This window comes from Paraburkholderia sediminicola (assembly GCF_046026675.1).
Taxonomy (GTDB): domain Bacteria; phylum Pseudomonadota; class Gammaproteobacteria; order Burkholderiales; family Burkholderiaceae; genus Paraburkholderia; species Paraburkholderia sediminicola_F.
This window is the reverse complement of the sequence record NZ_JAQQEY010000001.1, coordinates 288,180-343,753: the sequence shown is the minus strand read 5'-3', so window position 1 is coordinate 343,753 and position 55,574 is coordinate 288,180. Positions and strand designations below refer to the sequence as shown.

At 62.6% G+C, this 55,574-nt stretch carries 55 protein-coding genes (2 of these 55 cut by a window edge); 16 read left to right on the top strand and 39 right to left on the bottom strand.

Annotated elements, in window-relative coordinates; genetic code table 11:
* The 7 genes from ptsP to PQQ86_RS01455 form a co-directional block, all read right to left on the bottom strand.
* Window positions 1-742: the beginning of a phosphoenolpyruvate--protein phosphotransferase gene (gene ptsP / locus PQQ86_RS01485; protein ID WP_408264360.1), read on the bottom strand. 1,007 nt of this gene lie to the left of the window's left edge; the window shows 742 of its 1,749 coding nt (coding positions 1-742); the start codon lies at window positions 740-742; the stop codon falls past the left edge of the window.
* Between the two features lie 287 nt (window positions 743-1,029).
* Window positions 1,030-1,299: an HPr family phosphocarrier protein gene (locus tag PQQ86_RS01480; protein WP_054035732.1), complete on the bottom strand. Its 270-nt coding sequence runs from the start codon at window positions 1,297-1,299 to the stop codon at window positions 1,030-1,032.
* A 105-nt stretch (window positions 1,300-1,404) separates the two neighbouring features.
* The gene (locus PQQ86_RS01475; RefSeq protein WP_408264359.1) at window positions 1,405-1,932 is read right to left on the bottom strand and encodes a PTS sugar transporter subunit IIA; all 528 of its coding nucleotides are present in this window, start codon (window positions 1,930-1,932) and stop codon (window positions 1,405-1,407) included.
* Window positions 1,933-2,262: 330 nt separating this feature from the next.
* Complete coding sequence (gshB, locus tag PQQ86_RS01470; protein WP_408264357.1) at window positions 2,263-3,219, bottom strand: glutathione synthase; 957 nt, start codon at window positions 3,217-3,219, stop codon at window positions 2,263-2,265.
* A 102-nt stretch (window positions 3,220-3,321) separates the two neighbouring features.
* Window positions 3,322-4,611, bottom strand: a complete 1,290-nt coding sequence (gene gshA / locus PQQ86_RS01465) for a glutamate--cysteine ligase (protein ID WP_408264355.1) — start codon at window positions 4,609-4,611, stop codon at window positions 3,322-3,324.
* A gap of 229 nt (window positions 4,612-4,840) precedes the next feature.
* Window positions 4,841-6,349: an ammonium transporter gene (locus PQQ86_RS01460; protein WP_408264353.1), complete on the bottom strand. Its 1,509-nt coding sequence runs from the start codon at window positions 6,347-6,349 to the stop codon at window positions 4,841-4,843.
* Between the two features lie 43 nt (window positions 6,350-6,392).
* Window positions 6,393-6,731, bottom strand: coding sequence for a P-II family nitrogen regulator (locus tag PQQ86_RS01455; protein WP_144111091.1), 339 nt, complete (start codon window positions 6,729-6,731; stop codon window positions 6,393-6,395).
* A 399-nt stretch (window positions 6,732-7,130) separates the two neighbouring features.
* On the opposite strand from PQQ86_RS01455, the gene PQQ86_RS01450 reads away from it, so the two are divergent.
* Together PQQ86_RS01450 and PQQ86_RS01445 are read left to right on the top strand one after the other, a co-directional pair.
* A complete protein-coding gene (locus PQQ86_RS01450) occupies window positions 7,131-7,388 on the top strand; it encodes an accessory factor UbiK family protein (RefSeq protein WP_408264352.1) in 258 nt (85 codons plus the stop codon).
* Between the two features lie 121 nt (window positions 7,389-7,509).
* The gene (locus tag PQQ86_RS01445; protein ID WP_408264350.1) at window positions 7,510-9,123 is read left to right on the top strand and encodes a YifB family Mg chelatase-like AAA ATPase; all 1,614 of its coding nucleotides are present in this window, start codon (window positions 7,510-7,512) and stop codon (window positions 9,121-9,123) included.
* A 344-nt stretch (window positions 9,124-9,467) separates the two neighbouring features.
* On the opposite strand, the gene PQQ86_RS01440 is transcribed toward PQQ86_RS01445, so the two are convergent.
* Entirely contained in the window at window positions 9,468-10,142 is a 675-nt protein-coding gene (locus PQQ86_RS01440; protein WP_408264348.1) for a hypothetical protein, read from the bottom strand.
* A gap of 172 nt (window positions 10,143-10,314) precedes the next feature.
* Here PQQ86_RS01440 and PQQ86_RS01435 point away from each other — a divergent pair, with 172 nt between their 5' ends.
* Entirely contained in the window at window positions 10,315-10,845 is a 531-nt protein-coding gene (locus PQQ86_RS01435) for a TlpA disulfide reductase family protein (RefSeq protein ID WP_408264346.1), read from the top strand.
* Window positions 10,846-10,932: 87 nt separating this feature from the next.
* Here PQQ86_RS01435 and PQQ86_RS01430 read toward each other — a convergent pair whose 3' ends face one another.
* From PQQ86_RS01430 to ugpQ, 8 genes are all read right to left on the bottom strand, one after another.
* Window positions 10,933-12,285, bottom strand: coding sequence for a sigma-54-dependent transcriptional regulator (locus tag PQQ86_RS01430; protein WP_408264344.1), 1,353 nt, complete (start codon window positions 12,283-12,285; stop codon window positions 10,933-10,935).
* A 16-nt stretch (window positions 12,286-12,301) separates the two neighbouring features.
* A complete protein-coding gene (locus PQQ86_RS01425; protein WP_408264342.1) occupies window positions 12,302-14,302 on the bottom strand; it encodes a sensor histidine kinase in 2,001 nt (666 codons plus the stop codon).
* A gap of 47 nt (window positions 14,303-14,349) precedes the next feature.
* Window positions 14,350-15,630 carry a dicarboxylate/amino acid:cation symporter gene (locus PQQ86_RS01420; RefSeq protein WP_408264340.1) on the bottom strand — a complete coding sequence of 427 codons (1,281 nt, stop codon included), beginning with the start codon at window positions 15,628-15,630 and terminating at the stop codon, window positions 14,350-14,352.
* A 441-nt stretch (window positions 15,631-16,071) separates the two neighbouring features.
* Window positions 16,072-17,142: an ABC transporter ATP-binding protein gene (locus tag PQQ86_RS01415; protein ID WP_408264338.1), complete on the bottom strand. Its 1,071-nt coding sequence runs from the start codon at window positions 17,140-17,142 to the stop codon at window positions 16,072-16,074.
* 45 nt (window positions 17,143-17,187) lie between these two features.
* The gene (locus PQQ86_RS01410) at window positions 17,188-17,979 is read right to left on the bottom strand and encodes an ABC transporter permease (protein ID WP_054035688.1); all 792 of its coding nucleotides are present in this window, start codon (window positions 17,977-17,979) and stop codon (window positions 17,188-17,190) included.
* Window positions 17,976-18,914: an ABC transporter permease gene (locus PQQ86_RS01405; RefSeq protein ID WP_093645614.1), complete on the bottom strand. Its 939-nt coding sequence runs from the start codon at window positions 18,912-18,914 to the stop codon at window positions 17,976-17,978. Before PQQ86_RS01405 ends, PQQ86_RS01410 begins: the two co-directional genes overlap by 4 nt.
* Window positions 18,915-19,071: 157 nt before the next feature.
* Window positions 19,072-20,184, bottom strand: a complete 1,113-nt coding sequence (locus PQQ86_RS01400) for an ABC transporter substrate-binding protein (protein WP_408264335.1) — start codon at window positions 20,182-20,184, stop codon at window positions 19,072-19,074.
* Window positions 20,185-20,290: 106 nt separating this feature from the next.
* On the bottom strand, window positions 20,291-21,076 hold the full coding sequence (gene ugpQ, locus PQQ86_RS01395; RefSeq protein WP_408264333.1) for a glycerophosphodiester phosphodiesterase: 786 nt from the start codon (window positions 21,074-21,076) through the stop codon (window positions 20,291-20,293).
* Between the two features lie 546 nt (window positions 21,077-21,622).
* On the opposite strand from ugpQ, the gene PQQ86_RS01390 reads away from it, so the two are divergent.
* Window positions 21,623-22,393: a DeoR/GlpR family DNA-binding transcription regulator gene (locus tag PQQ86_RS01390; protein ID WP_408264332.1), complete on the top strand. Its 771-nt coding sequence runs from the start codon at window positions 21,623-21,625 to the stop codon at window positions 22,391-22,393.
* 69 nt (window positions 22,394-22,462) lie between these two features.
* Here PQQ86_RS01390 and PQQ86_RS01385 read toward each other — a convergent pair whose 3' ends face one another.
* Window positions 22,463-24,130, bottom strand: a complete 1,668-nt coding sequence (locus PQQ86_RS01385) for a Na/Pi cotransporter family protein (RefSeq protein WP_408264330.1) — start codon at window positions 24,128-24,130, stop codon at window positions 22,463-22,465.
* A gap of 225 nt (window positions 24,131-24,355) precedes the next feature.
* Between PQQ86_RS01385 and PQQ86_RS01380 the strand changes: the two genes are divergently transcribed.
* Window positions 24,356-25,039, top strand: coding sequence for a histidinol-phosphatase (locus tag PQQ86_RS01380; RefSeq protein WP_408264328.1), 684 nt, complete (start codon window positions 24,356-24,358; stop codon window positions 25,037-25,039).
* A 27-nt stretch (window positions 25,040-25,066) separates the two neighbouring features.
* On the opposite strand, the gene PQQ86_RS01375 is transcribed toward PQQ86_RS01380, so the two are convergent.
* Genes PQQ86_RS01375 through tauA form a run of 3 tightly spaced genes read right to left on the bottom strand, consistent with a single transcriptional unit; the run spans window position 25,067 to window position 27,810 of the window.
* The gene (locus PQQ86_RS01375; RefSeq protein ID WP_408264326.1) at window positions 25,067-25,936 is read right to left on the bottom strand and encodes an ABC transporter permease subunit; all 870 of its coding nucleotides are present in this window, start codon (window positions 25,934-25,936) and stop codon (window positions 25,067-25,069) included.
* A complete protein-coding gene (locus PQQ86_RS01370) occupies window positions 25,933-26,745 on the bottom strand; it encodes a taurine ABC transporter ATP-binding protein (protein WP_408264324.1) in 813 nt (270 codons plus the stop codon). The genes PQQ86_RS01375 and PQQ86_RS01370 overlap by 4 nt, the downstream gene beginning before the upstream one ends.
* 42 nt (window positions 26,746-26,787) lie before the next feature.
* Window positions 26,788-27,810 carry a taurine ABC transporter substrate-binding protein gene (gene tauA / locus PQQ86_RS01365; RefSeq protein WP_408264322.1) on the bottom strand — a complete coding sequence of 341 codons (1,023 nt, stop codon included), beginning with the start codon at window positions 27,808-27,810 and terminating at the stop codon, window positions 26,788-26,790.
* A 779-nt stretch (window positions 27,811-28,589) separates the two neighbouring features.
* On the opposite strand from tauA, the gene PQQ86_RS01360 reads away from it, so the two are divergent.
* Window positions 28,590-28,724, top strand: coding sequence for a hypothetical protein (locus PQQ86_RS01360; RefSeq protein WP_266238591.1), 135 nt, complete (start codon window positions 28,590-28,592; stop codon window positions 28,722-28,724).
* A gap of 118 nt (window positions 28,725-28,842) precedes the next feature.
* Here the strand turns inward: PQQ86_RS01360 and lipA are convergent, their stop codons facing one another.
* From lipA to PQQ86_RS01345, 3 genes are all read right to left on the bottom strand, one after another.
* Window positions 28,843-29,850 carry a lipoyl synthase gene (gene lipA, locus PQQ86_RS01355; protein WP_408264320.1) on the bottom strand — a complete coding sequence of 336 codons (1,008 nt, stop codon included), beginning with the start codon at window positions 29,848-29,850 and terminating at the stop codon, window positions 28,843-28,845.
* A 13-nt stretch (window positions 29,851-29,863) separates the two neighbouring features.
* Entirely contained in the window at window positions 29,864-30,589 is a 726-nt protein-coding gene (gene lipB / locus PQQ86_RS01350; protein ID WP_408264318.1) for a lipoyl(octanoyl) transferase LipB, read from the bottom strand.
* 136 nt (window positions 30,590-30,725) lie between these two features.
* Window positions 30,726-31,052 carry a DUF2917 domain-containing protein gene (locus tag PQQ86_RS01345; protein ID WP_408264316.1) on the bottom strand — a complete coding sequence of 109 codons (327 nt, stop codon included), beginning with the start codon at window positions 31,050-31,052 and terminating at the stop codon, window positions 30,726-30,728.
* A gap of 98 nt (window positions 31,053-31,150) precedes the next feature.
* Here PQQ86_RS01345 and PQQ86_RS01340 point away from each other — a divergent pair, with 98 nt between their 5' ends.
* Entirely contained in the window at window positions 31,151-32,119 is a 969-nt protein-coding gene (locus tag PQQ86_RS01340) for a transcriptional regulator GcvA (protein WP_408264314.1), read from the top strand.
* A 32-nt stretch (window positions 32,120-32,151) separates the two neighbouring features.
* Here the strand turns inward: PQQ86_RS01340 and PQQ86_RS01335 are convergent, their stop codons facing one another.
* From PQQ86_RS01335 to PQQ86_RS01290, 10 genes are all read right to left on the bottom strand, one after another.
* Entirely contained in the window at window positions 32,152-32,421 is a 270-nt protein-coding gene (locus PQQ86_RS01335) for a DUF493 family protein (RefSeq protein ID WP_054035680.1), read from the bottom strand.
* On the bottom strand, window positions 32,393-33,349 hold the full coding sequence (locus PQQ86_RS01330; protein ID WP_408264313.1) for a D-amino acid aminotransferase: 957 nt from the start codon (window positions 33,347-33,349) through the stop codon (window positions 32,393-32,395). Before PQQ86_RS01330 ends, PQQ86_RS01335 begins: the two co-directional genes overlap by 29 nt.
* 13 nt (window positions 33,350-33,362) lie before the next feature.
* Window positions 33,363-34,592, bottom strand: coding sequence for a D-alanyl-D-alanine carboxypeptidase family protein (locus tag PQQ86_RS01325; protein ID WP_408264312.1), 1,230 nt, complete (start codon window positions 34,590-34,592; stop codon window positions 33,363-33,365).
* 332 nt (window positions 34,593-34,924) lie between these two features.
* Window positions 34,925-35,569, bottom strand: a complete 645-nt coding sequence (locus PQQ86_RS01320) for an alpha/beta hydrolase (protein WP_408264311.1) — start codon at window positions 35,567-35,569, stop codon at window positions 34,925-34,927.
* An 8-nt stretch (window positions 35,570-35,577) separates the two neighbouring features.
* A complete protein-coding gene (locus PQQ86_RS01315; protein WP_054035677.1) occupies window positions 35,578-35,901 on the bottom strand; it encodes a (2Fe-2S) ferredoxin domain-containing protein in 324 nt (107 codons plus the stop codon).
* 142 nt (window positions 35,902-36,043) lie between these two features.
* The gene (locus PQQ86_RS01310) at window positions 36,044-37,201 is read right to left on the bottom strand and encodes a VanZ family protein (RefSeq protein ID WP_408264309.1); all 1,158 of its coding nucleotides are present in this window, start codon (window positions 37,199-37,201) and stop codon (window positions 36,044-36,046) included.
* Window positions 37,202-37,232: 31 nt separating this feature from the next.
* Window positions 37,233-37,859, bottom strand: coding sequence for an ABC-type transport auxiliary lipoprotein family protein (locus tag PQQ86_RS01305; RefSeq protein ID WP_408194422.1), 627 nt, complete (start codon window positions 37,857-37,859; stop codon window positions 37,233-37,235).
* Window positions 37,860-37,893: 34 nt separating this feature from the next.
* On the bottom strand, window positions 37,894-38,868 hold the full coding sequence (locus tag PQQ86_RS01300) for an MlaD family protein (protein WP_408264307.1): 975 nt from the start codon (window positions 38,866-38,868) through the stop codon (window positions 37,894-37,896).
* A gap of 16 nt (window positions 38,869-38,884) precedes the next feature.
* Window positions 38,885-39,763, bottom strand: coding sequence for an ABC transporter ATP-binding protein (locus PQQ86_RS01295; RefSeq protein ID WP_097391066.1), 879 nt, complete (start codon window positions 39,761-39,763; stop codon window positions 38,885-38,887).
* Window positions 39,760-40,893: an MlaE family ABC transporter permease gene (locus PQQ86_RS01290; protein WP_408264305.1), complete on the bottom strand. Its 1,134-nt coding sequence runs from the start codon at window positions 40,891-40,893 to the stop codon at window positions 39,760-39,762. Before PQQ86_RS01290 ends, PQQ86_RS01295 begins: the two co-directional genes overlap by 4 nt.
* A 106-nt stretch (window positions 40,894-40,999) precedes the next feature.
* Here PQQ86_RS01290 and PQQ86_RS01285 point away from each other — a divergent pair, with 106 nt between their 5' ends.
* The 3 genes from PQQ86_RS01285 to PQQ86_RS01275 are packed head-to-tail and all read left to right on the top strand — an operon-like array spanning window position 41,000 to window position 43,010.
* Entirely contained in the window at window positions 41,000-41,905 is a 906-nt protein-coding gene (locus tag PQQ86_RS01285) for a biotin--[acetyl-CoA-carboxylase] ligase (protein ID WP_408264303.1), read from the top strand.
* Complete coding sequence (locus tag PQQ86_RS01280) at window positions 41,902-42,717, top strand: type III pantothenate kinase (protein WP_408264301.1); 816 nt, start codon at window positions 41,902-41,904, stop codon at window positions 42,715-42,717. The genes PQQ86_RS01285 and PQQ86_RS01280 overlap by 4 nt, the downstream gene beginning before the upstream one ends.
* Window positions 42,718-42,770: 53 nt before the next feature.
* On the top strand, window positions 42,771-43,010 hold the full coding sequence (locus tag PQQ86_RS01275) for a hypothetical protein (RefSeq protein WP_408264299.1): 240 nt from the start codon (window positions 42,771-42,773) through the stop codon (window positions 43,008-43,010).
* Window positions 43,011-43,013: 3 nt separating this feature from the next.
* Here the strand turns inward: PQQ86_RS01275 and rfaE2 are convergent, their stop codons facing one another.
* The 6 genes from rfaE2 to PQQ86_RS01245 form a co-directional block, all read right to left on the bottom strand.
* Window positions 43,014-43,496, bottom strand: coding sequence for a D-glycero-beta-D-manno-heptose 1-phosphate adenylyltransferase (gene rfaE2 / locus PQQ86_RS01270; RefSeq protein WP_054035671.1), 483 nt, complete (start codon window positions 43,494-43,496; stop codon window positions 43,014-43,016).
* Between the two features lie 126 nt (window positions 43,497-43,622).
* Complete coding sequence (locus tag PQQ86_RS01265; RefSeq protein ID WP_054035670.1) at window positions 43,623-44,495, bottom strand: ferritin family protein; 873 nt, start codon at window positions 44,493-44,495, stop codon at window positions 43,623-43,625.
* A gap of 586 nt (window positions 44,496-45,081) precedes the next feature.
* The gene (locus tag PQQ86_RS01260) at window positions 45,082-45,870 is read right to left on the bottom strand and encodes a PhaM family polyhydroxyalkanoate granule multifunctional regulatory protein (RefSeq protein WP_408264297.1); all 789 of its coding nucleotides are present in this window, start codon (window positions 45,868-45,870) and stop codon (window positions 45,082-45,084) included.
* Window positions 45,871-46,048: 178 nt separating this feature from the next.
* Complete coding sequence (locus PQQ86_RS01255) at window positions 46,049-46,945, bottom strand: enoyl-CoA hydratase/isomerase family protein (RefSeq protein ID WP_408264296.1); 897 nt, start codon at window positions 46,943-46,945, stop codon at window positions 46,049-46,051.
* 102 nt (window positions 46,946-47,047) lie between these two features.
* A complete protein-coding gene (locus PQQ86_RS01250) occupies window positions 47,048-48,268 on the bottom strand; it encodes an ABC transporter substrate-binding protein (protein ID WP_408264294.1) in 1,221 nt (406 codons plus the stop codon).
* A 259-nt stretch (window positions 48,269-48,527) separates the two neighbouring features.
* Window positions 48,528-49,511 (bottom strand): fumarylacetoacetate hydrolase family protein, encoded by a 984-nt coding sequence (locus PQQ86_RS01245; protein WP_093645679.1) that lies wholly within the window; start codon window positions 49,509-49,511, stop codon window positions 48,528-48,530.
* A 125-nt stretch (window positions 49,512-49,636) separates the two neighbouring features.
* Here PQQ86_RS01245 and PQQ86_RS01240 point away from each other — a divergent pair, with 125 nt between their 5' ends.
* The 6 genes from PQQ86_RS01240 to metH all read left to right on the top strand — a co-directional run.
* Complete coding sequence (locus PQQ86_RS01240; RefSeq protein WP_408264292.1) at window positions 49,637-50,521, top strand: IclR family transcriptional regulator; 885 nt, start codon at window positions 49,637-49,639, stop codon at window positions 50,519-50,521.
* A 10-nt stretch (window positions 50,522-50,531) separates the two neighbouring features.
* On the top strand, window positions 50,532-51,872 hold the full coding sequence (locus PQQ86_RS01235; protein ID WP_408264291.1) for a DUF3108 domain-containing protein: 1,341 nt from the start codon (window positions 50,532-50,534) through the stop codon (window positions 51,870-51,872).
* 158 nt (window positions 51,873-52,030) lie between these two features.
* The gene (locus PQQ86_RS01230) at window positions 52,031-52,819 is read left to right on the top strand and encodes an alpha/beta fold hydrolase (RefSeq protein WP_408264289.1); all 789 of its coding nucleotides are present in this window, start codon (window positions 52,031-52,033) and stop codon (window positions 52,817-52,819) included.
* 117 nt (window positions 52,820-52,936) lie between these two features.
* Window positions 52,937-53,194 carry a BTH_I0359 family protein gene (locus tag PQQ86_RS01225; RefSeq protein ID WP_007179533.1) on the top strand — a complete coding sequence of 86 codons (258 nt, stop codon included), beginning with the start codon at window positions 52,937-52,939 and terminating at the stop codon, window positions 53,192-53,194.
* 293 nt (window positions 53,195-53,487) lie between these two features.
* A complete protein-coding gene (locus PQQ86_RS01220; RefSeq protein WP_408264287.1) occupies window positions 53,488-54,558 on the top strand; it encodes a homocysteine S-methyltransferase family protein in 1,071 nt (356 codons plus the stop codon).
* A 37-nt stretch (window positions 54,559-54,595) separates the two neighbouring features.
* Window positions 54,596-55,574: the 5' portion of a methionine synthase gene (gene metH, locus PQQ86_RS01215; RefSeq protein WP_408270012.1), read on the top strand. The gene runs 1,787 nt beyond the window's last position; the window shows 979 of its 2,766 coding nt (coding positions 1-979); the start codon lies at window positions 54,596-54,598; its stop codon lies off the right edge, out of view.

The following is a 55,574-nucleotide window of genomic DNA, read 5'->3' as shown; positions in this document are numbered from 1 at the left end:
GGTACGAGTATTCTTCCAGCACGATCGGTGCGGGATCGACGATCACGATGCCGTGATCACCGTCGACAATGATCAGGTCGTCCTGCCGGATCAACTGGCTCGCATGCTGCACACCGACCGCAGCCGGAATGCCGAGACTGCGCGCGACGATCGCCGTATGCGAAGTCCGTCCGCCGAGATCGGTGACAAACCCCTGAAACGTTTGCGTTTTGAACTGCATCATGTCAGCCGGCGCGATGTCGTGCGCGACCACGATCATCTCGTCGCAGGTACCGTGAACACTGTCCACCAGCGCCACCGATGCACCGGCAAGCGCCTTCAGCACGCGCTCCACCACCTGTTCGATGTCGGCTTTGCGCTCGCGCAGGTATTCGTCTTCGATATCGTCGAAATGGCGCGATAGGCGCTCGAGCTGTTCGGTCAGCGCCCACTCCACGTTGTAACGGCGCGTACGGATCAGGTCGATGGTTTCCTGCACGAGCATTGCATCGTTCAGGATCATTGAATGAACGTTGATGAACGCGCCCATTTCGCTCGGCGCGTCTGCCGCGAGATCGGCACGCAACGTGTCGAGCTCGTAATGCACATGTTGCTGGGCCGTGCGAAAGCGCTCGATCTCGCCCTCGATCTGGGCGGGTTCGATCAGATAGTGGTCTACGTCAAGTGCAGCCGGGGCGATCAGATAAGCCCGCCCGATGGCGATACCGCGTGACACGGGAATTCCATGCAGCGTGAAGGACACGCGCACCTCCTCTAGTTGTGTGATGCCGCGGCAAACCGCTGCAATGCTCTCAGACACTCTTCGCCATTATAAATTCCGCGCCCGTTGTAGATACGTTAAGGCTGTGTGCAGCGCAGCACGAAATACCGTAACCGACCACAACAATGCGCCTTCGTCGAGCTTGCGCTCCGGCAACGCGAACCCCTGCGCGCCGCGGGCAGCGCCTCTCATGCTGCGATTGTCTCGCGCTAAAAAAAATGCCGCGGACAACCGCGGCATTTTGCGTCAGGTAACGGTAACGCGTGAATTCACTGACCTTCGCCGAATTTATCGGCAATCAGTTTCAACAATGCGTCCATGGCTTCTTTTTCGTCGGTGCCTTCCGTTTCGATCAGCACTGTGCTGCCTATACCCGCGGCCAGCATCATCACACCCATGATGCTCTTGGCATTGATACGGCGGCCATTGCGGCTCATCCAGATTTCCGCCTGGTAGTTGCCCGCGAGTTGCGTCAACTTGGCCGACGCGCGCGCGTGCAGCCCCAGCTTGTTCACAATAGTCGTTTCCTGTTGCAGCATGTGATGGTCCGAAGCGCGGGTAAGTGTTGTAGTGAAAGGTGAAACTGCAAACCAGCTGCGATCGGGCGCGGCCCAATCGCAATCGTTTAAAGCCGTGAGATCCGCTTACAACCCGGTCGAGCCGGCTTTCTGAGTCAGGTCAGCCTCGGCCGGCAACGCGGGCAAACAATCAGCGGCGGCGGCCTCAGGCGGCAAAGCGGGCAAACAGTCTCCGGACTCCGCAGGCGGGGCAACCGGCGCCGGCGTGGCGGGCCCGATTGCGTGCACGCCCTTGGTGGCCCCGGCGAGCGCTTTGTCGACCAGCGTGTCGAGCGGCGTCGCGCGATAACAGACCGCGCGCACCAGCATCGGCAGATTGACACCGCACAGCACACGGACGTTCGGCACCGAGGCGAGCCGGCCGGCGATGTTCGCCGGCGTGGCGCCGAACATATCGGTGAGCACGAGTGCGCCGTTTTCTTCCTTGAGCCGCTCGATTTCCGAATGCGCGAACGCGACCTGCTGTGCGGGATCGCAATCCGGCGATACATCGATCACGCCGATGCGAGCCGGCAAGCCACCGTAGATGTGCGAAATACAATCGCGCAACGCGGTGGCGAACGGAGCGTGCGCAATGATCAGAATGCCTGCCATGTCAGCCTTACTGCAAAAGAACGGCCCCGAACCGTGGACCGGGACGAAGCCCGATTCGTAAGCGCCCTCGACTGGCCGTGGGTCGTGAGGGCCGGAACGCATCACCCGACGAGCGGCCCGCGGTGCCTGAATGGCTACGGCACAGGCGAGAAATAGCTCGTTCACAGTCCGCAATCCATGCCAGTGGCGTCTGACAGACACCTTCCACTCGGCTTGGCGCGGAAGAGCGGGCATTGTATCAGGCTCATTTTCTCGCCAAAGCCGGTGTTTCGCTTGATGCGGATTTACTACACAGTTTGGGGGCCTTGGCGGCCATTCAAGGGTTGCGCCTCAAGCGGCCGCGCGCTCCAATGCGTCGATGAACATCGCGGCGACGTCGAAGCCGGTCTGATCCATGATCTCGCGGAAACACGTCGGGCTCGTCACGTTCACCTCGGTGAGCCAGTCGCCGATCGCATCCAGCCCGACCAGCAACAGACCTCGCGCGGCGAGTACCGGCGCAAGCGTGTCTGCGATCTTGCGGTCATGCTCGGTGAGCGGGCGCGCTACCCCCAGTCCACCCGCTGCGAGGTTGCCGCGCACTTCATTGCCCTGAGGAATCCGCGCGAGCGAAAACGGCACCGCTTCGCCGCCGATCAGGAGAATGCGCTTGTCGCCTTCCTTGATCTCGGGGATGAACTTTTGCGCCATCACCGAACGCGCGCCGTCGTGGCTCAGCATCTCGATGATCGAGCCGAGATTCATGCCGTCGGCCTTCACGCGGAACACGCCCATGCCGCCCATGCCGTCGAGTGGCTTCAGGATCACGTCACCGTGTTCTTCATGGAAGGCGCGCAAACGGGCGGCGTCGCGCGTCACCAAAGTCGGCGCGACGAACTCCGCGAACTCGCCGATGGCCAGCTTTTCCGAATGATCGCGAATCGCCTGCGGTTTGTTGAAAATGCGCGCACCGCCGCGTTCGGCCATTTCCAGCAGCCACGTCGACGTCACGTATTCCATGTCGAACGGCGGGTCTTTGCGCATCACGACCGCGCTGAAACTCTTCAGCGATTTCGGCGTGGCCGCTTCAGCGGCGTACCACGTGTCGCGATGCAGGTCGGTCACGTCGCCGGTAATCGCAAAACGCTGCACGTTCGCCTCGACGTCGCCGCCGGTCCACGCCAGATGCTTCGGCTCGCACGTGTAGAGCGTGTGACCGCGGCGGGCGGCTTCCGCCATCATCGCGTAGGTGGAATCTTTGTAGATCTTGAACTGCGTGAGCGGATCGGCAATGAAAAGAATGTCCATGGGGATTCCGGTACGCCCTTAGGGCTTGGCATTGATCGTCAATATTAGTCGCTGAAAATGACGATGGCGGCACGCATGCCGCCATCGACCACCTCGCGAGGCTTAAACCTGAATCGCTTCCGGATCGGTCTTTTCCAGTTCGACCGATGCGGCCAGCAACCCGAGCCGCGCCACCACGCCGTACATATAGAAGCGGTTCGGCACCGCCGCGCCGGGCTTGGCGTGCGCATCCGGCAGGGCCGTATGCTCGAAGCCGAGCGGCACGAAGTGCATGCCGGGCGCGTTCAGATTCTGATCGCGCTCGCGGCTGCCGTGCACGCGGTAGAAACCGCCCACCACGTAGCGGTCGATCATGTACACGACCGGCTCGGCAACTTCTTCGCCGATCCGCTCGAAGGTGTACACGCCTTCCTGCACGATCACGTCATGCACTTCGAGGCCGTCTTTGGTGGTGGCCATCTTGGCGCGTTCGCGCTTGGTGAGCGCCGCCACTTCCGACGCGTCGTGCACGGTCATCACACCCATGCCATAAGTGCCCGCATCCGACTTGATGACGACATACGGTTTCTCGGAAATACCGTACTCGCGATACTTCCTGGCGATCTTCTTCAGGACGCCGTCAATCGCATCCGCCAGCGCTTCCTCACCGGTGCGCTCCTGGAAATCGACGCCTTCGACATGCGCGAAGTACGGATTGATCATCCACGGATCGATCTCGACCATCTTCGCAAACTTCTTCGCGACGTCGTCATAACAGGAGAAGTGCGTCGATTTGCGGCGAACGGCCCAGCCGGCATGCAGCGGCGGCAGCAGATACTGCTCGTGCAGATTTTCCAGCACGGGCGGAATGCCGCCCGACAGGTCATTGTTCAGCAGAATCGAGCACGGGTCGAAGTTCTTCAGGCCGAGGCGCCGCTGCGAACGCTCGAGCGGTTCGAGCACCAGCTTCTGGCCGTCGGACAGTGCGATCGTGACCGGCCCGACGATGCTTTCGTCGAGCGTGCCGAAACGCACGTTCAAGCCGGCCTGGCGCATGATCGCGGCCAGACGGGCGACATTCTCCAGATAAAACGCGTTGCGCGTATGGCGCTCGGGGATCACCAGCAGATTCTTCGCGTCCGGGCAGATCTTTTCAATCGACGCCATCGCGGCCTGCACGGCGAGCGGCAGCACTTCCTGCGGCAGATTGTTGAATGCGCCGGGAAACAGATTGGTGTCGACCGGCGCGAGCTTGAAGCCCGCGTTACGCAGGTCGACTGAACAGTAGAACGGCGGCGTGTGCTCCTGCCATTCGAGCCGGAACCAGCGTTCGATGGCGGGGGTAGCGTCGAGGATCTTCCGCTCGAGGTCGAGCAGCGGGCCGTTTAACGCCGTAACTAGGTGCGGAACCATTGATCACTCGCAGACTGGAGAAAAAAGATTGTAGAGCAAATGCTTTGTCCATTTGGGGACGCTTTCTCCATTCGCAAGCGGATGCGAATGCATTCTCGCTATCGCCATGATAGGCAGGAAAAACTGCTGTTCACAAGAGACGCAGCAAGAAAAAAGCCCGCCATGAAGGCGGGCCAAAGTCGCTGCGCTTGATTCTGATCCGCAAGCCCTGAAACTTGCGGGGGAATCTTTATTCGACGTGTTCGCCGTGCAGGCTCACGTCCAGACCTTCGCGCTCCTCTTCTTCCGTCACCCGCAGGCCCATCACCATGTCGATCACCTTCAGCAGGATGTAGCTCACCACGCCGCTGTAGACCAGCGTCGTCAGCACGCCCTTGGCTTGCAGGATGACGCTGCCGTCCGCGCCGCCGATGTCCTTGACCGCGAACACACCGGTCAGGATTGCACCCACGATACCGCCGATGCAGTGCACGCCGAACGCGTCGAGCGAGTCGTCGTAACCGAGCTTGTGCTTGAGCCACGTGGCCGACCAGAAGCAGATCACGCCTGCCGCGATACCGATCACCAGCGAACCTGCCATACCGACGAAGCCCGAAGCCGGCGTAATCGCCACCAGACCTGCCACGGCACCCGACACAATACCGAGTACCGACGGCTTACCCTTGGTTGCCCATTCGGCGAACATCCATGCGAGTGCTGCTGCCGCGGTTGCCACTTGCGTTGCGAACATCGCGAAACCGGCACGGCCGTCTGCCGCCACTGCCGAACCCGCGTTGAAGCCGAACCAGCCTACCCACAGCATGGCGCCACCGATCAGCGTGAGCGTCAGGTTGTGCGGCGCCATCGCTTCCTTGCCGTAGCCGACACGCTTGCCGAGCACCAGAGCGCAGACCAGCGCCGCGATACCGGCGTTGATGTGCACCACCGTGCCGCCCGCGAAGTCGAGGATGCCCGCGCTAGCCAGCCAGCCGGTCGGTTCCCAGACCATGTGCGCGATCGGCGAGTAGACGATGATCGACCACAGCGTCATGAACACCAGCATTGCCGAGAACTTCATACGGTCGGCAAACGCGCCCGTGATCAGTGCCGGGGTGATGATCGCGAACGTCATTTGATAGACGACGTAGACCGTTTCCGGGATCGTCGGTGCGAGGTGGCTGACGGTCAGCGTCGTAGCCTTGTCGCCCTTGATGTAGTTCATGCCCGACATGAAGAAGCGCGAGAAGCCGCCGATGAACGAGTTGCCCGGCGTGAAGGCGAGGCTGTAGCCCACCACGACCCAGACGATCGACACAAGGCACGTGATCGCGAAGCTTTGCATCAGGATCGCGAGCACGCTCTTCTTGCGGACCATGCCGCCGTAGAACAGTGCCAGACCCGGGATCGTCATGAACAGCACGAGCGCGGTGGAGGTCAGCATCCAGGCGGTGTCGCCCGAATTGATCTTCGACGAATCGACCGAGAACGGCGCGGTCGGAGCTGCCGGTGCGGCGTCCGATGCTGCCGGCGCGGCTGCGGCGGCGCTGGCAGCCGGTGCGGCGGACGCGTCAGCGGCCGGTGCCGAAGCCGCGGCGGCAGCAGGGGCCGCCGAAGCGTCCGGCGCCGGCGCACTCGCCGTCGTATCGGAAGCCGCTGCCGAGGCGGCTGCGGGGGCGGAAGCGTCGTCCGCGAGGGCGGCGCCGATACCGCCCGCGAGCAGCGAACCGGCCATCAGCAAGGACATCAATAATTTGCGCATCTTCATTTCCTCTTGTCGCTATCTGTGTCGCTATCTTTTGGTATTACAGAGCGTCCGCGCCGGTCTCCCCGGTGCGAATCCGAATCACTTGCTCGATCGCGGTGACAAAAATCTTGCCGTCGCCGATCTTGCCGGTGCGTGCCGCGCGTTCGAGCGCCTCGATCGCCTGGTCGACGATGTCGTCCGAGACAGCCGCCTCGATCTTCACCTTCGGCAGGAAATCGACGACGTATTCAGCGCCCCGATACAGTTCCGTGTGGCCCTTCTGACGACCGAAGCCTTTGACTTCCGTCACCGTGATGCCTGAGACGCCGATGGCCGACAAGGCTTCGCGCGCCTCATCGAGCTTGAACGGCTTGATGATTGCGGTAATGAGTTTCATGAAATCCCTCGCTAAGTTGCGTAACCCGTTGCGTAACCCTGTTTGCGTACCCTGTAACCCGTTCGCGTGGTCTCGTTCCGCTGCCGGTAAAAAGCACCCGGCAGTGCGCGCGGGGCAGTAACAGCAACTCGCATGCCATGTTGTGTCAGACTTCGTCCGGGGCATGCTGCAGAAGGGGTGCAAGCGGCCCTGGCCGGATGGCCAACGTTGGCGGGGACCGGTGGCGCGGCGTATGGATCGTTGCTAGAGTGTTCGAAGGCTTTTAACGTTTGAGCGCGCACCAAACGGGCTCATACGGCAGCGGCAGGCAACAAGCCATGCACCAAGGCGGCCCATTCAACGTGACAAAGCACAGACGCAATGAAACATGCACATTTTTTGTGCATTAAGGGGAACACCATGAAACAACCGAACGATGTCTTTAACGATTTTCAGGCCCGCATGAGCGAGCTGTTCAAGAACTCGCCGGCCAAAGATGTCGAACGCAACGTGAAAGCCATGCTGTCGCAAGGCTTCTCCAAGCTCGATTTGGTCACGCGTGAGGAATTCGATACGCAGACCCAGGTGCTGGTGCGCACCCGCGCGCGCCTCGAGGAGCTGGAGCGCCGCGTCGCCGAACTCGAACAGAAGCTGCCGGTCACAACGCCGACAGCCTGAAGCTTTGCGCGTAGCGCTTTAGCTGCGTAGTGCTGCACATCACTGGCAAGCGAGCCGTGACGTCATCAGCGTTTTAGGGGACTTGCGCGCGCCATCTGCGCGCGGTCCGACGGGAGAAAACATGTCGCTTGCCGTGGTGCGCAGTCGCGCGCCGGCCTCTGGCCGCGCGCCCGAAGTAACCGTCGAGGTTCACCTCGCGAACGGATTACCCTCTTTTTCGATCGTCGGCCTTCCAGATCTGGAAGTGCGCGAAAGCCGCGAGCGCGTGCGCGCGGCGCTGCAAAACTGCAGCTTCGATTTCCCGGTGCGACGCATCACCGTCAATCTCGCGCCTGCCGATTTGCCGAAGGAGTCCGGCCGCTTCGACCTGCCGATCGCTTTAGGCATTCTGGCGGCGAGCGGGCAAATTCCTGCCGAGTCCCTCCTGCATCGCGAATTCGCCGGCGAACTGTCACTGACCGGCGCGCTGCGGCCGATGCGCGGGGCTTTCGCGATGGCCTGCGGAACGGCCCGCGGCGGTGCTTCTCACGGCGGCCTGGCGGGCGTGTCTGCTTCTGCGTCTACTTGTATTACTTCAGCCGACCCGGCGACGCCCGAGACATCCGCTCAATCTACCCCGCAGCTTTATCTGCCCGCGGCAAGCGCGGCCGAGGCAGCGCTCGTGCCGGGCGTCGATGTCTATGGCGCCACCGATCTGCCGTCGCTGTGCGCGCATCTGGCCGGAGCGCCTGACGCCCGGCTTTACCCTGTCTCGGCCCCCGATCTCAGCGAAACCGCGCCCGCCGCCGTTCCTGACATGACCGACGTGATCGGCCAGCGCGGCGCGCGCCGCGCACTCGAAGTCGCCGCGGCCGGCGGACACCACGTCTTGCTGGTCGGGCCGCCTGGCGCGGGCAAATCAATGCTCGCCGCCCGCCTGCCAGGGCTGCTCCCGCCCATGACCGACGACGAAGCGCTGAGTTCGGCGGCGTTGCTGTCCGCCAGTCGGGCCGGCTTTACGCCCTCGCAATGGCGGCAGCGGCCGTTTCGCGCGCCGCATCATTCCTCGAGCGGACCGGCGCTGGTCGGCGGGCGCAATCCGCCGCAACCCGGCGAAATCACCCTGGCGCATCTGGGCGTGCTGTTTTTGGACGAATTGCCGGAGTTCGACCGCCATGTGCTGGAAACCCTGCGCGAGCCCCTCGAGGCCGGCCGCATCACCATCTCGCGCGCCGCCTTGCAAGCCGATTTTCCAGCAGCCTGCCAGTTGATCGCCGCGATGAACCCCTGCCCCTGCGGATGGCGCGGCGACCCCAACGGCCGCTGCCGCTGCACGCCGGAGATCGCGGCGCGCTATCTGCGCAAGCTGTCTGGGCCGCTGCTCGACCGGATCGACATCCAACTCGAGATTCCTGCGCTCACGCCGGCAGAGTTGTCTGCGCGTTCCACCACCACCGGTGAATCCAGTGCAGCGATCGCACTAAGGGTGAATGCCGCGCGTGAGCGGCAACTTGCCCGGCAAGGTAAAACCAACCGTGAACTGGGCGGACGGGAAGTGGACGAGGTCTGCCGCCCCGGCGCAGAAGGTGAAGCTTTGCTGCGCCAGGCCGGCGAGCGCTTCGGCTGGTCGGCGCGTGCTTACTACAGAGTTTTGAAGGTGGCGCGGACCATCGCCGACCTGGCCGGCACCGCCATGCCGAGCGCCGCGCAAATCGGTGAAGCCATCCAATATCGCCGGGCTTTTGGGTCTGTATAAGGCGAAAAATCGGCTGTCAAGACTTGACTTATGCACATGCACGCGTTCCAGATAGATTTTGAAACATCTGAAAGGCTCACGGAAGCATGCCTCCAAAAGGCATTGATTCGATTGGACTTTTTTGAGCGATCGGAGCGGACTCGATCTGACAGAATGCCCACGGGATGGGCATCTACGGCAAAAAACGCGAAGTTCTCAACAGAGTTATCCACAGGACCTGTGAGTAACCGGAAAACTTCAACGTAAACCGGGAATTAGCGCGCGATGCTACGAAGGAACTTTCACTGTCCTCTACAAACTTGTCGCGCGCCGGGGTCGGCCAAAAAACATGCCGCTTTAAACGTTCAATAGAGCTGGAAAGACGAAAAAAACTGGTCGACCTGCTCCTGCTGCACGGGCTTGGAAGCAATGATCGCGGCCTGATACACATGCCGGCCACGCGCGACCAACCGAGCATAGACGGTGCGCGTCTCGTGTTGCGAACCAGCCTCACCACTCAGCTTCATTTCCAGACCCAGCACCTTGCCGCCTGCGGCCAACGGGATTTGCACCGCGTGCGCATCCGGCGCGGCGCCGACGTTACGAGCCAGGCCCGTGCGCAGGAATTCGAGGGCGGCACGCTGCGTCGCTTCGTCATCGCTCGGCAGCATCACGGTGCCGACCGCGAACACGGCGTCGCCGGCTTCCGCTGTCTGCATCGCCATCTGCATCGGCTTGCCATCGATCTGGACCGCACGCTGATCGTTGTCCGGCTTGGCCGGCAAGTCGACCGTGTAGCCGTTGTCGTTATTCATGATGGTGCGCCAGTCGAAGGTTGGCGAGCACGCTGCCAACGCGCCGCCCAACGCCAGCGTGCAGGCCACCGTTCGGAGAACGGCACGCGCTCGCCGCAAGGGGAAGGGGAAAGCGGCGCCGGCCGGGCGGCCGTCTGCCAGAGATAGACGAGGGGAACGGCTAACGGCGCGGCCAAACGGGATGATCGAGACTCGGGCGAGGAAGCGAAAAGCGGTTCGGAGCATGGGGACAGAAGACCGGCTGACAGGAACGTAAAGTCCTATTATCTCCTCCCGGGCCGCCCGCTGCCGCGCAGCCGGAATGGGGCTACAATAGCAACGCCAAGCAATACCGGATTTAACAGTCCAAACCAAAGCACTGTTCCGCGCGTTCTGCGCGACTCTCGAGGTTCCGTTCATGAGCTCCACCCCGCCCACCGCCGCACGGCGCGCGAATCCGCTTCGCATCATCATCATCGCCGTCGTGGCCGTCGCGATTGCGATCGCCGGTTATTTCGCGTTCGCCGGCCAGCAGCGCGTGCCCGATGCGACCTTCACGTTGTTGTCGGGCCAGAAAGTCTCGACTGCCGATCTGAAAGGCAAGGTCTACCTGGTCAACTTCTGGGCGACCAGTTGCGACACCTGTATGAAGGAAATGCCGCAGATGGTCCAGACCTATAACCGCTTCAAGGGCAAAGGGCTGGAATTCGTCGCCGTCGCAATGAACTACGACGCGCCGATGTACGTGGCCAACTACACGCAAACCCGCCAGTTGCCGTTCAAGGTTGCCATGGACGACGGCTCGGCCGCCAAGCAGTTCGGCAACGTTCAGCTCACGCCGACGACCTTCCTGGTCGACAAGGACGGCAAGATTCTGAAGCGCTATGTCGGCGAACCGCAATTCGCGGAACTCGACCAGTTGCTGGAAAAAGCGCTGAACGCGGCCTGATTGCTACGAAAAGCCTGAAGTAAAACACCCAGATTCAAACACGCCGGCGCCGGGGTCATAGCTCCTCGCCGCCGGTGCTTCAAATCCTCACCGCTCCCCTTCCCCTTTGGCCGCGAGGCCATATCGCTTGATCTTCTCGTAGAGCGTCGCCTTTCCAAGCTGCAGCTTGTCCGCAGCGATCGCCACTACACCGCCGGCCTGTTCCAACGCCTCCGCGATCACCGCCCGCTCGAATTGCTCGACACGTTCCTTCAAGGGTTGCGTCGCCACACTGTCGTCGGCGAAAGACATGACAGGATCGTCGGCGACGCCGAGCACGAAACGGTCGGCGGCATTGCGCAGTTCGCGCACATTCCCCGGCCATTCCCGTTGCATCAGGCTGGCACGCTGCCGGTCCGTGAGAATCGGCGCAGGGCGTTGATAACGCACGGCCGCATCCAGCAGGAAGTGTTCGAAGAGCGGCACGATGTCCTCGCGACGTTCACCCAACGGCGGCAGCGCAATCGTCACCACGTTCAACCGGTACAGCAAATCGCGACGGAACGAGCCGTCGGCGACATGCTCTGCCATATCGCCCTTCGCGGCAGCCACCACGCGGCAATTCACGCGAATCGGCTGATTCGAGCCGAGTCGTTCCAGCACCCCGTCCTGCAACACGCGCAGCAGCTTTACCTGCAACGCGAGTGGCATGCTCTCAATTTCGTCGAGAAACAGCGTGCCGCCTGAAGCGTGTTCGAGCTTGCCGATCCGGCGTTTTGCCGCGCCGGTGAATGCACCGGGTTCGTAGCCGAACATTTCCGACTCGAACATCGGCTCCGGCAGTGCACCGCAGTTCACCGCGATAAACGGTTTGTCACGCCGCGGCGACAGTTCATGCAGACTACGCGCGATCAACTCCTTGCCCGCGCCGGTGTCGCCGTTGACCAGCACCGACGCGTCGGTCGGCGCGATATTCGCGATCAGCCGCCGCACCTGCTCGATCGCCGGACTGCGGCCGATGATGCGCGGCGCCACCGTGTTCTGCCCGGCCAGTTCGCGACGCAGCGCAAGGTTCTCCAGCACCAGCTTGCGGCGCTCCAGCGCACGTCGCACGGTTTCGATCAGACGTTCGGATGCGAAGGGCTTTTCGATGAAGTCATACGCGCCGTCACGCATCGCCTGCACGGCCATCGAAATATCGCCATGACCGGTGACCAGAATCACCGGCACGTCAGGCGCGCGCTCATGGCACTGCGCAAGCAGTTCGAGTCCACTTGCGCCAGGCAAGCGAATATCGCTGACGATCACTCCGGAGAAATCCGCACTGATCATCTTCGCTGCAGATTCCGCCGACGCATGGCCGATCACGTCGAAGCCCGCCAGTTGCAGACTCTGCACGCTGGCGCGCCGCACCAGTTCGTCGTCTTCGATATACAGCACCTGCAAGCCGTCGTTCAGCATGTTGTTCTCGTCTGATTCAGGAACCCGTGGTGAGCGGGTCCGATGTGTGGCTCGCCTGCACGCGCGCGCGGCGCAGCGTCAACACAAATAATGCACCAGCGTCCGCCGCGTTGCGCGCTACCAGTGTGCCGCCGCAGTCGCGCGCAATCGACGATGAAATCGCGAGGCCGAGCCCCAGCCCCTGGCCCATTTCCTTCGTAGTGAAGAATGGTTCGAACAGACGCGGCAGCACGTCGTCGGGAATGCCTGGGCCGTTGTCACGCACAGCGAACGACACACTCGACTCAGCGGTTTCGATCTCGATCGAAATGCGCGGCGGCGTCAGCCCCGCCGTTGCGTCGAGCGCGTTGCCGAGCAGATTGATCAACACCTGTTCGAGCCGCAGATCGTCGCAATTGGCAACCAGATCGGCGGGATCGTCGACGAGATTCAGCGGCGTGCGCACGCCGGTCCCGGCATCGAGCAAGGCGAACTCGACTTCGACGCCTTGCAGGCGCTTTTGCAGCAGCGCGATGACGTTGCGCAACGCTCGCATCACCGGCGCACGCGCACTGCGCGGCCGTGCCCGTCCGACAAACAGCTTCAACTGATTGGTGATCTTGCCCATGCGCTCGGTGAGCGCCGCGATTGCTTCGAGATTTTCGAACGCCGACGCCTGGTCGCCGCGTTCGAGCAGCACGCGTGTGTTGTCCGAGAAACCGCGCAGCGCCGCAAGCGGTTGATTCAATTCATGCGTGATGCCCGCCGCCATCTGACCCAGCGCGGCGAGCTTGCTGGCCTGGATCAGTTCATCGTGCGCGGCGCGCAGTTCCTGTTCGGCGCGCGTTCGCTCGGCGACTTCCTTCTGCAACTGCTCGTTTGCCTGCGAGAGATCCGCGGTGCGCTCGGCCACTCGCTGGTTCAATTCAGCGTAGGCCTTTTGCAGCAGCGAACGGCTACGCATCACTTCGCGCACCCGGGCGCGGCGCATTCTCCAGTAGAACGCGAACAGCACCAGCGACACGTAACCGAAGCCGGTCACAATGGTCGCATTGCGCGCGTCGGCGTCGACCGGACCGACGGGCGACATCGTAATCAGATGCCAGTCCGGCTCGCCCATGCCACGCCGCGACGCCAGATAGCGCGGCGCATAGCGGCCACCGCCGATGCGCACGATCTGCGCATTGCCTTCGAGCGTACGCTCGATCGTCACCGGCAGCGGCGCGATCGGTTGCTGCGCATACTGGCGCGCCTGGTAGATCGAATCCGCGACTTGCCCCGACAACGGCCGGATCGTGTGATATTTCCACGCCGGCATCGACGACAGAAAAATCACGCCGTGATCGTCGGTGACGACCAAAGGTTCGGACGCATCCGCGCCCTGAAACCATTCGAGATCGAGTTTGACGACTGCCACGCCGACGATCTTGCCGTCACGCCGCACCGGCTGCGAGATGTAATAACCCGGCGCCTGCGAAATCGTGCCGATGCCGAAGAAACGGCCCACGCCGCCCTTCACCGCATCGAGAAAATATGGCCGGAATTGATAGCCCGCGCCGATGAAGCTGCCCGGCCCGTGCCAGTTGCTCGCGGCGACGCAATAGCCGTCGAGTGGAATGATGTAGGTGACCGTTGCCCGCGCGTGGCGGTTGAGGTCTTCGAGATAGAGATTGGCGCGTTCGACGTTGGCTGGGCTGGGATCGACCAGCACGTCTTGCACGATGGGATGTTCGGCCAACAGATAAGGCAGCGATTCGTAGCGCTCGAGCGTGCTTTTCAGCGCGTTGGTCGTGCGATCCACCCGCACCGCGGCGTTGCGCCGCAAATTATCGATCCCGCTCTGCCACGCGATGGTGTACGTAAGCCCGCACGCCACCACGAGCCCGACGACGAGCGCGAAGAAGATCAGCAGGCGGCGCGTCACGTTGGCAATATCCGATCGGTAAGGATCGGATATTGTGGCATAAGGCGCCGCGTCGTCGGCGTAAGCTTCGTCGGCCGACGGTGCGGGGTCCCGGCTCGCGGTCGCCGCTTTCATAGGTTGGGCGCCCGCAGCCGAAGTCGTGCTCGTAACGGTTACCTGGCTTAAGCCCCGGCCGGCTCTTTGACCGCCACGTCACCCCGCAAAGCGGCGTTCAGCTTGTTGCGGTCCAGTTCCTTTTCCCATGCCGACACCACCACCGTCGCCACACCGTTGCCGACGATGTTCGTCAGCGCGCGGCATTCGCTCATGAAACGGTCGATGCCGAGAATCAGCACCATGCCCGACAGCGGAATGGTCGGCACCACAGCGAGCGTGGCGGCAAGCGTGATGAAGCCTGCGCCCGTCACACCGCTCGCGCCCTTCGACGTCAGCATCGTCACCGCCAGCAGCGTGAGCTGCTGCGTCCACGTGAGGTCGGTGTTGGTGGCCTGAGCGATGAACAGCACGGCCATCGTCATGTAGATGTTGGTGCCGTCGAGGTTGAACGAGTAACCGGTCGGCACCACGAGGCCCACCACCGAGCGCGAGCAGCCGAGCTTTTCGAGCTTCAGCATCAGTTGCGGCAGCGCGGCTTCCGACGAGCTCGTGCCGAGCACGATCAGCATCTCTTCCTTGATGTAGCCGACAAAGCGGAAAATGTTGAAACCCACCGCACGCGCGATGATGCCGAGCACGACCACCACAAACACGATCGAAGTCAGATAGAACGTGCCGATCAGCTTGAGCATCGGCAGCAGCGAGCCGATGCCGTACTTGCCGATGGTGAACGCCATTGCACCGAACGCGCCGATCGGCGCCAGCTTCGTGATGATGCGCACGACGCCGAACAACACATGCGAGAGCCCGTCGATGAAGTTGGTGACGACCTTGCCCTTCTCACCGGCCGTGGCCAGCACTGCACCGAACAACAGCGCGATCAGCAGGATCTGCAGGATTTCGCCCTGTGCGAACGCCGACACGAGCGTGTCCGGGATGATGTGCATCAGGAAGTCGACCGTGGTCTGGCCGTGCGCCTTCGCGGCATACGACGCGACCGCCTTGCCGTCGAGCGTAGCCGGATCGATGTTGAAGCCGACGCCCGGTTTCAGCACGTGCGTCGCGATCAGACCGAGCACCAGCGCGAACGACGAGACGATTTCGAAGTACAGCAGCGCCTTGCCACCGACGCGCCCGACCTTCTTCATGTCTTCCATACCGGCAATACCCGTCACCACCGTACAGAAGATGATCGGCCCGATCACCATCTTGATCAGCTTGATGAAGCCGTCGCCGAGCGGCTTCATGTCGACGGCGAAGTCTGGCGAATAATGGCCGAGCGCGATGCCGATGATGATCGCCACGATCACCTGGACGTACAGCACTTTGTGGATAGGTTTCTTCACGATGTTTCCTGCGATATGGGTGAGCTCAAGGCCTGCCACGCTGCGCATCATGCGAACGAATAGTCGTCACGCCTGTGCACGGCATCAGGCCGCGACAAGACGACGAATTCAGAAATACCGGGAGGGGAAATCAGACATCGTTGTCTCCTTGCTTTAGTTGTCGGACCGTTGCGGCCGCGTGATCTAAATTGCAAGGTCGATGCCAGCTTGACGCAAAGCAAATCACTTTGATTTTTATAGGTTTTTTGGCGTGTTACAGCACGCGCCGTCCGGGATTCCGGAAATACGGACGAGGGGTGTCGGGGAATCCGGAATCCACACAGGCGGCGAATCCGGGAAAACCCGGAGAGCCTTTCGGGCTGTGGCTTTTGCCTGCCTCAGCCGAAACCGCCTGGTCTGTACGCGGGGTTTTCGCCCACGTCAAACACTGCCATTCGGCTTCTATACACCGCCCTCTTCCAGCACCAGCAAGTTCTCGTGCGAGAAACCCAACGATACCGGCTGCCCCCGTTCGGGCAAGCCGCGATTCGGGTCGTTGAACACATCGAGTGAAATCACCGCGTCTTTCACGCGCGTTCTGATGCGCACCACCGCGCCGAGGAAATTCACTTCTTCGACGGTCGCGTTCAGCGTGTTACGGCCCGGCGCGGCCGGCTCCAGCACAATGGCTTCGGGTCGCAGCGCGAGCATGCGTTTCTTGCCCGCGTCGTCGGCCGGCAGTTCCTGCGTGGTGGTCAGTTCCTGACCGTCGACGGCCATCTTGCCGGTCTTCGGGTCGATCACATGGCCCGCCAGAATGTTCAGCGTGCCGACGAACGACGCGACAAAGCGCGTGCGCGGATAGTTGTAGATCTCTGAAGGCGTGCCGACCTGTTCGACGCGTCCCTCGTTCATCACGACGATGCGGTCCGAAATCGACAGCGCCTCTTCCTGATCGTGCGTGACGAAAATCGACGTGATACCCAACTCGCGCTGCAACGCGCGGATGTCTTGCCGCAGCGAAATGCGGATCTTCGCGTCGAGCGCCGACAGCGGTTCGTCGAGCAACAGCACCTGCGGCTTGCCGGCGAGCGCACGCGCCAACGCCACGCGCTGCTGCTGGCCACCCGACAACTGCCACGGATAGCGTTCGCCGAGATGCGGCAGCTTGATCAACTGCAACATCTCCTCGACGCGCTTGCTGATCTCCGCCTGCGGACGGTGCGTGATCTTCAAACCGAAGCCAATGTTATCGGCCACCGTCATGTTCGGAAACAGCGCATACGACTGAAACACCATGCCGACCTTGCGCTGCCGCGTACGCAGGTGCGTCACGTCCTTGTTGTCCAGCCGGATGATGCCGCGCGTCGGCGTTTCGAAGCCGGCGATCATCCGCAGCACCGTGGTCTTGCCACAGCCGGACGGCCCCAGGAACGTGATGAATTCGCCGCGCTCGATCTTCATGTCGAAGTGATGCAGCGCCGTGTTCGCCCCGAAGGACTTATGCAGATTTTCGATCTCAAGGAATGCCATGATTCGCTGCCTTAGTCGGACACATGAGTCCGTCAAATGAGTCCGTCAAACTTTCTGGCCGCTAAGCGCGCGGGCCGAGCCGAATACCTGAATCAAACCCATCGACGCCCACGTAATCACGAACGCGATGATCGCTAGCGCCGACGGTTCATACGCGCGGTTCGCGCCGATCAATTGCAGATACGGGCCAAACGCGGGGCGGTCGAGCAGACTTGCCAACGTGAACTCGCCGATCACCACCGCAAAGGTGAGAAACGCACCGGACAGAATGCCCGAGCGGATATTCGGGAAGATCACCTTGAACAGAATCGTCGGCCAGTTCGCGCCGAGACATTCGGCGGCCTCGGTCAGCGAGCGCACGTCGACGGCGCGCAAACCGGCGTCGACCGCGCGATACATGTACGGTAGCGAGAGCGTGACGTAGCCGAACACCAGCAACAGGTCGGTCGCGCGTTCGTTGGCCGTGAGCGGCAAAATCGAACTGCTGTTATAGATGCGCAGATAACCAAACACGATCACGATCGCCGGGACCACCAGCGGCAACAGCGTGATGAATTCGACGACCGGTCGCAGCTTCGGCAGCCGCAACTGCACGTAGTACGCAGTCGGCACCACCAGCAATACGCCGACAATGATCGTCAGTACCGCCATCAGGATCGAATACCCGAACGAGGCCTGAAAACGCGGATCGCTCAGCACGACGCTATACGCTTCGAAGCTGTAAACGCCGCGCTTCATGCGTAGGCTGAATTCGAATGTGGCGAGCAGCGGAATCAGAAAGTACAGCGAACCGACAATCATCGCGGTCCATGCACCCACACGCGACTGGCTTTTCATCGACGGCCCCTTTCAGCGCGTGAACGCAGCCAGATGTAGCCGCCATTCGACAAGCCCGTCACGAGCACCATGCCGAGCGCGAGCGCATAGCCGAGGTTCTGGTTGTGCATCACGTCGCCGCGAATCTGCGCGTACAGCAGGATCGTGACGATGTTGAGCGAACTGCCGGTCAGCGCGTAAGCCGTGGCGACGGCACCGAATGAATTGGCGAACAGCAGCAGCGTCGCGCCAAGCACGCTCGGCCACAACACCGGTAACGCCACGTGGCGCCAGTATTGGAAAGCAGTGCCGCCAAGGCAGTCACAGGCTTCGCGCCATTCGCGCTTCAGGCCGTCGAGCGCGGGTGTGACGATCAGCACCATCAAAGGAATCTGGAAGTACAGGTAAGTCAGCGTCAGCCCGGAAAAGCTCAAAACGCTGAAGCCGGTTGAGTACAGATTGAAGCCGAGGTACTTCTTCAGCAATACGGTCACGAGACCGACGCGCCCCAGCGTACAGATGAAGGCAAATGCGAGCGGCACGCCGGCAAAATTCGAGGCGACGCCGGAGAACGTCATCAACGTAGGACGAATCCAGCCCGGCAGTTTGCCTTGCACCGCCGCCCATGCGAGCAGCGAGCCGATCAACGCGCCGCCGAGCGCGGAAGCGGCGCTCACCTTGAAGCTGATCCAGTAGGCGTCCAGCACCGTGGGCTGGAGCAGGTCGCGAAAGTTGCCAAGCGTGAAGTGGCCTTGCGGATCCTGAAACGCGCCGACCATCAGAAAGCCGGTCGGCAGAATCAGGAACAGCAGTGCGAAGGTGAAAAACGGCACCACGCCGATCCAGGCGAGAAACTGCGACGCGCGGCCCGGACCGTTGACGCGAGGCGTTGGCGTGGGCACAGGCGGAACCAGCAATTCCGGCTGCACCGATCCAGCATCCGATGAAGCGCTCATAGCTCACCCTCAGGCAATCTGGCTAACGCGTGGCGCGCCGCTCTCGTGGAGCGGCACGCTACCTTTGAAACTGCGCGTTGCGGTTAGAAGCGGCGGCGCGTGCACCCTGCGATTGCTCGCTGCTGCATGGCCGCCGCAACCGCGTGCGACGCGGCGATTACTTGACGTTCGCGCCGACCGTTTCGTCCCAGTGCTTCGTGATGGTGTCCTTGTAGGCGTCCTGTTGGGATAGCGTCGGGAACACCACATTCTTGTACGACGACGGCGGCGGCAGCTTGTCGAGCAGCGCTTGCGGGACCTTCTTCGCTGCCACCAGCTCGTTATAGCGCATCGGATGGCAATAGCCGGTCAGCCAGCCGATCTGGCCTTCGTCGGAATACAGGTATTCCATCCACAGCTTGGCGGCGTTCGGATGCGGTGCGTAGGCGCTGATCGCCTGAACGTACACACCGGCGACCACACCCGTTTTCGGAATCACCACCTGCACCTTCGGATTGCCCTTCAGCGTGTCGCGGTCGGCCAGCGCGTTGTAGTCCCAACGCACGACGATCGGCGTGGTGCCTTGCGCGAGCGATGCGGCCTTGCCGATCACCGGCACGAAGTTGCCGTTCTTGTTCAGGTCGGCGAAATACTTGAGGCCAGCCTTGTCGGCCTTGCTCACATCGCCCTTGCTTTGCGACAGGCCTGCTGCGAACACGGCCTGGATCGCCTGATTGGCCGTGCGCGGGTCGCCAGCCAGCGAGACGGCGTTCTTATAGTCAGACTTGAGCAGATCGCTCCAGTCGGACGGCGCCTTGTCGATCATGTCTGCGTTCACTTCAAACGACAGCACGCCGTAGTAGTCGCCATACCAATAGCCATCGGCGTCTTTCGACTCTTTGGGAATCGAATTCCACGAAGCGACCTTGTACGGTTGCAGCAAGCCCTCGGCCTTCGCGGTCGGACCGAACGACAGACCCACGTCGATCACGTCAGGCGCTTGCGGACCCTTGTTGCCCTTGTTCGCCTTGATGGCTTCGACTTCGTCGCCCGAACCCGCATCCGGATTCAGCTCGTTGATCTTGATGCCGTACTTCTTCTGAAAGCCGGCCACCAGTTCACCGTAGTTGCACCAGTCGTGCGGCAACGCGATCACGGTGAGTTGGCCTTCCTGCTTGGCGGCTGCGACCAGTGCGTCGAGCGGCGCGGCCGAGGCGCTGCTCACGCCGGCTGCGGCGACACCCGCAGCGGCCGACATCGAAAGTAAACGAGCTAACGCGGTGCGCTTCATAGTCTTCCCCATCCTCTGCCGAAATTGCTACGTTTGGAAAATTTCTAGTTTCGAGCTCTAAGGGCGCACAGCCGTGCAAGCTCGCACTCGCGCACCCGCGTCATGCTCAGTCTGGATTCGCCGACGCCGAAAACATGCCGTGTTCCAGTCTATCGATGCGATCTGTACAAATCATGTCGACGCCCCATTGCGCCAGCAACTGCGCACGCTCAGGATCGTTCACCGTGTAGGCCAGCACCCGCAGTCCGGCCGCCTTGATCTCGGCGACCAACGACTCGGTCAGGTACCGATGGCTCGCGTGCAACGACACGCAGTCCAGTTCCCGCACGATGCGCAGCCAGTCAGCCGGCACCTCTTCGAACAGCATACCGCGCCGCAGTGAGGGTGCCGCATCGCGCGCCGCAGCGAGCGCCTCGAACGAAAACGATGACAGCAGCGGCGGCGTTTGCCCTTGCCACAAAGTCAGCGCGCCGTTTGCGACCAGACGCCCGGTGATCTCGTCCCGCCCCGGGCAGGGTTTGATTTCGATGTTGGCGGCAATGCCATCTCGTGCGCAACGCCCGGCAGCCTCGGCGAGCGTCGGAAGGCGCGTGCCGGCGAACTGCGGCCCGAACCAGGCGCCGGCATCGAGCGCGGCCAGCTGGTTCCACGTGTGTTCAGCAGCGGCGCCATGGCCGTTAGTGGTGCGTTCCAGCGTGTCGTCGTGCAACAGAAAGAGCTGGTTGTCGGCTGAGAGCTTGGCGTCGAACTCGACCATGCGGTAGCCGTAACGCACACATGCATCGAAACCGGCCAGCGTGTTCTCCGGCGCCAGCGTGCCGCCGCAGCGATGCGCGACCAGCCTCGAATACGGCCAGTCTGCGGATAAGGTGCGATCAATCCCGTTTCCCACGTCTCGTTACCTTCCAGATAGAGCGGGTTAAATATGCTCTCGACACGTTCCAGACTGCCACTGCCGTCATGCTACAACTGCGCGATGCTGCCTCTACGCGTGAGCCCCGCGCGTAGTATCGCGCCAATGGGGGACGCTGCGATAGCTGACCGCACGGCCAACGCCGCACGCGCTGCAATCTTATTCTCAGGATGCCGAATCGTGCCGCTTCCCGGCAGCGCCGCATGCAGCAGCGAATGATTCAGACGGCAGATCCCAAGATCCATTATGGCAACGACATGTGTCTAACAAATTGCTAAAAAACGCCGCGAAATGCTCGAAATCGGACATTTCAATTCCTTTTCGAACATTTGATGTTCGAAATATGCGCCGCGCTTCGATCTGCGAAGGCTAAGGTGAAATACACAAACTTGCAAGCTGCCAAAAAAATACAACACAATTCGGCTAAAGTAGTACGCTTGTCATTGTCCGGACACACTTCCGTGTCCACGATGACGCTATTAAAACAAGCCGTGCGAACGTGCGTTCGCATCCAAGGAAAAATGCATGTGGCAGGAAGACCGTCATCAGAGAATTCGCGCGTTGCTGTCCACGCTTCAGCGCGTGTCGACCGAACGGATCATGGCGGACCTTGGCGTGTCGCGCGAAACGGTGCGGCGCGACCTGCTCGACCTGGAGGCGCTAGGTGAATTGCGGCGCGTGCATGGCGGCGCGATCAAACCCGCCGACGAAGCGCCGATCGCCGAGCGCGCCCACATGCGCGTCAAATCCAAAACCGCGATTGCCAAGGCAGCCATCGGTTTGATCGCGAGCGGCCAGACACTTTTCATCGACGCGGGTACCACCACCGCAGCGCTCGCTGAAGAGCTGGCGAAACTGGCGAACCTGACGATCGTGACCAATTCTATCGACGTCGCGTTGAAAATGCGTGGCGCCGTGGATCAAACGGAAGCAGCCAACGAAGTAATTCTGCTGGGTGGCTCGATCAGCGATCGGGCAATGGCGACCACCGGCGCCACCACCGTGCTCGACATCCAGCGCTATCGTGCGGACATGGCCCTGCTCTCGCCGGTCGGTATCGATCACCGGCATGGCGCGACTAACTACGATCACGCTGAAACCGAAGTGGCGCGCGCCATGGTCGCCAACGCAGACCGCGTGGTGATCCTCGCCGATTACAGCAAGATCGGCCAGCGCAGCCGGATTTCGTACTGTCCGGTCGATCGGATCGATGTGCTGATCACCAACAAAAAGGCAGCCGAAGCCGCCGACTTTGCATCGCTGAAAAAGAAGCTGGAGGAGATCGTTCTGGCTTAGGGCGCCGGTGTGTTCGGCGCTTCGCACGAACGCTTCAGGGCGCGCGGCAAGAGCGCTGGGCAAGCCGCTTTATTCCTTCACATGCATCGTGTCGAGCACGCGCTTGCGCAAGCGCGTGTCGCGCAGCGCGCCGGCAGCTTCGAGCACCGGATAGGCCGTCGAGCAGAACAGCGAATTGAGCCGTTTCATGTCGCTGATCAGATCCAGATGCAACGCACTGGTTTCGATGCTACGCAAGCTTTGCCCGGCGAGCCGATCCAGGTGCTTGTATGAGTACGCGCGCTCCAGATCGCGAAAGCGCTCCTTCTCCGCCAGCAGCCGCTCTGCACAACGCAGGTCGTTATTCAGAAACACCGACAGGCCAAGTTGCAGATTGCTGACGAGCCGTGCCTGCAGGTCGTCCAGCTCGCCCAGCCCCTCCTCCGAAAACGACAGCCGGTGCGCGATCTTCTTTTCCTCGATATCGCCGACAATCCGCTCGATGATGTCGCCCGCATGCTCAAGGTTAATCGTCAACGAGATGATGTCGGTCCAGCGGCGGCTATCGGCTTCGTCGAGTTGCTCGCGGGAGATCAGCGTCAGATAGGTTTTGACCGCGGCGTAGAGCTGGTCGACGTCGTCGTCCATACGGACCGTTTCGCGGGCCTTTTCGAGGCTGTTTTCATGGATCAGGCCCGCGACGTTATCGAGCATGGTGCGCACGATGTCGCCAATGCGCAGCACCTCGCGCGCGGCGTTCGCTAGTGCGAGCGTGGGCGTGGAAAGTGCGGCGGCATCCAGATGCAGCGGCCGCAGTTCGCCGTTGGGCTGCGGCCGATCCGGCAACATCCGCGTGCAGATGCGCGCCACCGGATCGATCAGCGAAAGACATACGCAGCAGCGCAGCGTGTTGTAGATCACGTGAAAACCGACCACGGCTTCGCGTGGATTCGCGATCAGCACCGGCAGCCCGCGTGCCAGGAGCGGCGCGAACGGCAGGATCAGCAGCGCACCGGCCAGTTTAAACGCCAGACTGCCCAAAGCCAGACGCCGCGCCGCCGCATTCTGCGCGAGGGTGCCCATCAGCGCCAGCAAGCCGCTGCCGAGATTCGCGCCGATCACGAGACACAGCGCCACCTTCAGTGAGATCACACCGGACGAGGCAAGCGTCGCTGTCAACAGGACCGCCGCGAGACTCGAATAGGACAGCATCGCAAATGCCGCGCCGACCAGTGCGTCGAGCATGGTGTCGCCGGTCAGCGCGCCGAACATCACGCGTACGCCGGCGCCTTGCATCATCGGCTGGGCGGCTTCGACGATCAGGTGCAATGCCAGCAGGATCAAGCCAAGCCCAATCAGCGTACGGCCGACCTGGCCCGCGCGTGTTTGCTTGCGCGACAGAAAGAGCGGCACGCCGAACAGAATCAGGATCGGCGACAGCCATGTCAGATCGAGGGTCAGCAACCGCGCCATCAGCGCGGTGCCGACGTCGGCGCCAAGCATGATTGCGAGGCCGCTGGTGAGAGGCAGGAGACCTTGCGCGGCGAACGACGTGACGATCACCGCTGTTGCATTGCTGCTCTGCACGAGGCTTGTGACGCCGACGCCCGAAAGGAAGGCACGCCAGCGGCTACTGGTGCTGCGCCCGAGGACACCGCGCAGATCGGCGCCGAGCACGCGCAGGATACCGGTACGTACGATGTGCGAGCCCCACACGAGGAGCGCCACACCAGCCAGAAGGTTAAGGAGAATCAACATAAGGCACTGCGCATCCGTTCCTGCTGCCATGACCCGAACCGCATGCCGCACAAACCGGCACCCGGGGTGTTTATGACAGTAGTGTTGCACATTTTTGCCTTATTGTAATTTTGTGCTTTTAAATATACGCTCGTGCCAAACTGTGGATTGCCGTGTACCGGCTCATCGTCCGGAATGCAGTTCACTCGATCACCTAGTTTGCCCACTTCATCACAAGGACTCTGGATGAGCCGCAACCTTGCGCTGTTCGACCTGGACCATACGCTGCTGCCGCTCGATAGCGATCAGGCATGGGCCCACTTCATCGCTGGATTGGGCATAGAAGGCGCTGCGCAGCACGCGGAAGAAATCGACGATTACTACCGGCAATATGTGGCCGGCACGCTCGACATGACCGCCTATCTGAACTACACATTGGCGCCGCTCGCTCGCCACTCGCGCGAACAGCTCGACGTGTGGCATGCGCAGTTCATGGAAGATGTGATTGCGCCGGCGATCCTGCCGGCTGCGCGGGAACTTGTGCAACGTCATATTGCAGCGGGCGACCTGTGCTGCATCGTCACCGCCACCAATGTGTTCATTACGAAGCCGATCGGCAAGGTGCTCGGCTTCGAACATCTGCTGGGGATCGATCTCGGCACTGAAGGCGGCGATCCTTTGGCGCGCTTTACCGGAACCGCTGTCGGCGTGCCGACTTTCCGCGAAGGCAAGATCACACGCACCGAGAACTGGCTGGCTTCGCTCGGCCATCGTCTGCAGGATTTTCCGCAGAGCTGGTTCTATAGCGATTCGATCAACGACGTGCCTTTGCTCGAGCGCGTCACGCATCCGGTCGCGACCAATCCCGACCCGCGCCTGCGCGCCATTGCCACGGAGCGCGGTTGGCCGGTGATCGAACTGTTTGCTTGAGACTGCGCGGGCCGGCTCGGGCTGCGGCTACACACGCCCCTTCCACGGCACCAGCCGCCGCTCCAGCGTACGCATGCCGAGATCGAACAGCCAGGCGATCAGCCCGATCAGTACGATGCCCATCACCACCACATCGGTACGCAGAAAGCTCGACGCGTTGAGCACCATCTGACCGAGGCCGGCGGTGGCCGCGACCATCTCGGCAGCAACCAGGGTGGTCCAGCCGAAGCCGATAGCAATCCGCAAGCCGGTCAGGATCTCAGGCAACGCTGCGGGCAGAACCACATGTCGCACAATCTGCGCGAAGTGGCCACCCAGCGAATACGCCGCATGAATCTGCTCGATGGTCGCACTGCGCACACCGGCACGCGCTGCCATTGCGATCGGTGCGAAACACGCAAGATAGATCACGACGATCTTCGCCGTCTCGTCGATGCCGAACCAGATCACCACCAGCGGCAAATACGCAAGCGGCGGCAACGGCCGGTAAAACTCCAGCGGCGGATCGAGCAAACCGCGCGCAACCCGGCTTACGCCCATCAGGATGCCGACCGGCACCGCCGTGACCGCAGCCAGCGCGAACGCACCGAACACGCGCAGCGCACTCCATGCGAGATGTTCTGAGAGTGGCAAGCCGCCTTGAATACGGCCGTGCCAGGCGTCCAGAAATGCGGCCCAAACCGCCTCGGGTGTCGGCAGAAAGAGTGGAGGCAGCCAGTGCAGATGCGTGGCAAGCCACCATAGCGCCGCGAGCGTCGTGACCGAGACCGCGCTCAGCGCGGCGGTCGGGCCTTCGCCCGGCAAACGCCAGCCACGAACCGGGCGCGCTTTACGTCGCGGCGGCTCGCTTGTCTGGTTCAGGGGCACGGTGCCCAACGATTCACGTGAAGCCGTCACGACAGCACCTCTTCCTGGTTCTGGTTGCGCTCGCCCTGTTCGTGCAGACGGCGCACCAGCCGTTCGCGCCATTCGATGAAATCCGGCGACGACTTTACCGCACGTGCGTCGCGTGTCTCGAGAAAACGCTGCGCGAATGGCAGGTCGTAGCTCTCGGCGATACGGCCGGGTCCCGGCGTCATCACGACGAGGCGTGTCGCCAGAAACAGCGCTTCCTCCACGCTATGCGTAATGAAGAACACCGTCTTGCGTGTGCGGCCCCAGACGTCGAGCACGAGTTCCTGCATCGACTCGCGCGTCATCGCGTCGAGCGCGCCCATCGGTTCGTCCATCAGCAGCACTTGCGGATCGCTTGCCAGCGCGCGTGCTATGCCCACGCGCTGCTGCATGCCGCCCGACAGCGCGTAGACACGCGAGCGCGCATGCTTCTCGAGCCCAACCAGCGCCAGCATCTCCAGCGCGATGCGCTCGCGCTGCGCCTTCGGCATACGCTGAAAACGCAGGCCGAGTGCGACATTGTCGAGTACGTCGAGCCACGGCATCAGCGCGTACTTCTGAAACACGACACCGCGGTCCGCGCCAGGTCCAAGCACGGGTTCGCCGTTCAGACGCACCTCGCCTTCGGTCGGCTGAATGAAACCAGCGATGCAGTTCAACAAAGTCGTCTTGCCGCAACCGGACGCACCCAGCGCAACGACGAACTCACCCGGTTCGATATGCAGATCGACGTCAGCGAGCGCGATGTGCGGCGCCGCGCCGCGTGCGCCTTCGTAGGCGACGTGCAGCCGCCGTATCTCAAGACCGCTCATCGCCATGCTCCATGATGCCAATGGGTAAGCTCATTAAAAAAGTTAATGCGCCGCGCGCTGCACGAACTGCGGATCGACGCCGGTCGAGTAATCGGCCAGCACGTTCTGAATCGTGCCTTGCGTCTTCAGGAACGCAGCGGTCGCAGCAAGCGATTTAGCCGCACCAGATTGCGCACCGCCGCCAAGCCATGCATTCGAGGCCTGCTGCGCCGGCGTCGGGAATGCATACAGTGCGAGACTTGCCGGCACTTCCTGCGCGGTAGCGCCGGACTCCTTCGCAACCGCCTCAACCTGCGGCGACGTCGCGGTCCATGCCGACGTGTGATCACGATAGCTCGCATCGGTCGCGGCCAGCACCTTCACGAAGCGCGCGACGAACTCGGCGTTCTGGCTGGCGAACTTGCGGTCGACGACGAAGCCGTCGAAAGTCGCTTTGCCGGTTTGCTGCGCAACCTGCCCGGACGTGATCAACACCTTGCCGTTCTTCTTCACCTTCGCCAGCACCGGGTCCCAGATGTAAGTCGCGTCGATGTCGCCACGCTCCCACGCCGCCGCGACCTCAGGCGGGCGCAGATTGACGATCTTCACATCCGAAGGATTCACGCCGGCGCTCTGCAGTGCCACCAGCGTATGAAAGTGCGAGGTCGACACGAACGGCACGCCAATCTTCTTGCCCTTCAGGCCGGCGACACTGGTGACATTGGAACCGTCACGCGCGACCAGTGCTTCGGCATCGTTGATGTTGTCGAGAATCCAGAACAGCGAAATATCGACGCCCTGCGACAGTCCGGCGGCAATCGGACTCGACCCCGCTTCGCCGAGTTGCACCGAGCCCGAAGCCAGCGCGCGGATCACGTCGGCGCCGCTGCCGAGCTTGCGATAGGTGACCTTGTAGCCGGTGGCTTTCTCGACTTCCCCCGTGGCCTGCGCATAACGCCAAGGCACGACCATGTCCTGATACGCGATCACGACTTCTTTGGTGTCGGCGTGTGCAACGGAAGAAAACGGCGCGAACAGCGCGAGCAGCGTAGCGAACGCGGCGAGCGGACGAAGCAAGCGGTTCATCGAGAAACCCCTTTAGTGTGTGTTGTCTGGGAGGCTTTCGACTATAGGGAGTTTGTCCGCGGACGGTTCTAATTAATCCGCGATTGCTAATCACGCTGTTCGAGCATTGCTTTTCACGCTGAGTTGGATCGGCGCGACTGCTGCGGTGGCCAGTAGAAGGGTTCTAGCGAAGGGTTACGGATTGGGATGACTTTGCACAAGCTGGCCATTCGGCGGATTGACCGCGTGTTGGCCAGAGCGGGATGATCACTGCGTCTCCCTCACCTCGCATCCTTATGATGCGTTATCCTTAGCCGCTTGAGTTGGTTGTTTTTTAACGTCGGCGTACCCGTGTTCGCGCCGATCGCCCTGCTTCCCTTATTGAGTTTCTCGCGCCTCTATAGGTACGCGTCGAAAGGCATCTCAACGAGAGCGATTCGGGACGGTCAGCTACTATGGGTCGTCATTTCCATGTGTGCCAGCGCTTGCTATGAGATCGGTAGCGCATTGAGCGAAGCGTCAACGAACAGCACGCTCGCGTTCATGTTGGCGGGGCTGCTCTGGCACGTGCTATTTATCGTCGTAGCGTCCGTACTCGTGTCATTCGCCGCGGCTGATTCCGTATCCCAACCGGTACATGACTGCAGCGGGAGAACTCGTGACCGACGGCTGATATGGCTTTCACTTGTGATGACAGCAATCGTCGCGACCTCGTTCTCCATATCTCATTATTCGTTAACCTAACTAATTTACAACGGCTGAGCTATACTTTGTCACCACGCCTCACAGGGAGAACCCACATGCCCAATCTGATCGACTACGTCATCGAGAACCGTGCGTTTCGCGATCGTTTTATCGACCTCATGTTCCCCTTCACGATCATTGGTGGAACGCTCGCCTCGATCTGCATGCTGCTCGCACGGTATTACCGGTAGCCCGAGCAAGTAGACCGCCAGCGCATGACTCAGACGGCAAAAGCCGGCCTGCCAGAAAAAACAAAGCCCGCAACACGTGCGGGCTTTGCATTTTCAAACTGACAACACATTAAACCATTCAAACCACTCCGGCTCCATGCGCCTGCAGATCGGCGTGGTAGCTCGAGCGAACCATCGCGCCCACCGCTGCGTGCGTAAAGCCCATCTTGTACGCTTCTTCCTCGTACATCTTGAACGTGTCCGGATGCACATACGAGCGCACCGGCAGATGATGTTCCGACGGTTGCAGATACTGGCCGATCGTCAGCATGTCCACGTCGTGCTCGCGCAGATCGCGCATCACTTGCAAAATTTCTTCTTCGGTCTCGCCGAGGCCGACCATCAGGCCGGACTTGGTCGCGACGTCCGGATGCAGCGCCTTAAAATCCTTCAGTAGCTTCAGCGAATGCGCGTAGTCCGAACCGGGACGCGCTTCCTTGTACAAACGCGGCACCGTTTCGAGGTTGTGGTTCATCACATCAGGCGGTGCGGCGTTCAGAATGCCGAGCGCGCGATCCAGACGGCCGCGGAAGTCCGGCGTCAGAATTTCAATACGTGTCTCCGGCGACAGTTCGCGCGTCTGCCGGATGCACTCCACGAAGTGAGCAGCGCCACCATCGCGCAGATCGTCACGGTCGACGCTGGTGATCACCACGTACTTCAGCTTCAACGCGGCGATAGTGCGCGCCAGGTTGCCCGGTTCATCCACGTCGAGCGGATCGGGGCGGCCGTGGCCGACGTCACAGAACGGGCAGCGGCGCGTGCACTTGTCACCCATGATCATGAACGTCGCGGTGCCCTTGCCGAAGCATTCGCCGATGTTCGGGCAGCTCGCTTCTTCACACACCGTGTGCAGATTGTGTTCGCGCAGAATCTGCTTGATCTCCGAAAAGCGCGAATTACCGGTGGCCGCTTTGACGCGGATCCAATCCGGCTTTTTCAGCTTTTCGATCGGGATGATCTTGATCGGAATACGGGAGGTTTTGGCTTGGGCTTTCTGCTTTGCGGTGGCGTCGTAGGCAGCGGCGGAAGCCGGCACGGCATCAGGAGCGGGAGAAGCTGCGAGGTTCGCGGTAACGTCAGTCATTCGTTCGGTCCAGTCAGGCGGTGAGGGCACCGGCCTGCGGTTGGGCGACGGCCGCGGGACTGCCGTCGAGGTTTGCGGTGAGGCGTGCTGCAAAGGTACGGGCCACGTCGTCCCAGCCGGCGGCAACGCCCAGCGTTGCCATATCAACTGTTTCGAGCCCCGCGTAGCCGCATGGGTTGATGGCCAGAAACGGCCGCAAGTCCATATTCACGTTCAGGCTCGCGCCGTGATAGCTGCAGCCGTTGCGGATTTTCAGACCCAGCGCGGCGATCTTGGCGCCGGCATGCAAGCCGGCTTCCGGCCCGGGCGCCACGTAGATACCGGGGGCGCCCGCCTTGCGTTCTCCGGCGAGATTATACGCCGCGAGGGTGTCGATCACGGCCTGCTCGATCCGGGTGACCATCTCGCGCACCATCAGCTTGCGTCGGCGCAGGTCCAGCAACAGGTAGGCAACCACCTGCCCGGGGCCGTGATACGTGATCTGCCCGCCCCGGTCGACTTTCACAAGCGGAATGCCGCTATCGGCGGCCAGCAGATGCGCTGGGTCGCCGGCCTGGCCTAGCGTGAAGACGGGGGGGTGTTCGACCAGCCATATCTCGTCGGGTGTATCGGCGGTGCGCGCGTCGGTAAACGCGCGCATCGCTTCGAAACTGGCTTCGTAAGGTTCATTGCCGAGCCAGCGCAGCGTAAGCGGCGCCGTGGCGGGCAAGGGAGACGGGGAAACCGGGGTGGTGCACATGATCCCGACAGTTTACCGAAATCCTGGCATCCCCGCCGGAAGTGCCCGCTTCGGCACTTGGCGGCGCTTCGTTGCGCGCCGGAGCGCCGTTCAACTGCAGCGCCGCTCCGCCATCGCGTCGCGTCGCCGCCAGCGCTCACACCGTGCGCCAGCCCCCACGCACGCGGGCCGCCAGCCGTTCGCCCACCCGCGCGAGCCAGTTCAGCGCACGTTCATCGCAGCGTGTCGGCACTGAAAACGCGACCTTCGCATGCGTGCTGCCCTCGGCGCTCAACCACAGCCGTTCACCGCGCCGCAGACGCAGCGTGTGGCCGGGCTGGAGCCAGTAGTCTTCGGTATCGTCGCTACGCGTGACCCACACCGCGCCGCCGTGCACGACCAGCTTGGTGCTGCGTGCTACCTTCGTAGGAATGGTTTCGCCATTGCGGATTTCAAAGGCGATACTAGAGGAAATTTCTCGCATGATGCCCTCGCCAAAATTCGTTTCGTGACTACAATCCTAGGCGTAGCAAGGGTTTACGCAAAACGATCTATTTTCACCTCTATGTGAGAAATATTGCGATGGACCTCCGGCAACTACCTCCGCTGAACGCCATCAAGGCGTTCGAAGCCGCCGCCCGTCATGAGAGCTTCTCGCGCGCAGCCGACGAGCTGTTCGTCACGCACGGCGCCGTCAGCCATCAGATTCGCGCGCTGGAGGCGGAGTTGGGCATCACGCTGTTCGCCCGCGACGGCAAGCGCGTACGGCTCACGGATACGGGCCGCCGCTATGCCACGCGCGTGCGCACCGCGTTGATGGCGCTTGCTGACGCCACCCGCGAAGTCCGCGCCGGCGACCGCGAACGGCGTCTGGTCGTATCCATGCTGTCTTCGTTTGCGGCGCGCTGGGTGACGCCGCGCATCGGCAGCTTTATCGAGGCGCATCCCCAGTGGGACCTCGAACTGCTGTCCACCAACGCGCTGACGGACTTCGCGCGCGACGACGTCGACGTGGCGATCCGCTTCGGCTACGGAAAATATTCGGGGCTGCACGCAGAGTTACTGCTGGAGGAGATCTTCTTTCCGGCTTGCGCGCCGAATTTCAACGGCGGCAGGCTGCCGCAAACGCCGGCCGATCTGGCCAAGGTTCAGCTGCTGCGCTCGGACGACGAACTCTGGCGTCCGTGGTTCGACGCCGCCGGCCTCACCGACTGGCCTGAGCCGAAGCGTGGCGTGCTATATCAGGATTCGTCGAACCTGCTGCAGGCGGCCATCGACGGCCAGGGGGTCGCGCTCACGCGCCGTTCGCTGGCGATGCACGAGATCGCGGCAGGCCGCCTTGTGCGGCTATTCGACGTGGATGGGCCGAGCCCGTGGCAGTACTACTTCATCTGCCCGCCGCAGATGCTCGAAACCGCGCGCGTCAAAGCGTTCCGCGCCTGGGTATTCGAAGAAGTGGGACGGTTCAAACAGCTTTTTGAGCAGGCTTGTGAGGTGGGCTCTGCTGCAAGCGCCGGTCTGGCGGCGGACGCATTGCACGTCACGCCGTAATCCAGAGGCATCCGTAGGCACAGGGCCAGGCGTTAAAGCACCACCTTCACCATCGGATGACCAGTAAGCGCGCGATAAATATCGTCGAGCTGTGCCTGGCTCGTCGCGCGCACCGTAACCGTCAACCCGGTGTAATTGCCGCCGCTGGACGGCCGCGTTTCTACACGAGCGGGATCGACTTCGTTATCGAACTGCCGAACCACCGTGACGATCGTCTCGGCGAACTCGGGATGCGACTTGCCCATGATCTTGATGGGAAAGTCGCACGGAAACTCAAGCAATGATTCTTTCGCGGGATTCATTTTCTACTCCTTGCTGCGCTTCTTGCGCTTCCTTGGCCTTGGCACGCTGATAGGCCGCGTACAACGCCGCAAACACCGCGCCCGGCTTGCCGTCGCCAACCGGCTGACCATCGAGCTGCGTGACCGGCAGCACTTCCTTGGTGGCGGAACTGACCAGAATCTCGTCGGCGGCACGCAACTCGGCTTCGGCGATCTCGCGCGCTTCGAAGCGGACGCCGCATTCGCTCGTCAGCTCCTCGATCAGACCGTAGCGAATCCCTTCGAGAATTTTGTGGCTGCGCGGCGGCGCGTACAACACGCCGTCTTTCACCATCCAGATATTCGAAGACGAACCTTCGGTCAGCATGCCGTCGCGAAACTGGATCGTCTCGAACGCGTCATTTTCGGCTGCGTACTGCGCCATCAGAACATTGCCGAGCAGCGACACCGATTTGATGTCGCAATTGAGCCAGCGACGGTCTTCAGCAGTGACGCAGCGCACGCCTTGCGCGCGCTGTGCGGCGTCCGGCAGGTTCAGCGGCGTGACCATCACGAACACGGTCGGCTGAATGCCGGCGGGGAACGCGTGACCGCGCTTCGCGACGCCCCGTGTGATCTGAACGTAAGCAATCGCGTCCTGATCGGCGCGCAGGCCTGCGCCCGCCTCATTAGCCGCGACCACGCGGTCGATCAGATCGCGCCAGCCGGCATCGTCAAACGGATTGACGATGCCGATCTTGTCCAGACAGCGCGCGAGGCGCGCCAGATGATGCCGGAAGCGAAACGCCGTACGGCCGCTCGCGTGCGGATACAAGGGCGCGACTTCGTAAATGCCGTCGCCGAAAATAAAGCCGCGGTCGAGAACCGGCACGCGCGCTTCGGACAAGGGCACCAGCTCGCCGTTCAGATAAACGATCGGGTCGAGCGAAACATCGGAAACAGCGGTCATCGCAATCGGGCTCTTACTTCTTCTTGTTGAACATCAGCATCAGCGAATCCCACACGCGGCCAACCACGCCGGCTTGCGGCACAGCCTGCAACGCGACGATCGGGAATTGCGCCAGCACCTTGCCGTCGGCCACGAGTTTCGCGGTGCCGACCTGCTGACCGTTCGCGATCGGTGCGATCAGCGGATCGATCTGCTCGATCTGCGGCTTCACCTTGTCGCCCATGCCCTTCGGCACGGTGATGTACTGATCGCCCTTCACGCCGATCTGCACGGTGTCCTGCGCACCCTTGTAAACGCGCGGCGTGCCCAGCACCTGGTTCGCCTTGTACAGACGCACCGTGTCGTACGCGGTGTAGCCGTAGTTCAGCATCTTCAGGCTGTCCTGCACGCGGTCGTGCTCCTTGACCTCGCCCATCATCACCGAGACGAGACGGCGCGAGCCGTCAGCCGTGCCCGGCAGCGGACGCTTCGCGCTGGCGATCAGGCAATAGCCGGCCGCTTGCGTATGGCCGGTCTTCAGGCCATCCACCGTCGGGTCGATCCACAGCAGACGGTTGCGGTTCGGCTGCTTGATCTTGTTGTACGTGAATTCCTTGACCGAGAAGATGTTGTAGTAGTCGGGGAAGTCACGAATCAGGCGCGCCGACAGCACCGCGAGGTCGCCCGCGGTGGTGTAGTGCTGCGCGTCGGGCATGCCGTTCACGTCGGCGAAATGCGTGTTCTTCATGCCGAGTTTCTGCGCTTCGGTGTTCATCATGTTGACGAACTGCGCTTCACTGCCGCCCACCAGTTCGGCCAGCGCGATCGCCGCGTCGTTACCCGACTGGACGATCATGCCGTACACGAGATCGTGCACGGTCACCGGCTTGTTGGCTTCGATGAACATGCGCGATTCGTCAGTGCGCACGCGGCGCACCGCTTCGCTCGGCATCACCGTCTGGTCCATCGTGATCTTCTTCGTCTGCAGTGCCTCGAAGACGAGGTACGCGGTCATCAGCTTGGTCAGCGAGGCCGGTTCGACGCGTTCGTCGGCATTGCCCGAGGCAAGCACCTGATTGCTGGTAGCGTCGACGAGCACCCACGAACGCGCGTTCACCGCGGGCGGCGGCACCTGCGCGAACGCCGTGCTGGCAACGAGCGTTGCCGGCAGCACGATGCCGAGGGTCACGGCACGGCTAAGCGTAGTGGGAACGAAAGAAGAAACTGACGGGAATGACGTGCGGCCGGAGGAGGAGAAACGCATAGGGTCGATTCGTGCGGAAAAATACATCGCGCGCAGGGCGCACAGATTGGAGGAGCCGGTCGGCGAGCGTCAGGCCGTAAAAACGGCGCGGCGCCCATTGGACTTCCGGCAACGCGATCGGTTCGCGCAGCACGCCTCGCATCCGGCACCGCTGCGCACGAGCAAGAAGCTACGCGTCGCGCGAACTGCCGGGTGGGCGATGCTGCGCCCAAAAAAGAGCGCTCATTATACGCGCGCTATCCTGGTATCTTTGAGCAAAGGGCGGCGATTAATTTGCGTTTGCCCATACCTGTACCCCGGAAAACACGCGTGGCGCCCTCCGCGTGTGTCCCTTAGCGCCACGCGTCGACGATGATCCGCTTCAGGACGTGCAGCTTGCGATGCAGAAAATGCTCTGCCCCCGGAATCACGACAACCGGCAAATCCTGCGGCCGCGCCCAGTCGAAAACCGACTGAATGGGAACGGTATCGTCGATTTCGCCGTGAATCACGAGCGTGTTTTCCGGTACAGGCGCGACTTCCCACCGGCTCGCCGCAGTGCCCACGAACACGATTCGCTCGATCGCCTGACCTTCTTCGCGCAGCTTCGCGGCCACGTGCGACAGCACGAAGGTGCCGAACGAAAAACCCGCCAGTACGAGGGGCAGATCGCCCTGTCCTGCTTGCGCGCGCATGTGATCGAGCACGGCGCGCAGATCATCGCGCTCGCCGATACCGGCGTCATGCTCGCCCTGCGTTTCCCCGACACCCCGGAAATTCGAGCGGTACGTCACGTAGTTCAACTGCACGAGCGTGCGTGCGAGCGTCTGCGCGACCTTGTTGTCCATCGTGCCGCCGAACAGCGGATGCGGGTGCGCGACCAGCGCGATGCCACGCGGCGCGGCGCCGTTCTCACGCATCTCGTCGGGCAGATCCAGCGCGACCTCGATCTTGCCGACCGGGCCGTCGATCAGATACTTCTTCGTATGTGCATTCATGGCGCGGTTTATTGATCGATTTTCAGACGCTCGACGACTTTGCCGTTCACAAGATGCGAGTCGACGATTTCATCGATGTCGCTCTCGTCGACATACGTGTACCAGACGCCTTCCGGATACACGACGAGCGCCGGGCCGAGTTCGCAACGCTCGAGACAGCCGGCCTTGTTGATACGTACCTGGCCCGGGCCTGCAAGGCCGAGTTGCTTCACGCGCTTTTTCGCGTGTTCCTGCATCGCCTGCGCGTTGCAATTCGCGCAGCTCGGACGCTCCGCGCCGGGATCGCGCTGGTTGAGACAGAAGAAGACGTGGTACTTGTAGTAGGAATCCATGATGTCCGGAGGGGCGAGACTGTAAGAGTGGGAATGGCGCTGGAAGCGCCGCAGCGCGCCTGTTGTGCGGAAGATTATAGCGAGCGGGGCTGGCGGTCGCTGAGCGGCGGAGGCAAGGCCGCATGCATGCGTCGCCCTTGCCTCATGCGCGCTTCACGCGCCGCTTGAGCCACACCTGTTCTACGAGATAGGCGAGCCACACCAACGCCGCATACGGCCAGATCCACGCGATCCAGTGCGCGAGACCGTTGAAGTGCAGATACCGTCCCTGGCGCCAGTCCGCCAGGACGGCATCGAAATACGGATTGACCGGCAGCAGATTGACAAACACGAGCGCGACCGTCAGCGCGCAGATCGCGAGCGCCGCCCGCGATCTGCGCCGCAGGCGCAGCGCCAGCAGTGCGGCGACAGTGCCGCACACGAGCCCCTCCAGCGCGCCGGGGGTCGCCCAGTCGAACGCAAGGCCGGATTGCGATTGCAGAAAGGTCGCGCCCGCCTTCACGCACAAGGTCATGACAATAAACACGATCAAGAGGCGCACGAGCGGCGCATGGCGACGCACCGGCAGCGAGGCCAGGGCGAGTGCGGCGAACAGATTGAGCGTGGTGATGACAGCTTCCCAGGCGTCGTCCGGCAGCCAGGCGGCTACCAGCGCCGGCCACGCGCCGACGTGCCAGGCCGTCGGCGTCCACGCGAGCAAGGCATCTTGCGTCGTCGAATCGAAACGCAGCCACAACTCGCGCGGCCAGTTACCGAGACCGAAAAGCCGTGGCGCCGGGTACATGGTCGCGAATGGCCACAAGGCGACGAGACAGGCGAGTGCCGCGGTGTCGCGCTCGAACCAGAGGAGCCGCACGCGCCGCAGCAAGCCGCGATCGAGCAACGCGCCGGTGGCCGGCGACATGATCGCCGCGCCGAGCAGCGCGCCGAGCGCATTGGCGGCCAGGTCGAGGTTGGAGGCCACGCGTGTCGGCAGATAGGTTTGCACCGCTTCCATCACGCCCGACAGCACCCCACCAAGCACGAAAGCCAACGCGACCGCCAGCGTGCCGCGCCAGCGCGGATATAACGCGAGCACCATCAACGCGCCGAACGGCATGTAGCCGAGCACGTTCGTGACGACGTCGAACGCCGTCAGGTACTGCGGCATGGGATCGGACAGATAGGCAAACGGAGCGAGGCCGAGCGAACGCCAGCCGGAAAACGGATACCACGAACCGTAGACGATCAGCGCCGTGTACAGCCCCAGCGCTTGCCGGGCGAACGCCGAAGGACGGCGCTGCCAGGGCTTAACGCTCATGCAGCGCTCCGTTGCGTGCGCTGCAAGCCGGTCATTGCGCGGCGACCAGCGCCTGCACGCCGAGCCATGCGCCGATCTGCGCGACGAGGTCGTCGCTGGCCGCGGCGAGCGCCTGCGCGCCGCCGGCGGCGTCCGCCGAACTGGACGGCGCGCGTGCGAGGAAGGTGCGCTGACCGATCACCTTGCCGTTTTGCGTCAACGTGGCGCGCGCGGTAACTGCGGCGTGGCTTTCAGACTGGCTATCGAAGACCTGTTCGAACTCGCTCAGGTCGACCTTCAGGACCGCCGCGTGCACACCGTCGGCCCCCGTTAGCACGGTGCCACGCGAGCTGAGGGCACCGCGCAGACGCTGGGTCAGCAGTTGCGACGGCGCCATGGTCCAGTGGCTATTCGCGTACGACGCCGTCTGCTGCGCATCGGCATAGCTGAGCCGGTAAATCAGCTTGTCGGATTCGAGGTTGTCGGGCGCGGTGACATCGAGCACCTTCACCGCCGGCAGCGTGCCGGCCGAGGCCGCCGGGTTCGGCGGCCCGAGGTCGTAGCGGATGTCCGAGATCGCTGCGGGGGTGCCGGCGCAGCCTGCGGCCAGCACGCCGAACGCGAGCAGCATCGCAAGCGCGGCGCTAGAGGACAACAATCGGTGGGTCAAGCGTGACATGACAATCTTCCTTCCTCAAAACCTGCAAATCATTTCATTGGGCAGCGTGCGCGGCGGCGCGGGCGGCGGGCCACGAGAAACCGGCTTCGCCTGGGCCCGGCGCCGCGCTCGGCGCACCGAACAGCACGCTGCGCGGATTGGTGCTGAACGTGTCGGCAGCACGGTCCACGGAACGGGCCGCCGAACGCACGTCTTCGGCGAGCGAATTGACGCGCGGCAGCGTGTCGTAACCGACGCGCGCCGACAACTCCTGGATCGAACTGTCCATCGACACCAGCGCATCACCCGCTTGCTGCGCCGCCGTCCCGACCTTGTTCAGGTTGGTCTCGAACGGCCCGTCCGGGCGATTCAGACTGGTGATCAACTGATTGGTCGACGCCAGCGTGCGATCCAGGGCGTTGATCGTGGCGGGCAGCTTGCCCGCTGCCGGCGCCATCTGCCGGGTTAGCGTGGAGACGCCGTCGGCGGCCTTCTGAATGCTCGCTGCCGTGCCCTGCAACTGGCTGACCATTTCCGGCGACAACAGATTGTCGACGTCGTCAGTGACTCTTTCGAGTTTGCGCAGCAAAACGTCGCCGCGCTGCTGCAACTGATCGAGCAAGCCCGGACGCATCGGCAATTGCGCCACGGCTTTCACGGACGACGCGAGCGGCGTCGGATCGCGCCCATTGTCATCCAGCTGGATGAAGGCGATACCCGTCACGCCCTGGAACCCGAGGCTGCCGAACGTGGAGTGCGTAATCGGCGCGTGCGTGTCGACGAGAATGCGGATCAGAATTTGTCCCGGATGATCCCGATCGAATTTGATCGACTGCACCTTGCCGACGTCGAGCCCTCGATAGCGCACCGCCGCGTCGGTATAAAGCCCCGTCACGTTGGTGCGCGCAATCAGATCGTACGGCACCCGCACGGAACGGTCGACGTTGAACAAAAAAGCCGCCACTGCGATCGCAGCCAGCAAGGCCACGGTGAAGATCCCTGCCCAGAAGGCATGTGATTTGTTTTCCATTGTCAGGTTCCCTGGTTCACAGCGGCAATTCGGACGATGCCGATTCGAGCGCGGCGCGCGGCAATTTCGCGCGGCGTTCCGGCGGCAGCGCCTGCAGCGCGCGACGCCCGCGCAGGCCGAGGAAATATTCCCGGATAAAAGGATGATCGACGCCCGCCGCCTCTTCGACCGGCGCGGCGACCAGCACCTTGCGATCCGCCAGCACGGCGACGCGGGTGGACAGCGCGATCATCGTGTCGAGATCGTGCGTGACCATCACCACTGTCAGACCGAGCGCGCGATGCAGCGCGGAAATCAGTTCGACGAATTCATCCGACGCCTGCGGATCGAGGCCGGCGGTCGGTTCGTCGAGAAACAGCAGTTCGGGCTCGAGCGCAATGGCGCGCGCAATGCCCACGCGCTTGATCATGCCGCCCGAAAGCGCCGACGGCATCTTCGAGGCGTGCTTGCACGGCAGGCCGACCATCTCGAGCTTGAGCATCACGATGTCGCGCAGGAGGTCTTCGGGCACTTTGCCGAGTTCGCGCAAGGGCTGCGCGACGTTGTCGAATACCGAGAGCGACGAGAACAGCGCGCCGCGCTGAAACAGCATCCCGGAGCGGCTGCGCATGAGTAGCGCGTCTTCAGACGAGATGGTGGCAATGTCCTGACCAAACAGCTTGATGGTTCCCGACGACGGCCGCTCCAGGCCGAGAATCTGACGCACCAGCGTGGTCTTGCCCGAGCCCGACCCGCCGACGATCGAGACGATCTCGCCGCGCCGCACGTCGAAATTCAGATGCTGATGCACGATGTTGCGGCCGTAGCGCTTGGTGATGTCGATCACCTCGATCACCGGCTCCGCAATCTCGGGCATCGGTTGGCCGCGTACGGCCTGCGTGAGTGGCGCGATCATCCTAGCCCCACGTTCTGGAAGAGGATCGCGAACACCGCGTCCGCGAGAATCACGATGGTGATCGAGGTCACCACCGAGGTCGTCGTGCCTTCGCCGAGGCTTTGTGAATTGGCCTTGATACGGAAGCCGAAGTGACAGCCGACGATCGCGATCAGCATGCCGAACGCAACGCCCTTGCCCAAGCCGATCCACAAGTTCGCGACCGGCACCACGCTCGGCAAGGCGCGTGCGAAATAGCTCATGTCGATGCCGAGGACGATCTTCGCGGCGAGCGCGCCGCCCGTCAACGCGATGATGTTAGTCCACATCACGAGGAGCGGCATGGCCACGCCGAGCGCGACCACGCGCGGCAAAATCAGCCGCAGGCCGTGCGGGATGCCCATCACACGCATGGCGTCGAGCTCTTCGGTGACGCGCATCACGCCGATCTGCGCGGTAATCGCCGAGCCCGAACGGCCGGCCACCAGAATCGCCGACAGCACCGGCCCCAGTTCGCGAATCACCGACAGCCCAAGAATATTGACGATGTACTGATTCGCGCCAAAAAGCCGCAGTTGCTGCGCCGACAGATAGCTCAGCACGATGCCGATCAGGAACGCGACTAGCGCGGTAATCGGCAAGGCCTTGGTGCCGGCGTTATAGACGTTCGCCGAGATCTCGGTCCATGGCGTGATTTTCGGTTTACGCGCGATCGCGAGAAGATCGAGCACGACCTGCCCAAGCATGCCGAATCCGCCGTACAGGTGCTCGAAGAACGAGAAGATCGAGAGGCCCAGCCGGGTGAACGGATCGAACTTGACCACCGGCTCGACCTTTTCGCGCGCCGTGTCGAGCAGGGCGATGCGCTCGAAAATGTCGCGTTGCGTATCGGTGAGCGTGGTGTCCGGGGGCATCTTGTGGCCCCACACGCGCCACAGTGCCTGACCGCCGACATGGTCCATCCGGTCGATCCGCGACAGGTCCCACTGGCGAATACCTTCAGCGCCGACCAGCGAGCGCAACAAAGGGATCACGTGACCGGTGGCCTTGTCGCGTGCGAGCGCGAGCGCCGTCCACTGGCCCGAGAGCCGGACGATCTTGCCTTGGCTGCCGGCCGCGACTTCAAGGCCGGGCGGAGTGTCGTAGTTCAAGGATCGCTGGAATCTGGTTATCGGATTAGGGGTCATTGTAACGAAGGCGCGGCGCTTGAACCGTGCTCACGGACTCGCAGCGTTCGCTGTGGCTACAATATGAGACATGAACGCCTCCAAGACCCCACCCCAAGCCGCTGCGGCCTCCGACTGGCGCATCGACCGCGAGCGCGCCGTCGCGCTATTCGGTGCGCATGCGCATGACTGGCCGATCGAAATCGTCGAGGAAACCGGCTCGACCAACGCCGACCTGATGACGCGCGTCAAGGCATTGCCGCGCAAGGCCGGCGCGCTGCCGCGGCCGATCGTGCGGGTCGCGTATCTGCAAACCGCGGGCCGCGGCCGTCGTGGCCGCCCATGGTATGCGGAACCGGGCAATGCGCTGCTGTTTTCGGTGGCGTGCGTGTTGCCGCGCCCGCTCGAAGGACTGGCGGGCTTGAGTCTCGCGGTGGGTGTGGCGCTGGTCGACGGGCTGCGCTCGTTGCCGGTCGCGGGCCCTGGGCAAATCGCGCTGAAGTGGCCCAACGACGTTCTGCTCGAAGGCGACAAGCTGGCCGGCATCCTGATCGAAACCGCATGGAGCACGGACGACGCGAGCGCCGTCGTGATCGGTATCGGCACCAATGTGAAGGGTGCGGACGAGCTCGCCGCCAAGGTCGGGGCGCTCAACGCGGACGTGCCGGCGCAAGCGCGCGGCACCACGCCGACCGCGCTGCAACGCGCACTGCCGAATGCGAACCTCACCGATACGCTGGCGGCGGAACTGAACGCGCTCGAACCCGCGCTGCAGCGCTTCGGCGCGGAAGGCTTCGCACCGTTCCAGGCACGCTGGAACGCGGTGCACGCCTACGCAGGCCGTGAAGTCGTGCTGCTGGAACAAGGTAAAGAGCTGGCGCGCGGCGCCGCGGCAGGCGTCGACGAACGCGGACAACTGCTGCTCAATACGGCGGCCGGGCGTCTGACCGTCGCAACCGGCGACGTCTCGCTGCGTCTGGCCGAAGGTTCGGCATGACGAGCGGCGCGCCTTATCTGTTGATCGACGCGGGCAATAGTCGCGTCAAGTGGGCGCTGGTGGAGCCGGACGGTACGCAAATCACAGCCGGCGCTCTGGCGCACGGCGACGCTGACCAGCCTGACTGGTCGACGTTGCCGACGCCGGGCGGCGCATGGTTATCCAACGTGGCGGGCGAAAGCGTCGCGGCACGGATTGCCGCGCTGCTCGACGCTCACTGGCCGCAACTGCCGCGCACGACGATCCGCGCCTCTGCGCAGCAATGCGGCGTGACCAATAGCTATACGACGCCGCATACGCTCGGCAGCGATCGCTGGGCGGGTCTGATTGGAGCGCACGCGGCGTTTCCCGGCGAGAATCTGCTCATTGCGACGTTCGGCACCGCGACCACGCTTGAAGCGCTGCGTGCGGACGGCAGCTTTGTCGGCGGTCTGATCGCGCCGGGTTGGACCCTGATGATGCGCTCGCTAGGCGAACACACAGCGCAACTGCCGACGCTCGACGCCAACGCCGCGCGCGGCTTGCTCGATGCGGACACCCCGTCTGAGCGCGAGCGACGCGGCCCGTTCTTCGCGACGGACACGCCGCGCTCGTTGTCGGCTGGATGCACGTTGGCGCAAGCCGGCCTGATCGAGCGCATGTGGCGAGACTTGCAGGACGAATGGCAGGTGCCTGTGCGCCTGGTGGTAAGCGGCGGCGCCGTGGACGAAGTGACAAGTGCGCTAAAAGTGCCGCATACTCGCCACGATTCGCTGGTGCTGTCGGGGCTTGCGCTGATTGCTGCCGAGCACACGATAGAACGCGACGCCTGAGCCGCGGCCTTCCGGACAACGGCGGCTGAACTCATTAACGGGGAATACTAACGATGCTGCGCTGGCTGATCGCCATCCTGTTTCTTGCCAATATGCTGGCATTCGTCGCGATGCGCGGCGTATTCGGCCCGACGCCCACAGCCGGCGGCCGCGAGCCGAATCACCTGAATCGCCAGCTCCATGCGGAGTGGTTGAAGGTGCAACCCGTCACGGCAGCCGAAGCCGCCGACCAAGCCGTAGTAGGCGGCCCGGCGCCGGCGGCGCCGATCGCGGCATCGGCGCTGCCGCAGTAAGGATCACCCTTGCGCGCGAACCTTCTTCAATAGCGCTGTAGTCGAGCGCTCATGCTCGAACGGAATCGCCAAAGCCTTGCCGCCCCAGCCCCGCACAATGGCTGACTCCGGCAAAACATCCATGTCGTAGTCGCCGCCTTTGACGAGCACATCCGGCCGCAGCGCAGAAATCAGCTCCACCGGCGTCTTCTCGCCAAAACAAACCACGTAATCGACACTCTCCAGCGCCGCCAGCAAGGCCATCCGGTCAGCCTCGTTGTTGATCGGCCGGTCATCGCCTTTGCCTAGCATGCGCACGGAAGCATCGCTATTGACGCCGACAATCAGGCAAGCGCCGAGCGCTTTGGCGTCGGCAAGATACGTCACATGCCCGCGATGCAGGATGTCGAACACGCCATTGGTAAATACAACCGGCGCGGACATCGAAGCGCGAAGCTTCACCAGCGCATCGCGCGTAAAAATCTTGCGTTCAAAAGTGGCGGCCATGACGGAATCGCAAAGAAAAAAGAAGTGCCACCACGATACACGCCGGACGGCATGAAGCAAAACGGCCCAGCAAGCTCACGCCTGCCGGGCCGTTCCTGAAACTTTAAAACCGCGAACCTGAACCCATCAAGCCGGCTGTTCAGCCGATTTCTGATCGGCCTGCAAGCGCAGGACGACTTCCTTGCGATAACGGTTCAGTTCCTGCGCCGTGTTGAACGTGCGCTCGAACAGAATCGACAGATTGTGCAGAATCCGCTCGACCACCTTCTTTTCCCAGCCGTCGTCAAAACGGATCTGCTCGTCGAGCCAGCGTTCGAGCCATTCCGGATCCGGCAGACGCGATTGAATCGTGTCGCGCGGGAACAGCGCCTGATTCACGTGCAGGTTGGTCGGATGCAGCGGCTTTTCCGTGCGGCGCGCCGATGCCATCAGGACGCCGATCTTGGCGAACGCAGCACGCGCGATGTCGCCGGTTTGCACCATCGCTTTCTTCATGTAGCGCAGGTACGCGCCGCCATGACGCGCTTCGTCGCGCGAGATGGTTTCGTAGATGGCCTTGATGACCGGCTCGGTGTGCCATTCGGCGGCACGACGATACCAGTGGTTCAGGCGGATTTCGCCGCAGAAGTGCAGCATCAGCGTTTCGAGCGGCGGCGCCGGATCGAATTCGAAGCGCACGGCGTGCAGTTCTTCTTCGGTCGGGCACATTTCCGGCTTGAAACGGCGCAGATATTCCATCAGCACCAGCGAATGCTTCTGTTCTTCGAAGAACCACACGCTCATGAATGCGGAGAAATCGCTGTCGTGATGGTTGTCACGCAGAAACATTTCCGTTGCGGGCAACGCCGACCATTCGGTGATCGCGTTCATCTTGATCGTCGCTGCCTGCTCGTCGGTCAATAGCGATGCATCGAACTTGTCCCAGGGAATGTCTTTCTCCATGTCCCATCGAACGGATTCGAGCGATTTATAAAGTTCCGGATAAAGCATGGTGTTCATAGTCCCACCCCTGTTCTGCGCATACTGTCTGTGTCTGTAACTACTACGTGTAGTACTTTTACTGATGACGAACGAAACGCACCGTTTTGGGCATCGTTTATCGGCCAAGCATTCAATTTTACGCGGTAATCGGCCGCCTAGATGCACCGGGCAGCAAAGAAGTCCGGCGTTTGCGCGGCGCTGCTAACCAGAAGTTACGCGCTGCGCGGCCAACCGTGGGTGAGGGATACCCTATGCCTGAGGTCGAGCCAGTCTGCGATGAATCCGCACCGTCCAGCCCTGCGCCGGTGGCACCGGCGGCGAATGGCGCGTGGGCGGCCGGATTGGTTGTTTTCAGCGCACGCCCAAAAGCCAAATGAAGCTTACACAATGATAGCACGCTGACTTTACGGTTCCCGTGCCGTAGCGGACGCAATTCCCGCGCCTGATTGACTTCTCTCAATAAACGAACCGATTCACGGAGTGTGACCGACGATCGGGGTCAAAACCATGACAGGCGGCGAATTCACTTCGTTGCCACCGCCCGTCGGCCGCGCTTTGCGGTCTGTCGGCGCGCAGACCACGCCGACCCGTTTCATTCCCGCCGTCAAATAGCCTTTTTCGTCGCTCGCGGAGCGGCGCTCTCACTGCCTGCGCGCTTCGCGGCTGTTGAAGTCGACGCCGCTGCCCGCTTCGCTGCCGGCCGTTTGGTCGCTGCGGCCCCCGCCGACGCGTCAGCCGCTGCGCCTGCCGATGCTGAAGCGCTCGCCGCGCCTTCTGGCGAGTCCGTTGCCGAACCGCCAACTTCGGCGGCTGCCGCACCTGGTTGCGTCATCGCAAACTGGGCGATCTGATTGAACTGCGATTGCAGCAGATTCCACCAGCCGGAGGCGTCGAACGGCGGTGTCCCGGCGGCCTCGCCTTCTTCGGGTGCCGGCTCCGGCGCGGCCGATGGACTTGCACTGGTCGAAGCCGCCGAAGCTTCCGGGTGCGGCCAGCCGGTCGGCGAGGGACTCGGCGCGGCGCTCGCGGAAGCCGGCTGCGACATCGACGACTGCGCGAATGCACCAAATGCACGCAGCGTCGCGAGTGTGGCGCGCTGCACTTCGAGCGCCTGAATGGCGGATTGCAGCATGTTCAGATTCAGCTTGAGCCACTGCTCGACCGCGCGCATATCGGTGATGCGCTTATCGAGTTCTTCGACATTGGTGAGCGGCGCCATCATGTCGGACATCATCGACAGTGACGGCCCGAGGTTGCTGCCATTCTGCGCGCCCGAAAACGCCGAGCCGAACGGCGAGAGACGCATCATGCCCCACATGCGTTCGAGCATTTCAGCGGGCGGAAAACCAGGAAAGCCGGGAAAGGGCGGCGTGGTGCCAGGTGTATCAGTCATGCTTGTCGCCTCGCTGCATAAAGGGAAGGAAATAGCGCCGTCCCGCGCGCGTCTGATTCGATCATACCGCGCGTGGTGCTGCGAATCGCGCTTAGTTTGGGTGCTGTTTGCCCCGCTCACGCTGCACCTCAAGGTGCCAATGGGTGGGGCTTTGCGCAATATGCACCGGCCTCCGGTCTCAGGAGCGCCCACCGCCCGATGCGCCGCCGCCCGGCGTGTGCCGCGGCTGCCCATTCCACGGGTCCGCGCCGCCAAAATCCGGCGCGCGCCGCTCGCGCAGCGAGTTCACGCCTTCGCGCACATCCGGTCCGGCGAAGCCCATGAATTCCAGTGCGAGCGACGTATCGAACGCCGGTCCCGCCGAGCGCAGCCAGTTGTTCAGCGCGTACTTGGTCCAGCGAATCGCCGTTTGCGAACCGTTGGCCAGTTTCTGTGCGACTTCGAATGCTTTGGGCCGCAGATCGTTTTCGTCGACGGCGAGCGACACGAGGCCGATCCGCTCAGCCTCCTCGCCGCTCACCGGCTCGCACAGCAGCAGGTAGTACTTGGCCTTGGCCATGCCGCACAGGAGCGGCCAGACGATGGCCGCGTGATCGCCGGCGGCCACACCCAAACGCGTATGGCCGTCGATAATGCGCGCCGACTTCGTCGCGATCGAGATGTCTGCGAGCAGCCCGGCCACGAGCCCCGCACCGACTGCCGGACCGTGCATTGCCGAAACGATCGGCTTACTGCAATTGATCACGTTGTAGACCAGGTCGCGCGCCTCGCGCCACACGCGTGCGCGGACGTCGAAATCCGTCGCCATGTCTTCGACCAGTTGCAGGTCGCCACCGGCCGAAAAGCCCTTGCCCTCGCCGCGAATGATCGCAACACGCGTGTCGGGATCCCGATCGATATCGCGCCAGATTTCGGCGAGTTCAAAGTGCATCCGCGCATTAGCGGTGGCGAGACCGCTCTTGTTCGCGCCCTCGCCGCTCATCACGACTTCGAGCACGCCATGCGGATGGCGATGCAATTGCAGCGAGTGGTAGTGCGCGTAAAACACGTCGTTACTGTGTGGTGCCTGAGACATGATTAGCAATCCGTCGATCGGTATGTCGGTTGAAACCGTCGCCCTTAGCTAAGAGCACATTCGCCATATTCCGCGCTAGACCCGCGCAAACCCAGCAAAATTTCAATGCGGCTGATAAACCCACTTCGCATTCTTGATTTCGACCATCACACGCGCCCGTTGATCGAGTCCAAGGTGATCCGTGACGCTCATGTTGACCACGCCGTTGGTGTCCGCAAGACCGCGTGTCGCTTCCAGCGCATCGCGCAACGCACCGCGAAATTCCGGCGTGCCGGGCGCGGCCACCTTGAGCGCGATCGGCACCGCGTTGCTGAGCAACATGCCGGCGTCCCACGTGTACGAGCCGAACGCCGACACGCTACCCAGTCCGCGCAACGCCTCGAAGCGCGCGATGTAGTCGAGCGCGAGACGTTTGGCCGGATGGTCCGCCGGCAATTGCGCGGCGACCAGCACCGGGCTCGCGGGCAGGAACGTGCCGTTGCAGTCGGCGCCGCACACCCGCAGGAAGTCGTTATTGCCCACGCCGTGATTGTGATAGATCAGCCCTTTGTAGCCGCGTTCCCTGAGTGTCTTCGGCGGCAGCGCGGCGGGCGTGCCGGCCGCGCCGACCACCACCGCATCCGGATGGGTCGCGAGAATTTTCAGGACCTGGCCGGTCACGCCTGGATCGGTGCGATTGAAGCGCTCGCTCGCCACCACGTTGATGTGATGCAATTGCGCGAACTTCGCGACTTCGGTGTAAAAGGTTTCGCCGAGCGCGTCGGCCTGGCCGATGAACGCGATCGTTTTGACGCCGTGCGCACTGGCGTGCTCGGCAATCGCCGAGGCCATCATCGCGTCGGTCTGCGGGGTCTTGAATACCCAGTGGCGTTTCGCATCCACGGGTTCGATGATTTTCGCCGACGAGGCCAGCGAGATCATGGGTGTTTCACCATCGGCAACTACGTCGATCATCGCGAGCGAATTCGGCGTGATCGACGAACCGATGATCGCGTCGACGTGATTCTCGGAGATCAGCTTCTTGGTGTCCTGCACGGCTTGCGTGGTGTCGGACGCGTCGTCGAGCACGATGTATTCGACGCTCTGCCCGCCGATCTGTTTGGGCAGCAGTGTGACTGTGTCGCGCGCGGGAATGCCGAGCGACGCGGCCGGCCCGGTCAACGACAGCACGAGGCCGATCTTCACCTGCGCGACGGCGATGGCGGGCAGCGCAGCACACAGCGCGGCGGCAAGACGGGCGAGCCCGCGCCGCGATGGTGTTGCGCGCACGCTCGATGTGCGAGCGCCCTGGGTTCCCCGTTCGGTGGTTTCAAATCGCGGCATGCTGTCTCCTCACCTCGGTTTTTCGTTTTGATGTAGCGCCGATGTGCTGCTTGTGTGTTGCTTATGTCCTGCTCGCGTGCTGCTTCGCCATGATTCTGCGTTGGTTTCACGATCAACGGACAGCCGCTATCCCGGGGCCGCCGCCGCGCCAGTCAGTGTAGCGGCGCGTCGTGACGGCGGCATCGGGCGAAACCCTTTCGTAAGCGATGAAGCGCACGCGACGCGCTGCTGATGCCGCGCTCCGCACCAAAACAGCGCATCAATCCAGCGGCGCGATGCCCTGATCGATCGAACCGAAAATCGACTTGCCCGCTTCGTCGAACATCTCGATCTTCACGGTATCGCCGAACTTCATGAACTCGGTTTGCGGCGCGCCATGCTCGATGGTCTCGAGGCAACGCTTCTCAGCGATACAGCAATAGCCGCGCTTCGCGTCCTTGTTCGATACCGTGCCCGAGCCAACAATCGCACCGGCGCGCAGGTTGCGCGTCTTCGCCGCATGCGAGATCAGTTGGCCGAAGTGGAACACCATGTCGGTGCCGGCGTCGGGCTGGCCGACCTTCTTGTTGTTCCAGTGGACGATCATCGGCCGATGCAGGCGCCCTTCGCGCCAGCTCTCGCCGAGTTCATCGGGCGTCACCGCGACCGGCGCGAACGACGTAGCCGGCTTGCTCTGGAAAAAGCCGAAGCCCTTCGCGAGTTCAGCGGGGATCAGATTGCGCAGCGAGACGTCGTTGACGAGCGTCACCAGACGTACGCTCCTGAGCGCCTGGTCGGGGGTGGCGCCCATCGGCACGTCGGTGGTGATCACGGCGACTTCCGCTTCGAAGTCGATGCCGAATTCTTCAGAGGCGCACAGCACATCGTCTTTCGGGCCGATGAAGTCGTCGCTGCCACCCTGGTACATCAGCGGATCGGTCCAGAATTCCGGCGGCATTTCCGCGCCACGCGCGCGGCGCACCAACTCCACATGGTTCACGTACGACGAACCGTCGGCCCACTGGAACGCTCGCGGCAGCGGCGCCATGCATTCTTTGGCGTCGAACGGGAAGGTGTTGCGCGCGCGGCCCTGGTTGAGCGCGTCGTACAGGTCCTGCAATTGCGGCGCGTAGAAGGCCCAGTCGTCGAGCACGCGCTGCATGGTGGGCGCGATCGCGTCGGCGACGGCCGCGGTGTGCAGGTCGCGGGACACGACGATCAGCTGACCGTCGCGCGTGCCGTCCTTCAGCGTGGCAAGTTTCATAGGGGAGTGAACCGTTAGTGACGATAGAGGGAATCTATTCTACGATGGTGAATCGGCGCGGCCCAAGCGCCGTTGTGCCTAACGCCTCTCTCACTGTCTTTGAACGCGCTCGATGCGCCTCGCTCATGCCTCCAATTGCCCGCTCCGGCGCGATCCGTACCGATACCGACTCCGCTGAACCATCGGAACCACGGGAACCGCTTGACGCGCCCGAATCCGACGAGGAAAAGCTGCGCTCCGGCATCCAGTCGATCGAAGTCGGCTTCAGATTGCTCGAGGTGCTGACCCACGAACCGCGCGCGATGATGCTGCGCGATCTGGCGCAGCGTGCCGGCATGAGCCCGGCGAAAGCGCACCGCTATCTGGTGAGCTTCCTGCGCCTCGGCGTGGTGGCGCAAGATCCGCTGTCGGGCCGCTACGAGCTGGGCGGCTTCGCGTTGCAATTGGGGCTCGCGCGGCTTGCCCGCGTCGACGGCGTGAAGCTCGCACGCATTGCGCTTGCCGAACTGCGTGACAACCTCGATCTGACGGTGGGCATCGCGGTGTGGGGCAATCAGGGGCCGACGATGGTCCATTGGATGGAATCGAGTCATCCGGCCAAGGCGTCGCTCAAGCTCGGCGACGTGATGCCGCTGCTCAGTTCCGCCACCGGCCTGCTGTTTGCCGCCTATCTGCCGTCGAGCAAGACCTCCGCGATGCTGGAGCTCGAACTGGCCGATTCGCGCCGCTCGTCGCACATGGGCGGGCCGCGCACGCGCGACGAGGTCGAGCGGGCGCTGACGGAGGTGCGGCAGCACGAAGCAGCGCGTGTGGAAGGCATGTTGCTGCCGACCATCCACGCGTTCTGCATGCCGGTCTTCGACTCAACCGGCGATCTTGCGCTGGGCCTGGTCGCGCTCGGTCACGAAGGCGCATTCGATATCCGCTGGGGTGGCGAGATCGATATGGCGCTGCGCGAATGTGCGCGAAAGCTCTCGTATGAGCTCGGGTATAGTGCGACGCCACGCTGACGATTCGCTCATGTCCTCACCTTCCGCCACACGCCGCTCAGATCGCACGCCGCCCGTCGGGCCGCGCGCCGGTTTGCGGGTGGGGCGATGGCTTGCGGTTCTGCTGGCGGTGGCCGTCCTGCACTGGATTGCGGCTCAATGGGTCGAGCGCAACCGCGCAACGCTGAATCCATCAGACAACGAACATGTCCCCGTGCAGGTTGCACTGCTGACACCCAAGCGTATCGAACGCAGACCCGCTACCGACGCGCAGCAAGCGGCAACGCCGGCTCCGGCGCGCAAGGCCGTTGCGAGCAAGCCGCGCGAACACGTGTTGACGGCGACGCAACCGGCAAAGCAGGCACCCGCGGTCACGGCCGCATCGGATGCCGCGGCGAGCGCATCGGCTGCGGCGAGCCACCCGGATGCCAACGCCAGTGCGGGCGTAACCACCGCCGGCACGGCCAGCGCCCCCGCCGCTGCGAGCGCGCCGCAAGCTGCCGCGGGCGTGAAATTCTCCGTTCCGCCGTCCGGGGAACTGCAGTACGACACGTTCTACAACGGCGTGCGCAACCAGCCCGGCACCATCCACTGGATCAGCAACGCGCAGAGTTACGAGATGGTCGTCTCCGTGCCGTTGCCGTTCGTCGGCACGTTCGTGTATTCGAGCCATGGCCGCATCGACGCATTCGGCCTCGCGCCGGATCAATACGTCGAAAAGCGTGGCCGTCGTCCGGAAGATGTGGCGATCTTCAATCGCACCGACAAAAATATCGCCTTCACGCGTACCCCCACCACGCTGCCGCTGCCCGACGGCGCACAAGACCGTTTCAGCATGGTGATGCAACTCGCCAGCCTCGTACGCGGCGACCCGGCCGCCTATAAGCCGGGCGTGACGCGGCAATTCTTCGTCGTCGATAACAACAGCGGCGAGAACTGGCCAGTCGAGACGATCGGCGACGAAACCATCCGCACCGCGCAGGGCTACCTCGAGACGCGCCACTTCAAACGTTTGCCTCGCCATGACGGCGATCTGCGCCGCATCGACGTTTGGCTCGCGCCGTCGCTTGGCTGGCTGCCCGCGCGAATCATGCAGACCGAGCCAAATGGCACGCAATTCGAACTGGTGTGGCGCGGCAAGCTCAATGCAGACGGCACCGGCAGTCCGGGCGGCAGCGTTGACGGCACGAGTGGCTCAAGTGGGGCTAACGCCGCTGGCAACTCCAGTGGCTCTAGCGGGACTGATGGCACCGGCAATACTTCGCCTGACAATTCGGCAACCCAATCGCCCGCCAACCCACCCGCACCAACGCCCGAAACCACCCCCTCGGTCGATTCGACCGTGCCCGGCAACGCGCCCGAAAAACCCTGAACCCGAGCAGGGTCTCGAACAGATCGCTGAAACTTCTGCGACGCGACTCACTCGCACGATGAACTGCAACCGTTCGCGCGGCCGCCACGTAGGTATAGTGAAGGCGGGAGAAGCGCGCGAACGGCTCTTTCCACTGCGTTCCCTTTCAAGGAGCCCGCATGCAAGTGAAAATCAACGGTATCGAGACGCGCTATGTCCTGAGCAATGAGGGCGGCGGCCCGTGGCTGACGTTCATTCATCAGCTCGGCGGCGATCTGTCTGTCTGGGACCAACTCGCCGGCTATTTCCGCGACGAGTACACCGTGTTGCGCTACGACCTGCGCGGCCACGGCAAGACCGCGGTATCGAGCGAACCGTTCAGCATCGCCGATCTGTCCCGCGATCTCGCCGCGTTGCTCGATGCGGTTGGCGCACCCACCACGCATCTCGTCGGCATGTCGATGGGCGGCATGATCGCGCAGCAATTCGCGCTAGACCACCCGTCGCGCGTCGACACGCTGACCGTTGCCGACACCACGAGCGGCACGCCGCCCGAAGGCCGTGCGATATGGGACCAACGCGCGGCGACGGTGCGCACGGACGGTATGGCATCACTGGTGCCTGCGACATTGAGCCGCTGGCTGACACCCGATTTCCAGGCAGCGCATCCCGAAGCAGTCGAGCAGATTCGTGACGTGCTGACCCATACGTTGCCAGAAGGCTACGCCATGGCGTGCGAAGCCCTGCGCGATTTCGATCTACGCGGTAAGCTGGGAACAATTCGTTGCCCGACATTGGCCGTGGGAGGCCGCCATGACACGGGCACGCTACCTGCTGCTACGCAGGCAATAGCAGACGCCATCCAAGGCGCGCAGTTCGAACTACTCGAGGCCGCTCATCTTGCGCCCATCGAGCAATCTCACCGTTTTGCTGCACTGCTTGAAACGTTTCTTGGAAAGCCGGTCTAACCGGTAGGTTCGGAACTGTACAAGCGTCAATCCGGACCCACCCCTTGAATTCCACACCACAAGCTCCACCTATGGCGCAGGAATGGCCAGGAGCCAACGGAAATAAGGAGTGTCGCCATGCAAATGATCTATAACAGCCCCAACTATTGTGTCGTCGAGTTTCCGCCGCAGGAAGGCCCGCTGGCCATGAAATCAGGCGGCTATGAGATCGTCGACAAGAACATGCAGCGCGAAATCTACATTGACGGTGCAATGGCAGCGCGTTTCCGCGAGCATGTGCAAAAGCTGATCGAAGAGGAACCGTCGCTGGATGAGGTAGACGAATTCCTCGGGCAATTCGACAGCCTGATGCATCAACCGGTGATTCTTCACTGACTGAAGGGTTTAACGTAACGGTTTGGCGACAACCATCGACCGCGCCGACCGGCTTAGCCGGCGGCCTTTACAAGTCGGTCAGCAGTCATAACGCGGCCCAGCAGGCTTTCACCTGACTGGGCCGTTTTGTTTCTCCTGCAGTTTCCGCTGTTTGTTTCCGCTGCGGCCACAGCCCCGGCCACCGTTGCCGTGGCACGCGCCATCTGCCTGCCGGGCGCGCGTCCGGCGGGACCGCCCCACAGCGGCTACAATGACAGGTTTCCCGAAAAAGCCGGCGCAAGCCCTCGTCCGCCATGAACCAGCCTGCTCAATCCGCCACGCAAGTCCGTCCCGACGCCGCCTACACGCGCGGCACGGCGCTGCCCACGCTGCTCAAGTCGCGCATCCTGATTCTGGACGGCGCAATGGGCACGATGATCCAGCGCTACAAGCTCGACGAAGCCCGCTATCGTGGCGAGCGCTTCAAGGACTACGGACGCGACATCAAGGGCAACAACGAGTTGCTGTCGATCACGCAACCGCAGATCATCGGCGAGATTCACGAGCAGTACCTCGCGGCGGGCGCGGATATCATCGAAACCAACACGTTCGGTGCGACCACGGTTGCGCAGGCCGACTACGGAATGGAGGACCTCGCCATCGAGATGAATCTCGAATCGGCGAAGCTGGCGCGCGCCGCCTGCGACAAGTACTCGACGCCCGACAAGCCGCGCTTCGTCGCCGGCGCGATCGGACCGACGCCGAAGACCGCAAGCATTTCCCCTGACGTGAACGATCCGGGCGCACGCAACGTGACGTTCGACGAACTGCGCGCGGCGTATTACCAGCAGGCGAAGGCATTGCTCGATGGCGGCTGCGACCTGTTCCTCGTCGAAACCATCTTCGACACGCTCAACGCCAAGGCTGCACTATTCGCTCTGGACGAACTGTTCGAAGACACCGGCGAACGTCTGCCGATCATGATTTCGGGCACCGTCACTGACGCATCGGGCCGGATTCTCTCGGGACAAACCGTCGAGGCCTTCTGGAACTCGCTGCGTCACGCCAAGCCCCTCACCTTCGGCTTGAACTGCGCGCTGGGCGCGGCGCTGATGCGCCCGTACATCGCTGAACTGGCGAAGCTGTGCGACACCTATGTGTCGTGCTATCCGAACGCCGGTTTGCCGAATCCGATGAGCGATACGGGCTTCGACGAATTGCCGGCGGATACGTCGGGATTGCTGAAGGAGTTCGCGCAGGCCGGCCTCGTGAATATCGCCGGCGGCTGCTGCGGCACGACGCCGGAGCATATTGCGGCGATTGCCAAGGCGCTGGCTGAAGTGAAGCCGCGCCAATGGCCCACGCAATACCGCGACGCAGCCTGAGTCCGGCGGCTCGCTCCTGACTCGCCGCACTTCCGCTATCGAACCCGACGCACGCAACCGTACGCAACCGAACCGCACCTACGCCATGACCGATCACACCATGCGCCTTTCCGGCCTCGAGCCGTTCAACGTCACGTCCGGGACGCTCTTTATCAACGTCGGTGAACGCACCAACGTGACCGGCTCGAAGGCGTTCGCGCGAATGATCCTGAATGATCAGTTCGACGACGCGATCGCGGTCGCACGGCAGCAGGTCGAAAACGGCGCGCAGATCATCGACGTCAACATGGACGAGGCCATGCTCGATTCGAAAGCGGCGATGGTCCGCTTCATGAATCTGATCGCGTCGGAGCCGGACATCGCACGCGTACCGATCATGATCGACTCGTCGAAGTGGGACGTAATCGAAGCGGGCCTGAAGTGCGTGCAAGGCAAGGCAATCGTCAATTCGATCTCGCTGAAGGAAGGCGAAGAAGCGTTCCGTCATCACGCGAACCTGATCCGCCGCTATGGCGCAGCCGCGGTCGTGATGGCCTTCGACGAAAAAGGTCAGGCCGATACGTTCGAACGTAAGACGCAGATCTGCAAGCGCTCCTACGATTTCCTCGTGAACGAAGTCGGCTTCCCGCCGGAAGACATCATCTTCGATCCGAACATCTTCGCAATTGCGACCGGCATCGAAGAGCATAACAATTACGCGGTCGACTTCATCAACGCCACGCGCTGGATCAAGCAAAACCTGCCCTACGCGAAGATCAGCGGCGGCGTGTCGAACGTGTCATTCTCGTTCCGCGGCAACGATCCGGTGCGCGAGGCGATTCACACCGTGTTCCTCTATCACGCGATTCAGGCGGGGATGGACATGGGCATCGTCAACGCGGGTCAGCTCGGCGTGTATGCAGACCTCGACCCGGAGTTGCGCGAGCGGGTTGAAGACGTCGTGCTGAACCGCCGTGAAGACGGCACCGATCGTCTGCTGGAAATCGCCGACAAGTTCAAGACCGGCGCCGCGAAGA

What these genes read in the sequence shown, in the direction of transcription:
- PQQ86_RS01480 (WP_054035732.1), bottom strand. Translation starts at nt 1,299, where the DNA reads ATGCTGCAACAGGAAACGACTATTGTGAACAAGCTGGGGCTGCACGCG.
- PQQ86_RS01475 (WP_408264359.1), bottom strand. Translation starts at nt 1,932, where the DNA reads ATGGCAGGCATTCTGATCATTGCGCACGCTCCGTTCGCCACCGCGTTG.
- gshB (WP_408264357.1), bottom strand. Translation starts at nt 3,219, where the DNA reads ATGGACATTCTTTTCATTGCCGATCCGCTCACGCAGTTCAAGATCTAC.
- gshA (WP_408264355.1), bottom strand. Translation starts at nt 4,611, where the DNA reads ATGGTTCCGCACCTAGTTACGGCGTTAAACGGCCCGCTGCTCGACCTC.
- PQQ86_RS01460 (WP_408264353.1), bottom strand. Translation starts at nt 6,349, where the DNA reads ATGCGCAAATTATTGATGTCCTTGCTGATGGCCGGTTCGCTGCTCGCG.
- PQQ86_RS01455 (WP_144111091.1), bottom strand. Translation starts at nt 6,731, where the DNA reads ATGAAACTCATTACCGCAATCATCAAGCCGTTCAAGCTCGATGAGGCG.
- PQQ86_RS01450 (WP_408264352.1), top strand. Translation starts at nt 7,131, where the DNA reads ATGAAACAACCGAACGATGTCTTTAACGATTTTCAGGCCCGCATGAGC.
- PQQ86_RS01445 (WP_408264350.1), top strand. Translation starts at nt 7,510, where the DNA reads ATGTCGCTTGCCGTGGTGCGCAGTCGCGCGCCGGCCTCTGGCCGCGCG.
- PQQ86_RS01440 (WP_408264348.1), bottom strand. Translation starts at nt 10,142, where the DNA reads ATGCTCCGAACCGCTTTTCGCTTCCTCGCCCGAGTCTCGATCATCCCG.
- PQQ86_RS01435 (WP_408264346.1), top strand. Translation starts at nt 10,315, where the DNA reads ATGAGCTCCACCCCGCCCACCGCCGCACGGCGCGCGAATCCGCTTCGC.
- PQQ86_RS01430 (WP_408264344.1), bottom strand. Translation starts at nt 12,285, where the DNA reads ATGCTGAACGACGGCTTGCAGGTGCTGTATATCGAAGACGACGAACTG.
- PQQ86_RS01425 (WP_408264342.1), bottom strand. Translation starts at nt 14,302, where the DNA reads ATGAAAGCGGCGACCGCGAGCCGGGACCCCGCACCGTCGGCCGACGAA.
- PQQ86_RS01415 (WP_408264338.1), bottom strand. Translation starts at nt 17,142, where the DNA reads ATGGCATTCCTTGAGATCGAAAATCTGCATAAGTCCTTCGGGGCGAAC.
- PQQ86_RS01410 (WP_054035688.1), bottom strand. Translation starts at nt 17,979, where the DNA reads ATGAAAAGCCAGTCGCGTGTGGGTGCATGGACCGCGATGATTGTCGGT.
- PQQ86_RS01405 (WP_093645614.1), bottom strand. Translation starts at nt 18,914, where the DNA reads ATGAGCGCTTCATCGGATGCTGGATCGGTGCAGCCGGAATTGCTGGTT.
- PQQ86_RS01400 (WP_408264335.1), bottom strand. Translation starts at nt 20,184, where the DNA reads ATGAAGCGCACCGCGTTAGCTCGTTTACTTTCGATGTCGGCCGCTGCG.
- PQQ86_RS01390 (WP_408264332.1), top strand. Translation starts at nt 21,623, where the DNA reads ATGTGGCAGGAAGACCGTCATCAGAGAATTCGCGCGTTGCTGTCCACG.
- PQQ86_RS01385 (WP_408264330.1), bottom strand. Translation starts at nt 24,130, where the DNA reads ATGTTGATTCTCCTTAACCTTCTGGCTGGTGTGGCGCTCCTCGTGTGG.
- PQQ86_RS01380 (WP_408264328.1), top strand. Translation starts at nt 24,356, where the DNA reads ATGAGCCGCAACCTTGCGCTGTTCGACCTGGACCATACGCTGCTGCCG.
- PQQ86_RS01370 (WP_408264324.1), bottom strand. Translation starts at nt 26,745, where the DNA reads ATGAGCGGTCTTGAGATACGGCGGCTGCACGTCGCCTACGAAGGCGCA.
- tauA (WP_408264322.1), bottom strand. Translation starts at nt 27,810, where the DNA reads ATGAACCGCTTGCTTCGTCCGCTCGCCGCGTTCGCTACGCTGCTCGCG.
- PQQ86_RS01360 (WP_266238591.1), top strand. Translation starts at nt 28,590, where the DNA reads ATGCCCAATCTGATCGACTACGTCATCGAGAACCGTGCGTTTCGCGAT.
- lipA (WP_408264320.1), bottom strand. Translation starts at nt 29,850, where the DNA reads ATGACTGACGTTACCGCGAACCTCGCAGCTTCTCCCGCTCCTGATGCC.
- lipB (WP_408264318.1), bottom strand. Translation starts at nt 30,589, where the DNA reads ATGTGCACCACCCCGGTTTCCCCGTCTCCCTTGCCCGCCACGGCGCCG.
- PQQ86_RS01345 (WP_408264316.1), bottom strand. Translation starts at nt 31,052, where the DNA reads ATGCGAGAAATTTCCTCTAGTATCGCCTTTGAAATCCGCAATGGCGAA.
- PQQ86_RS01340 (WP_408264314.1), top strand. Translation starts at nt 31,151, where the DNA reads ATGGACCTCCGGCAACTACCTCCGCTGAACGCCATCAAGGCGTTCGAA.
- PQQ86_RS01335 (WP_054035680.1), bottom strand. Translation starts at nt 32,421, where the DNA reads ATGAATCCCGCGAAAGAATCATTGCTTGAGTTTCCGTGCGACTTTCCC.
- PQQ86_RS01330 (WP_408264313.1), bottom strand. Translation starts at nt 33,349, where the DNA reads ATGACCGCTGTTTCCGATGTTTCGCTCGACCCGATCGTTTATCTGAAC.
- PQQ86_RS01325 (WP_408264312.1), bottom strand. Translation starts at nt 34,592, where the DNA reads ATGCGTTTCTCCTCCTCCGGCCGCACGTCATTCCCGTCAGTTTCTTCT.
- PQQ86_RS01320 (WP_408264311.1), bottom strand. Translation starts at nt 35,569, where the DNA reads ATGAATGCACATACGAAGAAGTATCTGATCGACGGCCCGGTCGGCAAG.
- PQQ86_RS01315 (WP_054035677.1), bottom strand. Translation starts at nt 35,901, where the DNA reads ATGGATTCCTACTACAAGTACCACGTCTTCTTCTGTCTCAACCAGCGC.
- PQQ86_RS01310 (WP_408264309.1), bottom strand. Translation starts at nt 37,201, where the DNA reads ATGAGCGTTAAGCCCTGGCAGCGCCGTCCTTCGGCGTTCGCCCGGCAA.
- PQQ86_RS01305 (WP_408194422.1), bottom strand. Translation starts at nt 37,859, where the DNA reads ATGTCACGCTTGACCCACCGATTGTTGTCCTCTAGCGCCGCGCTTGCG.
- PQQ86_RS01300 (WP_408264307.1), bottom strand. Translation starts at nt 38,868, where the DNA reads ATGGAAAACAAATCACATGCCTTCTGGGCAGGGATCTTCACCGTGGCC.
- PQQ86_RS01295 (WP_097391066.1), bottom strand. Translation starts at nt 39,763, where the DNA reads ATGATCGCGCCACTCACGCAGGCCGTACGCGGCCAACCGATGCCCGAG.
- PQQ86_RS01285 (WP_408264303.1), top strand. Translation starts at nt 41,000, where the DNA reads ATGAACGCCTCCAAGACCCCACCCCAAGCCGCTGCGGCCTCCGACTGG.
- PQQ86_RS01280 (WP_408264301.1), top strand. Translation starts at nt 41,902, where the DNA reads ATGACGAGCGGCGCGCCTTATCTGTTGATCGACGCGGGCAATAGTCGC.
- PQQ86_RS01275 (WP_408264299.1), top strand. Translation starts at nt 42,771, where the DNA reads ATGCTGCGCTGGCTGATCGCCATCCTGTTTCTTGCCAATATGCTGGCA.
- rfaE2 (WP_054035671.1), bottom strand. Translation starts at nt 43,496, where the DNA reads ATGGCCGCCACTTTTGAACGCAAGATTTTTACGCGCGATGCGCTGGTG.
- PQQ86_RS01265 (WP_054035670.1), bottom strand. Translation starts at nt 44,495, where the DNA reads ATGAACACCATGCTTTATCCGGAACTTTATAAATCGCTCGAATCCGTT.
- PQQ86_RS01260 (WP_408264297.1), bottom strand. Translation starts at nt 45,870, where the DNA reads ATGACTGATACACCTGGCACCACGCCGCCCTTTCCCGGCTTTCCTGGT.
- PQQ86_RS01255 (WP_408264296.1), bottom strand. Translation starts at nt 46,945, where the DNA reads ATGTCTCAGGCACCACACAGTAACGACGTGTTTTACGCGCACTACCAC.
- PQQ86_RS01250 (WP_408264294.1), bottom strand. Translation starts at nt 48,268, where the DNA reads ATGCCGCGATTTGAAACCACCGAACGGGGAACCCAGGGCGCTCGCACA.
- PQQ86_RS01245 (WP_093645679.1), bottom strand. Translation starts at nt 49,511, where the DNA reads ATGAAACTTGCCACGCTGAAGGACGGCACGCGCGACGGTCAGCTGATC.
- PQQ86_RS01240 (WP_408264292.1), top strand. Translation starts at nt 49,637, where the DNA reads ATGCCTCCAATTGCCCGCTCCGGCGCGATCCGTACCGATACCGACTCC.
- PQQ86_RS01235 (WP_408264291.1), top strand. Translation starts at nt 50,532, where the DNA reads ATGTCCTCACCTTCCGCCACACGCCGCTCAGATCGCACGCCGCCCGTC.
- PQQ86_RS01230 (WP_408264289.1), top strand. Translation starts at nt 52,031, where the DNA reads ATGCAAGTGAAAATCAACGGTATCGAGACGCGCTATGTCCTGAGCAAT.
- PQQ86_RS01225 (WP_007179533.1), top strand. Translation starts at nt 52,937, where the DNA reads ATGCAAATGATCTATAACAGCCCCAACTATTGTGTCGTCGAGTTTCCG.
- PQQ86_RS01220 (WP_408264287.1), top strand. Translation starts at nt 53,488, where the DNA reads ATGAACCAGCCTGCTCAATCCGCCACGCAAGTCCGTCCCGACGCCGCC.